Source organism: Mycobacterium sp. 852002-51961_SCH5331710 (assembly GCF_001665535.1).
Lineage (GTDB): Bacteria > Actinomycetota > Actinomycetes > Mycobacteriales > Mycobacteriaceae > Mycobacterium.
The window spans coordinates 1-48,306 of record NZ_LZSQ01000077.1 but is presented as its reverse complement, the minus strand read 5'-3'; the positions used below and the strand labels follow the sequence as shown (position 1 = coordinate 48,306).

Below are 48,306 nucleotides of genomic sequence, written 5' to 3'. Positions count from 1 at the left end.
CTTACCCCGCGCCCGCCCGCATGCTTGCGAGGGCCGCCTCTCGGCCCCGGCGGACTTCGGTGTTCACCACCTGGCGACGATCATCGACGATTATGTCCTCGGCGATCAGGTCGCCAGCAGCGTCCCAATCGTGATTCGCGAAGCACTCTTGCATCCGCTGGTGCGCACGACTCGCGGCATTCGCTAGTCGGGTTGCCGGAGAACTGAGTTGGTCGAACCGCGTCAGTGCCGCCTCGACATCGGTTTCGTCGAAGAGCTCGTACCGCTGCAGCTTGCCGCCATCGAGCAGCAAGATATTGATCACTCGCCACTCGGCTTCGAACCCCTCTTGGGCGACTCCGTGGGAGCGATTGGTGATGACGGCGCCGCGATCGCTGACCCGGTGCACCACCTCGATGTACGTTCTGAGATCCGGCGTGAACTCTCGTTGGGTGAGGGTAGCGGCTGTGAGATCCCCTGGTGCATAACGCGTCAGCCGGCGGTGGTCGCTGCTGGGACAGTTCACCGCACTGAAGTCGTTGCGGTTGAAAGCGGCAGTGAGCTCGGTGACCGTCGACCAGGTTTGGGCGAACGGCTCCGCCTCGCCGGCTGCGTACCGCGAGTCGAGTTCCGCTATTGCAGCGGCGAGGTCATCAGCCTCGAACACGACTATCGCGAGAATGCGTTCGTGGGCGTCGAGTTCGACGACACGTAGCATTTCGGTGCGAAATCCGTCGGGACGAGTGTCCTGCCCAAGAAACAGTGCGCGAAGGAGCGCAAGACGTTCTCCCCGAACAGCAAGTACCTGTGTAGTGACACTTTCGGTGCCCAAGTCGCCGATCGTCTGCGATTCGGCGAGCAACTTCGCGCGCCCGCGAAATTCTGTGTGAAGCCCTCTGCGCCGGTCTTCGACCCGGACGTCTTCGGCTATCAAGGAACCAAACTGATCCCACTGCTTGCGTGCGCATACTGCATTGAAGCGACCATCGGCTCGACTAGCGGCATTCTGGAGCGGCGTCCGTTCGTCACCAGTCCCAGTGCGGGCATGTATGACATCCAACTCCGCGAGGGCAGCATCCATATCGTCGGCGTCGAACCACACTTGCAGCGACACTCGGTCAGAGTCGTCGATTCCGTAGATCTGCAGGAACTCGTCCTGTGGCGCACCGGGACTCACGTCTGTGCTGCCCACGAACAATCGAGAGAGCGCCAAGCGTTCGCCTCGTACCGCGATCACCGATTGAGTAACCCGAACGTTGCCGCTCGCCTCGAAGATGCGCCTGCTGTTGTGCACCCAGTCGCCGCCCGGCAAATCGTCCAGGGTGAAGCCGACGATTCGTCGTCGACTCTCGACCGCAGTTCCTGGGACGAAGAGGCTCTCGAACTCGTCCCAAGCCTTACGTTGTATTGCGTTGACTATCCGCTGCCCTACTTCGACGCATCTATTCGTCAACTCGGCGGCAGGTCGCTCGACTTGGTTCGGCCTGGGCACGTCGTGGGAGCCCAGAACCTTCCGAGCTTTCTCGGTGAGCGCCGCAGCCCCTTTGCGTTCATACAGCGCGACCGCCTGCTCGGCCGCAGCGCGCATGCCCGCGTTGTTGCCAGCGATACGCAACACCGTCGCCAACGCCAGGCAGGCATCACCGTGATCAACTAGAGCATCGGTCACCGCAGCCCGGCTGACCGCCTCTTCCGCGACCTCCTTGGCCCGATCGTGATCACCTGCCCGCGCCAGCAGCTGCGCCCTGACCGACCGCCACGCGATCGACGCCTTCGACCCGTGACCAGCGAGACGCTCGCTCACCGAGCACAATTCGTCCGCCTCGGCGTAGCGCCCCAACGCAAGGCGGGTCCTCGCCAACAACGCTGCCGTGTCCGCGGTGTCGGTGTCGAGGCCCATACGACGGAAACCCTCGTAAGCCCGGCGCAGATACGGTTCGGCGGCCGCCGCATCATCGGAGACCAACTCGATGATGCCGGCGAACTGATCCACCTCCAGTAACGCGTGGCGTAGGCCGAGTTCGGTCAACGTCCGTCTGGCCGACTCGATCAACCGCCGCCCCTCGGCGGCTCGGCCCCGGAACGCATCCAGTACAGCCTGGCACCGTGTCGACGTCGCCTCCACCAATGGTGACCCCGTCGTGATGCGCAGCAGCCGCACCACATCCAGACATCGCCCGCCCGCGCGCGGAACGGGATTGGGCCCCCACAGTGCCGCCAACGGCGCCCCCGCGAGCACCGCGTTCACCCGGCTGTGCTCATGCGCCCGCCGTGCCGCCGTCAACGCCTGGTCCAAAGCTGTTTCGCAGTCACCGATTCGGCCGAGGCGGGCGAGGCATCCCGCGCGGATCGTGTGCGCTTTGGCCTCCCCCGCCGCGTCCGCGAGCGCGGCCAGTTGCTCGGCGGCCACACTCACCGCCGTTTCGATCTCATCCAGTCGCTCGGGATCGGTGAGCATCGAGAGCTCACCGTCGAAGCACACACCCCAGGCCCCCAGTCGTCCCGAATCGACAGCGACTTGCCGTAATTGGGCCACCGCATGCTTCGCCGATGTGACATCACCCGCAGCCAGTAAGGCCTCGCAATGGGCGATCAACAACTCGGCTTGCAGCTCATCGCGGTCCGAAAGCTCCTCGTCCAACTCCTCGAGCGCATGGAGCGCTCGGTCATACAACTCGGCCGCGCCTTCGTAAGCCACCCGCGACATCGCTTGATCTGCCGCACGCCGGCAGTACTCGACCGCCTTGGCCGCGTTTCCGGCCCACGCACATTCGAAGTAGTGGTAGGCCAATTCGGCCAACAGCTCATCGTCGGAGCCCGCCTCAGCTTCGAGCGTTCCCGCGATGCGCTGATGCAACCGCATGCGCCGCACGGACGGAAGCTCGGCGAGCAACGACTGGCGCACCAAGGCGTGATTGAAACGGTAACGGCCGCCGGGCTCTTCGATGACGATGCCCGCCTTGCCGGCCTCATCGAACGCGTCGACGAGGTCTTCGCCGACCACCTGCTCGACGAGCGTCACTGCAAACCGGCTCCCGACCACCGCCGCCGCCGCGAGCGCCTTGTTCGTCTCGGCACTCAATCGGGAGAGCCTGCGACTAACCGCTTCTCGAACACCCTGCGGCAGCGTGCTCGGGTCCCAACGGCCGCCGCTTTCCTCCACGTGCCGCAGCGCTTCGATGAGGAAGAACGGGTTACCGCCGGTCACCGTCGCCAGCGCCCGCCCCAATTCCTCGTCGTCGTAACCGGCTTCGGCGACATAGGCGGTGACGTCACCCTCGTCGAGTCCGGATAGTTGCAACCGAGTGGCGGTGCCGTCGCGATGAAGGTCTGCCAGCATCGCCGCCAGCGGGTGCGAGCGGTCCAGATCGGTGCTGCGGTAGGTACCGACGATCTGCACGCGGGCTTCTTCACCGAAGCGCAGCAGGTGCCGCAGAAGCAACAGCGTCGGTTTGGCCGCCCAGTGAAGGTCGTCGAGGATCAGCACGACGGGCGCCGTTGCGGACGCGGTACCCAACAGGGCGACCACGGCGTCGAACAGCGCGTAACGCTCGGTGTCCGGATCCGCGCGCGGAGGAGCGGCCACATCGGGCAGCTTGTCCGCCAGCCCCGGAATCAGCGGTAACAGCGCCTCGATGCCCCTTACGTTGCGCAGGCGGTTCGAGTCGACACAGGAGACGAACGCAGGCAACGCCTCGGCGAAGGGCTGATACGGCGCGCCGAGATCTTCGTCGCATCGGCCGTACAGAACGACGGCGCCCTGGTCGTAGGCGTTGCGTGACCATTCCCCGGCTAGCCGCGTCTTGCCTACGCCCGGTTCACCGGCGATGAGCACAGCACGCGTGCCGGCGGCCAAGGTCGACTGCCACGCCGCCACGAGTCGCTCCAGCTCGCGACCGCGGCCGACGAACGGCCCCGGGCCGACGAGAACCGCCGGCAGCGCGGGCCGCTCCATCGGAGCCTCGGCGGTGGCCAGAGCGGAAGCGGACACGCTCTCCAACCGGAGCTCGAACACATGCTCCGGGCGAGGGAGGTTGCGTAGCCGGCGCGTACCGAGGTCGGCGAGTACGACGTCGTCCGGAATCGAGTCGATGACGAGCTCGGCGGTCGCACCGGAGCAGAGGATCTGGCCTCCGGCGGCCAGGGACCGCAGCCGGGCGGCGCGGTTGACGGCTCTGCCGAAGTAGTCCCCGTCGCGGAACTCGACCTCACCGGTGTGAAGCGCCACGCGGATCCGCATCGGGTCCGCGAGCTGCCACGCCTCGTGACCGATCGCTTCCTGCAATTCGATAGCCGCCGCTGCGGCCGCCGATGGGCGGTCGAACACCGAGAACGTCGCGTCCCCTTCACCGCGCGTCTTGATGAGCCGTCCGCCGCGCGACGTGACGACCTGCTCGACGATCTCGTCGTGGCGGGCCAGCGCCACTGCCATCGCGTCGGCGTCGGCCTCCCACGCCGCCGTCGACCCCTCGATATCGGTGAGCAGGAAGGTGACCGCACGCGTGACTGTCGAAAGCTGCTGTGACTGAGGCACTTCCAACGAGGCATCCTGCGCGACGATTGCCGCCTCCAGTCGCCGCAGCTCCGGTCCGGGGTCGACTCCCAACTCCTCGGCCAGCAGCGACCGCGCCCTCTTGTATGCGCCCAAAGCCTCGCCCTGCCGGCCGGCCCGGTAGAGAGCGAGCATCAGATGACCCCAACGGCGTTCTCGCAAGGGAGCTTCCGCTATCGCCGACTCCAGCTCCCCCACGATCTCCGCGGCTCGACCCGTCGCAAGAAGCGCGTCGGCCCGGTCCTCCACCAGGGCGGCGTGACCTTCGAGCCACCGAGTCTTCTCCGACGAACCGCGCGCGCTGTCAGGAAGTTCGGGCAGGCCGCGCCACAACGCGAGCGCTTGATCGAACAAGGCCACCGCGCGAGTCGGGTCACCGGCCGTGAGGGCCTTACGTCCGAGCTTCGCCGCCGTCTTGTAGTGGACGGCGTCGATCTCGGTGGTGCTCAGCGTCCACCCCGTGCCCTCGGTCAGCACGAATCCGTCACCCAGCGCGCGGCGCAGCGACGAGATGTGGGTCTGCAAGGCCTTGGTCGCAGTCCGCGGCGGTTCGTCCCCCCACAGCAACGCGACGAGGGCGTCGGCGGATACGACCGAACCGCCGTGTAGTCCGAGCATCGTGAGAATGGCCCGGGGCTTGGCACCGGGAATGGCGACCGGCAGCCCGTACTGCCGGACCTGGAGAGGTCCCAGAACCCCCAGTTCCACCTCTTGGAGCGTAATCACATTGCGATCGTCTGAGGGCCGATTCAACATGCGGTCAAGAACCGGTAAAGGACCCGCTGACCTGGATCTTTGCGCTGTCAATGAAACCGGGGAGATGGTGTGGCAGGCTCGGCTCGTGGACCTGCCCAGACCGGATCCCGCGTTGCCCCACCTCGCCGACGTCGTGCCGTCGGTCCTGGCGGCGATGGGCGCGGACGGCTTCCACAACACCCTCGGACTCCCCGATGACCTGGCCGGGGCCTGCGTGCTGCTGATCGACGGGCTGGGCGCCGACCTTCTCGACCGCCACGCCGCCGATGCGCCCGCGATGGCCTCGCTGCGCGGTCGGGCCCTGACCGTGGGTTTTCCGTCGACCACCGCCGCGGGTCTGGCGGCCGTCGGCACCGGCCGTCACTCCGGTGAGCACGGGTTCGTCGGCTACTCCTTTCGGGTACCGGACGCCGGTGTCATCAACGCCCTACGGTGGCGGCCACACCCTTGGGGCCAGGACCTTCGCAACACGGTCGTGCCCGAACAGATGCAGCCCATCCCGACCGCGTTCGAGCGGGCGACCTCGGCGGGTGTCGCCGTCAGCGTCATCTCCGGCGCCCAGTTCACCGGCTCTGGCCTGACCCGCGCCGTGCTGCGCGGCGGGCGCTTCGTCGGCGTCCATGCGCTCGGTGACCTCGCCGCCGCCGTACGAGCCACGGTGTCCGACCGCGGTTTCTGTTACGGCTACCACGCCGATCTCGACATGCTGGGACATATATACGGCCCCGGATCCCCTCAATGGCGCTTGCAGTTGCGGCAGATCGACACCCTGATCGAGTCGGTGACCGAGGCCCTTCCGCCCGGCGGTCTGTTGGCCGTGGTGGCCGACCACGGCATGGTCGAGGTCATCGATGCCGAAACGGTCGACGTCGATGCCGCGCCCGCACTCCAACAAGGGGTGCAGGCGATCGGCGGCGAGGCGCGGGCTCGACACCTCTATATAGAGGACGGCTCACGCGACGACGTCCTCGCCGCCTGGCGGGCGACGCTGGGCGAGCGGGCATGGGTGCTCTCGCGCGACGAAGCCATCGACGCCGGCTGGTTCGGGCCGCAGGTCAGCGACGACGTGCGGCCCAGGATCGGCGACGTCGTCGCCGCCGCCCGCGGTTCTGCGGCGATCGTCCGGCGCACCGTCGAACCAATGGAATCGTCACTGGTCGGGCAGCATGGCTCGCTCACCTTCGCTGAACAGACGGTCCCGTTGCTGCTGGCGGTCGGCTGAACCGTACCCGCTTCGTCGCCACTGGTCGCCGGGATAAGCGGGGTTACAAAGGATTTCAGATCTTGATCGGGCCGCGCTGCGGCAATTCGATTGCCGCGTCAGCGAATTGGCCAGTGGTAATCGACGTTGCTGAATTAGCTTGAAAAGCAAGATTCTGCAATGCTATTCGTGAAGTACGCTATAGAAACTGCAGGCTGTGAACGCTGTCACAGAATTTGGCGGCATTGCCGCGACGCTTGTAGCGTCCGACCGCATGTTTGCTATTGCCACGCTTTTGACGCTTGTAAACCAGGTGTCCGGCACGCCGTACGTCTCCGGCGGCGACTCGCCGGCCGGTACGGACTGCTCGGGCCTGGTGTCTTGGGTGACGAATGCAGCCACCGGTCGGCCCGTCTACGGCGACCGGTTCAACACGGGAAACATCGAGAACGCCCTGCTCGAGCGCGGGTTCCAGTACGGCACCCAGCCGGGTGCGCTGGTGGTCGGCTGGAACAGCGGCCACACCGCGGCCACACTGCCCGACGGCACGCCCGTCTCGTCCGGTGAGGGCGGCGGCGTGAAGGTCGGCGGCGGTGGCGCCTACCAGGGCCAGTTCACCAAGCACATGTTCCTGCCGGTGCCGCCCGAGCAGCCCATGGCTCCCGGTGCGCCGGCCGCGCCGGTCGTGATGATGGCCGGCCACGAGCCCGCCGCCCCGGCCGATCCGTTCGCGCCGCCGCCCCCGCCGGCGGATCCGTTCGCGCCGCCGCCTCCGGCTCCTGCCCCGCCACCGGCCGATCCGTTCGCGCCGCCGCCGCCTCCGGCTCCTGCCCCGCCGCCGGCCGATCCGTTCGCACCGCCGCCGCCGCCGGCACCGCTGCCTCCGGCCTGAGCGCGGCCCGCGCCCGGATAACCTCTGCGGCGTGATCGTGCTTCTTCCGCCCTCGGAAACCAAGCGGGTCGGCGGCGACGGGCCGCCGCTGCGCCTGGAGTCGCTCAGTTCGCCGGAGCTCGGGCCACTGCGCACCGAACTCGTCGACGAACTGGTGGACCTGGCCGCGGATCGGCCCGCCTGTCGGCGCGCCTTGGGGCTATCCGCCTCGCAGGACGCCGAGATCGATCGCAACGCCGAGCTGCGCAGCGCACCGACGCTGCCCGCGATCGGCCGTTACACCGGTGTCCTCTACGACGCCTTGGACGTCGGGTCGCTGCACGGCGCAGCCGCATCCCGTGCACGGTCGCGGCTAGCCGTCGGCTCGGCGCTGTTCGGGCTGTTGCGCGCCGACGATCCGGTGCCGGCGTACCGGCTCTCGGCGACATCGAAGCTGCCGGGCCGGCCGACGCTGGCGACACGGTGGCGCCCACTGCTGGAACCCGTCCTCGCCAAGTGGTCGGCCGACGAGCTCGTCGTGGATCTCCGATCCGGTTCGTACGCGGCGCTCGGACGGCTCCCCGACGCTGTCCGCGTCGATGTGGTGGCCGAGAAATCCGACGGTCGCCGCAGTGTGGTGACCCACTTCAACAAGGCGCACAAGGGGCGACTCGCGCGAATCTTGGCGAGCACGCGATCCGAACCGGCGGATGCAGCGGCGGTAGCCGCCGTGGCGCGGCGCGCCGGGATGCGGGTGGAACGCCGCGGAGACGAGTTGACCGTCGTCGTCGACGCCTGACCGAACGCGTCAGATCTTGACGATCATGTCGCTGGTGTAGAACTCCGCGGGATTCTGCGAAAACGGGTCGGGACGGGTGATCCACACCCACACTCCCGTCGCACCCGGCTCGACACTGTCGTGAAGGCTGACGGAGCCGTGCCCGACGCCGTCGGTCTGCAACGGCGCCATGACGACACCGGGGTCCCCGCCGAGGCAAGGGGCCGACGACGGGCGCGGAAGCTGGATGAGCCTGACGTCGTAGCGCATGTTGGGTATCGCCACATCGAGGTTGACGTTCGCGGTCACATCCGAGCCGTTCGTGCTCACGACGTTTGTGGCCCGCGCATATCCGGTCGGACCGTTGTAGTCGGTTTCGCTGTAGTCGCAGCGTCGGGATACCTGGTTCATCGGAACGAACGTGTCAGCCCCCGCGATGCCGGCGCCGGTGAGAAGTCCGACGGGCGCCGCGGTCATGAGAGCCGCGGCCGAAGCCATCAATCGGATCGGTCGGCGCATGTCTTCATCCCCGTTCCTCGTCCGCGGCGGTGCACTGCACCCACGGGATTGACGTTCGTCGCTACCGTAAACCACCCGTCACCCGCACCGGACCGGTTCGCCGGTCCTTCGCGTGACGGCGATCAGTCGCGATATTCGACGACGTCGTAAACGCCTTCCGCGTACCGCGCCCTGATGAGTTTCTTGTCGAACTTGCCGACGCTGGTCTTGGGCACCTCGTCGATGAAGGCCCAGCGTTCGGGCAACCAGAACCGGGGCACGTTGTCGCCCAGATGATTCCGTAGCTCCTCCGGCGTGAGCGAGGCGTCGCCGTCGACGACCACCGCCGCCAACGGCCGCTCCTGCCAACGCTCGTCGGGGACGGCGACGACCGCGGCCTCGAACACCGCGGGGTGGTCCATGATCCGCAGTTCCAACTCCACGGACGAGATCCATTCGCCGCCGGACTTGATCACGTCCTTGGCGCGGTCGGTCAGCGTGATGAAACCCTGCGGGTCGATCCTGCCGACGTCGCCGGTGCGGAGCCAGCCGTCGTCAAATTTGGAGGGGTCGGCATTGTGGTAGTACGAGCCGGTGATCCACGGGCCGCGAATCTCGATCTCGCCCACTGCTTTCCCGTCGCTGGGCAGGACCGCGCCGTCGTCGTCGACGATGCGGATCTCGACGCCGCACATCGCGCGTCCCGCAGTGGCCCGCAACGTCCAGTGATCGGCACCGGTCACCTCCGGCGGCGGGTTCGCGATCGCGGCCAGCGGGGAGGTCTCGGTCATGCCCCAGCCCTGCCGGATCACCACGCCGAAGCGCTCCTGGTACTCCTTCATCATTGCCAACGGCACCGCCGATCCGCCGCAGCAGACGGTGCGCAGCGAGGAGATGTCGCGGTCCGGATTGGCGTGTAGGTAGTTGAGCACGTCGTTCCAGATCGTCGGTACCGCCGCCGACATGGTCGGGCGGTGCCGCTCGATCATGTCGACCAGCGGAGCCGCCTGCAGAAACCGGTCCGGCAGCACCAGATCCGCGCCGGCCATCACGGCTGCATACGGCTGACCCCACGCGTTCGCGTGGAACATGGGGACGACGGTCAACACGCGGTCGCCGTCGACCAGCCCGATGCTGTTGCCGCTGCAGACAGCCATCGAGTGCAGGAACGCGGAGCGGTGACTGTAGACGACGCCCTTCGGATTGCCGGTCGTGCCGCTGGTGTAACACATTGCGGCGGCGCTTCTTTCGTCGAGAAGGGGCCAGTCGTACTCGAGGGGCTGCCCCGCGATCAGCTCGTCGTAGCGAATTACCTCGACACCCGCAGCGGCCAGTTCGGAGATGTCGCCTTCCCTCACAGCGACCACGGTGTGCACGGTCGTCAGCTGCGGCAATATCGGCGCGAACAACCCCGCGAGCGACATGTCCACCAGGACAACGGAATCCTCGGCCTGGTTGGCGATGAACGCGACCTGCTCACCGGACAAGCGGATGTTGAGCGTGTGCAGCACCGCGCCCATGCACGGCGCGGCGAAGTACGCCTCCAAGTGTTCCTGGTTGTTCCACATGAAGGTGCCGACGCGTTGATCCCCGGTGATGCCGAGACCGCGCAAACCGTGGGCCAACTGAGCGACCCGGGTGCCGAGTTCGCCGTAACTGATCTCGCGCGACCCCTCGCCGGTGGCGGTGATCACCTTGCGGCCGGAGTGCCACCCCGTACCGTGTCGCAGGATCGTCGTCAGGGTGAGCGGAAAGTCCTGCATCGTGCTGTCCATGGACGTCTCCCTGCTGGCTGGCTCGATGACGCCATGATCGTCCATGTCCAGGCGTTTCGACGGGAAACCGCGCATCGCGTCGCTAGCATCTGCGGTCATGGTCCAACCGAGTTATCCCGGCTATCCGCCGCCGCAGCCGTACAAGCGGCCGGTGTCCGGCGCCGACATTGCGGCGTCGGTGGTCGCGCTGGTGATCACCGCCGGGATGATCGCCGTCGGGGCGTTCTTCGGACTGTTCTCGCTGGCCTTCCTGGACCACTGCCCGCCCGAGACCTGCAGCGAGGAAGGCGCCGTCAACGCGGTCTTCACCGCCGTCCTGTTGGCGGGCGCGATCGGGGTGGCAGGACTGATCGCGACCGTCGTACAGCTGGTGCGGCGTGCGCCCGGCTGGCCGTTCGCCTTGGGAACATTCGGGCTGTGCCTGGCCACCTTCGTCATCGGCGGCGTCGCCTACACCATGGCGGTCGGCTGAAACACCCGAGCGCTCGGGCAATTTGGCTTACCGTGGGTCGCGTGGAAACACACCCGGCAAAAGCCCCCGGCCTGGTAGCGGTCGAGGCACTGCGCTCAGGGGACCCCGTCGTCGACGTCAACGGTGGCGGTCAGCATTACACGGTGTTGGAGGCCAAGGACCTGGGCGAGGGATGTGTCGTCCTCGAACTCGAGTCGAAGGCCCACGACGAACTGCGGGTGATCGAGATGACGTTCCCCGCCGGTTACCAGATGGAAGTAACGCCTCGCCGATTGCTGTAATCCGCCGTCGGCGTCCCTCAGATAGGAGTGTTGCGTGCTGCGCGATATCCGCGAGCTGTCCGATTCACCCGAGGAGTATGCAGAGGAACTGCGCCGGCGCTGGGGCGGATTGCTGAGCTATCGCTACATCGGCCGCAGCTACGCCCAGATGGACCTCGTCGAAGAGGACAACACCGTCGCCGTGCGCCGCGATATGCGCGACGCGGCCGGCGGTCTGCTATTCGCCGTGCTGGGCATCTCGGCCCCCGAGAGCGGGCACATGTCGGACCTGGAGGCGGTGCCGAACCCGGTCATCCACTCCTGCCAGATTCTCGACCCGGGCCGCGATGTCACCTGCTTCGAGGTGGTGTCCGAGGAACTGCGGGTGGGCCGCCAGATGGGATACAGCCGCGCCAAGATCGTCGACGCCGACAACCCGGATCGGGTGCTCGCCCTGATCGAGGGGCAGGGCGTCAGCATCGGCGTTCCGCCCGAGGGACTGGAGCGGATGGAGGCCAATCCGCTCAACATCGTCGATTCCCCCGACTTGCCGCCGCTGTGGCAGGTGTTCGGTGGCCGCCGCCGACCCGACGGTCGCTGGGGTCTACCGGAGTTGTCGGCCGAGGTCGCGTCGCCCGACGCGGCGCTGCACGTCGGACCCCAGTTCGTCATCCTCGAGACCGCCGCCATCGACGCCGCGGCAGCCGCCGCGGGCACCGACCGTCTGCACGGAGTGTCCTGCCACGTGATGTTCATGGCGCGCGGCAAGGCCGGTCCGTTCCGGGTGGACTCCGAACCGGTCCGCGGGGCCGACGGCACCGTGGCCGTGCGGGTGCTGATGCACGACGAGGGCGCCGACGACCGAGTCACCACCGCGGCGGCATACGTATTTCGGGTGGCATAGCGAAAACGCCTCCAAGCGTCATGAGACACTTCCGCCATGGTTGTCGCAATCGCCCGCCCCAAGCTCGAGGGCAACGTCGCTGTCGGTGAGGACCGCCGCATCGGATTCGCCGAGTTCGGCGACCCGCAGGGCCGTGCCGTCTTCTGGTTGCACGGCACCCCGGGGGCCCGCCGTCAGATCCCGATGGAGGCCCGCGTCTACGCCGAGAAGGCGAACATCCGGCTGATCGGGCTCGACCGTCCCGGCATCGGGTCGTCGACCCCGCATCGATACGAACGGGTCGTCGATTTCGCCGATGATCTACGCACGATCGCCGACACCCTGGGCATCGACAAGATGGCCGTCGTCGGCCTTTCCGGTGGCGGCCCGTACACGCTCGGGTGTGCCGCCGCGCTGCCCGACCGCGTCGTCGTCGCGGGCGTGATCGGCGGCGTCGCCCCCACCGTCGGCCCCGACGCGATCCCCGGCGGCCTCATGGGCAACCTCGGCACGCGTGTCGCGCCGCTGCTGCAGTACGCGGGGACCCCGGTCGGGCTGCTGGCCTCGGCTCTGATCCGGTTCATCAAACCGGTCGCCTCCCCCATCACCGACCTCTACGGGCGAGTGTCACCCGAGGCCGACCGCCGGTTGCTGGCCCGGCCGGAGATCAAGGCCATGTTCCTCGACGACCTGCTCAACGGCAGCCGCAAGCAATTGGCGGCCCCGTTCTCCGACATCGTCGTCTTCGCCCACGACTGGGGCTTCCGGCTCGACGAGATCACGGTGCCGGTGCGCTGGTGGCACGGCGACGCCGACCACATCGTTCCGTTCCGCCACGGTGAGCACGTCGTCTCGAGGCTCCGCGACGCCGAGCTGTCCACGATGCCCGGCGAAAGTCACCTCGCCGGCCTCGGCCGCGCAGAGGAGATCCTGCAGACAATGTTGAAGGTGTGGGACGAACAGAAGCCGCGGTCCTGACCGCGGCAACCGTCAGCGGCTGCGGGCCAACCAGCCCGAGACCGTGGAGAGGTCGCGGCTGTAGGCCATGAGGATGTCGTCGTGGTACAGCGCACCGCCGCTGATCGCGTCGCTGCCCTGCCAGATCACGTGGATACGCACCGGACTGCGCGTGTAGTAGTCGGTACGGTCCGCGTCTCTGCGGTCCCATCCGGCCTCGACGGCGCGTTCGGACAGCTCTTCGCGCGCGTTTTCCGCCATCGGTACTCCTCCTGTGTCGGACCCGTACGTTAGCCGATCGGCGTGGCACCGCTGCAGGAGGCTCCGGACGCGCACCGGTCAGCTCAATGCTCGGCGCAGCAGGTGCATCGCGACGGTGGTGGACCGCTCGCGGATGTCGGCGCGGTCACCGGGCATCCGCATCGAGCGGGTGGCGACGGTGCCGTCGGTCAGCTTGAGGCTGAAGCAGACCGTGCCGACCGGCTTGTCGGCGGTACCGCCGTCCGGGCCCGCGATGCCGGTGATCGCGATCGCGGTGTCGGCTTTGAACCGGCTCAGCGCGCCGTCGGCCATCGCGTCGGCGACAGGTTCGGAGACCGCGCCGTGTTCGACGATCAGCGTGGGGTCGACGCCGAGCAGTTCGCTCTTGGCGTCGTTCGCGTAGGCCACCACCGCACCGGCGACGTACGCCGACGAGCCCGCGAGATCGGTCAGCCGCGCCGCCAGCAGTCCACCGGTGCACGACTCGGCGGTCGCGATGCGTCGGCCGGTCAGCAGCCGCGCGACCTGCTCGTCGACGCGGGATCCGTCCTCGGAGAACAGCGCTTCGCCGTGGCGATCGCGCAGCAGAGTCATCAGCTCGGTGTAGGTCTGCGCTGCTTCGGGCTCATAGCGGGTGACGATCTCGAGTTCACCGCGCCGCAGACAGGTGGTGATCTCGAGCCGTTCGAAGCCGGCGATGTCGCGCTCGGCGTCGCGCAGCGTGTCGGCGAGACCGGACTCGGGGACCCCGAACATCCGCACCATCTCCTGGCGGTACGCCGTGCGGCCGGCGATCGCCTCCTGCACGGCGGCGGTTTGCAACGCCAGCGGCCACATCGGCTGCAGCTCGCGTGGCGGGCCGGGCAGCACGACGACCGTCGGCGTGCCGGGGACGACGACACCCGGCGCGGTGCCCACCGGGTCGATCACGTCGGCGCCGTCGGGGATCAGTGCCTGTTTGCGGTTGGCCGCCTGGATCGCCTCGGGGTCGACGTCGGGAAAGCGGGCCATCAACCGCGACACGATGTCGCCGATCTTGCGCTCGAGTCGGTTGTCCAACACCAACTTTCGGCGGGTGAACCGGGCCACGGTCTCGACCGTCATATCGTCGGCGGTCGGGCCGAGGCCGCCGCTGGTGATGATGAGGTCCACACCCTCGGCGGCCAGGAACCGCAGCTGAGCCTCGATGTCGCCGGGCCGGTCGCCGCACATCGTGATGTGCGCCAGCTCGACACCCAACTCCAGCAGCCGGTCGGCGAGCCAGGGTCCGTTGAGGTCCTGCACCCGGCCCGTCAGGACCTCGGTACCGGTGACGACGATGCCCGCGCGTGCGCTCACGAACTACGACACTACGCACCCCACACCGCGGCGGTGCACAGCGGTAATGTCATTACCCATGACGGCACCCAAGTCGCTTCGCGAGTTGTTCGACCAACTCGGCCTGACGGAGGTGCCCTCCCCCGACGGCACTGTGACGATGGAGATGCCCGTCGACGAGCGGACCACCAACACCGCCGGCGGTCTACAGGGCGGATTGGTCGCGACGATGGCCGACGTGACCGCCGGACAACTCGCCGCTCGGGCCACCCCGTTCGGTCACGCCATCGCCACTACGGACCTGTTCATCCGCTACCTGAGGCCGATCAAGATCGGGCCGGCCAGGGCGGTCGCGCGGATCCTGCGCACGGGTAAACGCTCGGTGGTGGTCCAGGTCGACATCTACCGCGGCAACGACGACGAGGTCGGCGCGACCGCGACCGTCAACTTCGCCGCGGTCGACTGACCGCTACTTGTGCGGGACGTCGTTGGTGAGCCCGCCGTCCATGACGAACTCGGCGCCGGTCGAATACCGGGACTCGTCGCTGGCCAGGAACACCACGAAGGTCGCCACCTCGTCGGGCTGACCGGGCCGGCCCAGCGGGATCCGCAACATGTTGTCCGGGAAGTGCTTGGTCATCGGCGTGCGGATGAAGCCGGGATGCACCGAGTTGACGCGAATGTTGTGCGGGCCGAGTTCGAGCGCCGCCGACTTCGTCAGCCCGCGCACCGCCCACTTCGACGCGACGTACGGGTGCACCATCACCGCGCCGCGCAACCCCTCGATCGACGAGATGTTGATGATCGACCCGCCGCCCGCGGCCTTCATCGCCTCGACCGAATGCTGCATGCCGAGAAACGTGCCGGTGAGGTTGACGTCAATGACCTTCTGCCACTTGGCCATGTCGAATTGGCCGATCTGACCCAGCGCCACCGTGCCCGCGTTGTTGACCAGCACGTTGAGCTTGCCGAACTCGTTGACCGCGGTGGCGACCGCGGCCTCCCACTGATCGGCCTGAGTGACGTCGAGGTGGACGTAGCGGGCCGCGTCACCGATCTCGTCGGCCAGCGCCTTACCCTCCTCGTCGAGGATGTCGCCGATCACGACCTTGGCGCCCTCGGCCACGAGTGCGCGCGCGTCGGCGGCACCCATTCCACGAGCGCCGCCACTGATCAGTGCCACTTTGTCGTCCACGCGTCCCATGGGGCGTCAGGCTACCGCACCACCTTGGGAACTAGAACCTGTTCCAATTTGGCTGGTCAGCACGGCATACTGCTCGCCATGGCTATACGAGTGGCGCTCATCGGAACCGGTAACTGCGGCAGCCTCGCGCTCAAGCAACTCGTCAACGACGCGCGATTCGATCTCACCGGGGTCTGGGTCTCGTCGCAGGCCAAGGTCGGCAAGGACGCCGGAGAGTTGGCCGGCCTCGACGTCACCACCGGCGTGACCGCGGTCGACGACCTCGACACGATCATCGCGGGCGCGCCGGACTGCGTCGTCTACTGCGCCATGGGCGACACCCGGTTGCCCGACGCGATGGCCGACGTCCGCAAGATCCTCGCGGCGGGCATCGACGTCGTCGGCTCCGGTCTGGGCGTGCTGCAGTACCCGTGGCAGGTGATCCCTGACAAGTACATACAACGCATCGAAGACGCTGCGCAGGAAGGGAACTCGACGGTCTTCATGACCGGTGTCGATCCGGGCTTCGTGACCGATCTGCTGCCCTTTGCGCTCGCGGGGACGTGTCAAAGCATCGAGCAGATCCGCACGATGGAGATCGCCGACTACGCCAGCTACGACGGCGCCACGGTGATGTTCGACGTGATGGGCTTCGGCAGGCCTATAGCGGATGAGATCGGTGATCTGCCGATGCTGTATCAGCCTGGGGTGCTGAGCATCGCCTGGGGCACCGCGATCCGGCAGCTCGCGGCGGGCCTCGGCGTGGAGGTCGACGAGATCAAGGACTCCGTCGAACAGGAACCCGCACCCGAGGACTTCGACGTCGCGGTCGGCACCATCAAAAAGGGCACCGTGGCGGCCGTGCGCTTCCAGATCGAGGGCATGGTCAAGGGCAGCCCGGTGATCGTCGTCGAGCACGTCACGCGGTTGCGCGGAGACCTGCGACCGGACTGGGCCCAGCCCGCACAACCCGGCGGCTCCTACCGCGTCGAGATCACCGGCGAACCGTCCTACGTCATGGACATCTGCCCCACCAGTCGCAACGGCGACCACAACTACGCCGCGATCCTGGCGGCGGCCGGCCGCATCGTCAACGCGATTCCCGACGTCGTCGATGCCGCGCCGGGCATCCGGACCACCTTGGACATGCCGCTCGTGACCGGTAAGGGGCTGTACGCGGCTCAGTAAGCTGAACCCGTTATGAGCGCGCAGCCGGCGGTACCCGTGGACGCTGTGGCCGAAATCGCCGCGAGCCCGCAGGATCCCCGCGTCGGGGCGTTTTTCGATCTCGACGGCACGCTCGTCGACGGGTTCACGGCCACCGCACATGCTGCCGACCGCATCCGGCGCAGGCAAGCGCGCATCGGCGAGGTGCTCGGTGTGGTCGAAGCGTCGCTGCGATACCGGTTGGGCCGCATGCAATTCGAGCGCCTCCTCACCCGTGCGGCCGGGTATCTGCGCGGTGAATCCCTCGCCGAACTCGACGACCTCGGCGAGCGGCTGTTCGTCGAGCGGGTCGCGGCGCGGGTGTTTCCCTATATGCACGAGATCGTCCAGGCACACCAACAGCGCGGGCACACCGTCGTTCTCAGCAGCTCGGCGCTGACCATCCACGCCGAACCGGTCGCCCGGTTCACCGGAATCAACCATGTTCTGTGCAACCACTTCGAGGTCGACGACGCGGGTCGGCTCACCGGCCGGATCACCAAGCCGGTCATCTGGGGAGCCAACAAGTCGACGGCGGTGCAGGCCTTCTGTGAGGCCAATGACGTTGAGCTGCACCGCAGTTACTTCTACGCCGACGGCGACGAGGATGCGGTGCTGATGGCTCTGGTCGGCAATCCCCGCCCGGTGAACCCCCGCCCCGGCCTCGCCGCGATGGCGGGCGAGCACGGGTGGCCGGTACTCCAGGTCGAAGGTTCAGGCAACCGCAAACGGGTGTCGTTGCGCAGGCTGATCGGATACGACTGAGGCCATCAAGCGAAGTGTCGGTGAATTGGCGAGGTGGCGGAGCTTTCATCGAAACAGGAGAGGTCGTCGTGATCGCCGATCCGAATGGTTACGAGGTCTCTTTCGTTTTCGACCCCGGCGCGTACTAAACTAGAACACGTTTCAATTTGAGCGGCCCACCACCAAGGAGCAGGCATGCGCACCCCGATCTGTAACGACCTCGGCATCGAATATCCGATCTTCGCGTTCACCCACTGCCGGGACGTGGTCGTCGCGGTGAGCAAGGCAGGCGGCTTCGGCGTGCTCGGCGCGGTCGGATACACCCCCGAGCAGCTCGAGATCGAGCTCAAGTGGATCGACGAGAACATCGGTGACCACCCCTACGGCGTCGACATCGTGATCCCGAACAAGTACGAGGGCATGGACGCCGCCGACATGGATCCCGAGGTGCTCAAGAAGACCCTGAACGACCTCGTGCCGCAGGAGCACATCGACTTCGCCAAGAAGGTCCTCGCCGACCACGGCGTTCCGGTCGACCACAGCGACGACGACGCGTTGCAGCTGCTCGGCTGGACAGAGGCCACCGCCACCCCGCAGGTCGAGGTCGCGCTGCGGCACCCGAAGTGCACGCTGATCGCCAATGCGCTCGGCACTCCCCCCGCCGACATGATCAATCACATCCACGAAGAAGGCCGCAAGGTCGCCGCGCTGTGCGGCTCGCCGTCACAGGCGCGCAAGCACGCCGACGCCGGCGTGGACATCATCATCGCCCAGGGCGGCGAGGCCGGTGGGCACTGCGGCGAGATCGGTTCGATCGTGCTGTGGCCGCAGGTCGTCAAGGAGGTCGCCCCGGTGCCGGTGCTGGCCGCAGGCGGCATCGGCAGCGGCCAGCAGATCGCGGCGGCACTCGCGCTCGGCGCGCAAGGTGCCTGGACCGGTTCGCAGTGGGTGATGGTCGAGGAGTCGGAGAACACCCCGGTGCAGCACGAGGCTTACGTCAAGGCCTCCAGCAAGGACACCGTGCGAAGCCGCTCGTTCACCGGTAAGCCCGCGCGGATGCTGCGCAACGACTGGACCGATGCGTGGGAGGATCCGAACAACCCCAAGCCGCTCGGAATGCCGTTGCAGTACATGGTTTCCGGGATGGCGGTCGCAGCCACCCACAAGTACCCGAACGAGTCCGTCGACGTGGCGTTCAACCCGATCGGTCAGGTCGTCGGCCAGTTCACCAAGGTCGAGAAGACCGCGACGGTGATCGAGCGCTGGGTGCAGGAGTACCTCGAGGCGACCGGGCGGCTCGACGAGATCAACGAGGCCGCTTCGGTCTGACCCGCGGCTCGCCGCATGGACCTGACGGCGGCGGCATGCGCCGGCTTCCTTCTCGCCGTCTTGTGGATGGACCTGATCTTCGACAGTCAGGTCCTACCCCACCACTCGGCGCCACAGGTGCCGGAGCCGGTCTTGGCGTCGATCGCCGGGTACTACGGGCGTGCGACGACGACGAAAATGAACCTCGTCATCGCGGTGGTGATGGTCGTACTGCTCGTCGTTCTGGGCGTCCGTTGGTGTGAGGAATCCGCTCTGTCGTTGCTGATTCCCTCGGCGCTGGCCGCGGCGCCGATCGTTCTCGCGGCGGTGCATACGGTGCCGGCGGCCCGGCGACTCGGCAGCCGGGTCGACGACGGGGTACGCCAAACAAGGTTGGCGCGTGCCGTCTGCCGCGACCACCTCCTGTGCCTGGCGTCCATGTCGGCGTTCCTCGTCCTGTGGGTGGCCCGATGATCCTTGGGTACTCGATCGGCTATGAGGCACTTCAGGCGATGGGGCGCCGTATATCTGCTACTTCTGCTGTTCATCGGTAGTTGGGTGGGCCAGTTCGTCACCCAACTGGCCGAGTTCACCAGCACCCAGCAGCAGCACGGCCAGCCCTTCATGTGGGGCGAGTACTTGCACCAATTCTTTGCGAGCACGTTCGAGAACTGGCAGAGCGAGTGGTTGCAGCTGATCTTCCAGGCGATCCTGCTGCTCGGCGCCAAGCATTGGCTGTTCAGGGTCGACGCAGAGGATCTCGAGCGCATCGAAGCCAAGATCGACGACATTCAGGACCGGTTGAGTCCGTCGACTCCCCCGTCCTGACCTGGCGGTTTCGGCCGCTCAGGGAGCGCTTCCGGAACGCGTGACACCGTCTTCCGCCGAAGGGCTGTCGGCGGACGCCGCGATTATGTAGGGTTACATACATACTTTTTTGACGAGAGGTCTTGCGCATGGCCAACCATCGTGAGCGGATGGTCGCCTCCGCGGCGCTCCTGATCCGGGAACGCGGCGCCCACCCGACGGCGATCGCCGACGTGCTCGCGCACAGCGGTGCCCCACGCGGGTCGGCGTATCACTACTTCCCCGGCGGACGCACCCAATTGCTCTGTGAAGCCGTCGATTACGCAAGCGCCTATATCGCATCGCGAATCGAGAATGCGGGCAGCGCCGCGGACGCACTCGACGCGTTGGTGAACAGATTCCGAAAGCAGCTCGCCGACACCGAATTTCGCGCCGGATGTCCCGTCGTCGCGGTGGCGGTCGAATCGGGCGGCAAGGCCGACGTCGCACCGGTGGTCGATCGCGCAGCCGCGGCGTTCACGAGCTGGAACGGCCTCATGATCGACCGGTTGATCGATGACGGTGTCGCCCCCGAGCGCGCCGAGACACTGGCGATGCTGGTGTTGACCTCCATCGAAGGCGCGATCGTCGTGGCTCGTACAGCACGCGACATGCGACCACTCGAACTCGTACACAACCAATTGCGGGCGCTTCTCGAGGCCGCGGCACCGGACGAGAGGTGAACGATGAGCGACGAATGGCATCCGACGGCCTGCATCCTGTGTGAATGCAACTGCGGGATCGTCGTACAACTCGAGGATCGCAGGCTCGTCAAGATCCGCGGCGACAGAGCGCACCCCGCGTCCCAGGGCTACACGTGCAACAAGGCGTTGCGCCTCGACCACTACCAGAACAACCGTGCTCGGCTGACGTCGCCCATGCGGCGCCGCAGTGACGGCAGCTACGAGGAGATCGACTGGGACACCGCGATCACGGAAGTGGCGGCCGGATTCCGGCGCATCGCCGACACATACGGTGGCGACAAGATCTTTTACTACGGCGGCGGGGGTCAGGGAAATCACCTTGGCGGCGCCTACAGCGGGGCCTTCCTCAAAGCGCTCGGATCCCACTATCGGTCGAATGCCTTGGCGCAGGAGAAGACCGGTGAGGCATGGATCGACGCGCACCTCTACGGAGGACATACTCGCGGTGAGTTCGAACACGCCGAGGTATCGGTCTTCGTCGGCAAGAACCCGTGGATGTCGCAGAGCTTCCCGCGAGCCCGCACGGTGCTCAACGCGATCGCGAAGGATCCCGGCCGCTCGATGATCGTCATCGACCCGGTCGTCACCGACACCGCGAAGATGGCCGACTATCACCTGCGCGTCCGACCGGGTACCGACGCGTGGTGCCTGTCGGCGCTGGCGGCAATCCTGGTCCAGGAAAACCTCTGCGACGAGACGTTTCTCACCGAGCATGTGCACGGGGCAAATGCCGTCCGGGAGGCGTTGCAAGAGGTCCCGGTCGGCGAGTATGCGCTGCGTTGTGGTGTCGATGAGGAACTGATCCGCGCCGCTGCGCGCCGGATCGGCATCGCGGCCAGCGTCTCGGTGTTCGAGGATTTGGGCGTGCAGCAGGCTCCCAACAGCACGTTGTGCTCCTATCTGAACAAGCTGCTGTGGATTCTGACCGGCAACTTCGCCAAACGCGGTGGCCAGCATCTGCATTCGTCGTTCGGACCGTTGTTCCGGCACACACCGGAGGTGGGCCGCACACCGGTCACCGGAGCGCCGATCGTCGGCGGGCTGGTCCCGAGCAACGTGGTGCCCCAGGAGATCCTGAACGATCACCCGGATCGGTTCCGCGCGATGATCGTCGAGAGCAGCAATCCGGCGCACTCACTCGCCGACTCCACTGCATGCCGTGAGGCTTTCGCGTCGCTCGAGTTGATGGTGGTCATCGACGTCGCGATGACGGAGACGGCCCGACTTGCCCACTACGTCCTGCCGGCGGCGAGCCAGTACGAGAAGTGTGAGTCGACGTTCTTCAACCTCGAATTCCCGCACAACACCTTCCACTTGCGTCATCCCCTTCTCGAACCGCTCGAGGGCACGCTCCCGGAACCGGAGATCTGGGCCCGGCTCACGCGGGCGCTCGACGTCGTCGACGAAGCCGATCTGGCGCCCCTCCGCGCGGCGGCAGAGGAAGGCCGCGACGCCTATGCCGCGGCCTTCCTGCAGGCGGCGGCCGCCAGCCCGATGCTGGGCAAGGTGTTGCCGTTCGTGCTCTACGAGACACTGGGACCCACACTGCCACAGGGCCTTTCCGGTGCAGCCGCGTTGTGGGGGTTGGCGCAGAAGGCGGCGATGACCTATCCCGATGCGGTGCGCCGTGCGGGACACGCGGACGGCAATGCCCTCTTCGATGCGATCCTGGCGAGTCGATCCGGTGTCACCTTCACCGTCCACGAATACGTCGACGACTTCGCGCTGATCAGTCACGCCGACCACAAGATCGCGCTACACATGCCGGAGATGCTCGACGAGCTGCGAGCGCTCGCGGAAAAACCCGCGTCCCTGGTGGATGCGGAGTTTCCGATCGTGCTGTCGGCCGGCGAACGACGCGCCTATACCGCCAACGACATCTTTCGTGATCCGACGTGGCGCAAACGCGACACCGACGGCGCCCTGCGGGTCAGCGTCGAGGATGCCGAGGCGCTCGGACTCGTCAACGGCGGACGCGCGCGGATCACGACCGCGGCGGGCAGCGCCGAGGCCACCGTCGAGGTGAGCACGGCCATGCTGCCCGGACATGCGTCACTGCCCAATGGGTTCGGGCTCGTATTCGTCGACAAAGATGGCCGCGCGAATGCGCCGGGCGTGGCGCCGAACTCGTTGACGTCGAGCGACTGGCGTGACCCCTACGCGGGCACCCCGTGGCACAAACACGTGCCCGCCCGCGTCACGGCGATCCCCTCGCAGCAGGTAGCGCTGAGCTCCGCGGCCGGGGGCGACGTCATTCGGTGAGCAGTCGCTGCGTCGCCCGCTCGAGCACCGCGCGTCGGCTCAAGCCCTCGTGGTCCGCGGCGATGAAGTGAGCACCGATCGCCAAGGAGAAGGCAAGCATGGCGCGGGCCTCGACATCGGCCGCGTCGTCGACGAAAGTGCCGATGAGGGCGCGCAGGTACTCCATCCGACGGTTGTCCACGCGGCGCAGCCGCTTGGCCACCGCTCGATCCCGGCGGGCCCAGTCGCGCACGGCGAGGTCGACCGGTAGCAGCTCCTTGGAGAACGTGAGCAGGCCCGCCTTGCGGACCTTCGCCCTGGCGTCTCCGCCCTCGGACTCGACCCGGGCGAGCACGTCGTCGGTGCTGCGGTGCTCCCACGACTCCAGCAGGGCGTCGAGGAAATCCTCTCGGTTGGTGAAGTGCCAATAGAACCCGCCGCGGGTGACGCCCAATGCCTTCGCGAGCAGGTCCACCCGAACGGCGTCCGGCCCACCCGCAGCCAACGCCTCCAGGCCGACGTCGATCCATGTGGCCCGCGGTGTGCGGATCTGAGCCACCATCGGAAACCCCCTGTGGTAAGGCCTTGACGGCGTGTCGGATTCAAGCATACAGTTGTGTATGTTTGGTGGTGAGCGACTCGGCAACAACGAGCACCTGGCCCGGCCTTGGCGCATCCACGAGATCGCCGCCGATTTCGAAGTTCTCGACGTCTGGGCGCTTCCCACGCCGGGCGGCCGCGAAGACTTCAGTGATCTCGTCGGCCTCTGGCGCAGTTTCGACCCCAGCAGAACTTCGCCCATCGTGCGCGCGCTGTTCGCAGCCCGTTGGGCCCTCGGAAGTTGGTTCGCGCTCGACACGCCGCAGGAAGGCCTGGGCGCACGCGTCCCGACGCTGCGGGACCGGATCACGCCCGAATTGCGTTCGACGGCATCACAACTCGGCGTCGAACACGATCACTTTTCACCCCTGTACCTGACCGAGGACGAGTTTGCGATGGAGATCGCCAACCGGACTGTGCACGGGGTCCTGCATGTCGGCTGGGTGGCCGGCGCTTCCGGTGCTCACCACGGGCAGATGGCGGTTCTTGTCCGGCCCAACGGTGCGATGGGCCGGATGTATCTGACAGCGATCTCTCCCTTCCGCCACCTGATCGTCTATCCGCTCATGCTGCGCGACATCGGCCGACTGTGGCGCAGTCGGCCGACCGCGAACCGACGCCGCGAAAGTAGGCAATGATGACGAGAACCGACGCGTCCCAACACCGTGTCCAACAGATCCGCCCGATGGATGCACTCCTGTCAGCGAGCACGCTCGGGCGTATCGACTACGCCGATGCCTTCGAGGTCGCCGTCGAGGATCCGTACGACCGCAGCGCCAGAGAGTGGATGCGGGCGATGCTGGAAGGCGCACCGGTCCACATGCGCATCCGACTGCTCTCGGCGTGGTCGGCGATCGGACTCAAGCTGCGAACCCCCGGGTCGGATCGAACGATCCTCGGGTGGCCGATCCGCGCCACCGACGCTGATTCCGTACTGCTCGGGGCACACTCGCGTATCGGCATGCCCGGCGAGTTGTTGATGCGCCGCCAGGACGGCGGGTTACTGTTCGCAACCTTTGTTCGTCAGGACAACCCACTCGCACGCAGGCTGTGGTCGACGATCGAGGATTCGCACGTGCAAACGGTGCGATCGCTGCTGGAACGAGTCTGCCGCTAGGGCGTCGGCGCCGGAGGCGCGGGTGGCGCGGGTGCGAGCGGTGCGGGTGGGGCGGGCGCCTGGGGCGCGGGAGCTGTCGGCGCGTTCGGCACGTTGGGCCCGGGCACCTGGTCCGGGATGGGGGTGTTCATACCGCGCTGCGCGAGACCCATGATCAGCGCTTCCTTACCGCTGATCTCTTGGCTCTGCACGGCGTGCCACAGGTCCTTCAGGTAGCTGATGTTCGGGCTCTCGTTCCCCCGACCGGTCGGGTCCAGGGTGGTGCCGGGTGGCAGCGTGTCCGGGCTCGCCAGGTGCGAGACGCCTTCCGGCTCGGTGGGGGCGGGTGCGGCTGCCGGCTCGGGTGGCGGTGCGGGCGGCGGCGCGGCCGACGCCGGGCGAAGGACCGCCACCGGATCGGCTGGTGCCGGCGCGGGGGCGGGCGCTGGTGCCGCGGCGGCCGTGACCGCTGCGCTGGCGGGCGGTGCCGGGGGTGGCGGTGGAGGCGCGGGAGCGGCTGGATCGGCGAGGGTCTGCGGCGCGGCGGCCATGAGAGCCGCGGCCATCCCTGCGCCCAGCAGCGAAAGCCTCTTCGGGTTGATGACGATCCTCACCGCTGCCCCCTTTCCGGGTCCCCATCTCGCGGCCGGCTTCCCGGCCTCTTCGACGGCGTCACTTTTGGTTCGAACAGTGTCGCAGAATTGTTACAGGAGTGCTCGCCGTGACGAAGAGGTCAATAACCGTGCCGTAGAGAACACGTTCCACTTCTCATTTCGTCGGACTTTCCCGAACCCGCCTCACCTGCCCCCATCAGTGGTGTAGCAATGCGGTGAGGGCACTAGACCACGTCACGTGAGGGATGCAGCATGCCGACTCCGAACCTTCCGCCCGGATTCGATTTCACCGATCCAGACATCTACGCCGAACGCCTGCCGGTCGACGAACTGGCCGAGCTGCGCAAGGTGGCGCCGATCTGGTGGAACGAGCAGACGAAGGGGAATCTGGCGTTCGGCGACGAAGGCTTCTGGGTGGTCACCCGGCATGCAGACGTCAAGGAAATCTCGCGCCGCAGTGACGTCTTCTCCAGTAATAAGAAGACGGCGTTGCCGCGCTACCGCGACGAGGCCGATCCGGAATCGCTCGAGGGCGGCAAGGTGGTGCTGCTCAACCAGGACGCCCCGCACCACACGCATCTGCGCAAGATCATCTCGCGGGCCTTCACACCGCGCGCCATCGAATCACTGCGCGACGAACTGCGCGAGCGCGCGGCCAAGATCGCCAAAGCGGCCGCCGCAGAGGGTTCCGGCGATTTCGTCGAGCAGGTCTCGTGCGAGCTTCCCCTGCAGGCGATCGCCGGGTTGATGGGCGTTCCGCAGGAGGACCGGATGAGGTTGTTCCACTGGTCGAATCAGATGGTGGGCGACCAGGATCCGGAGTACGCCCGCAACGACCCGACCGCCGCCTCGGTCGAGCTGATCATGTACGGCATGCAGATGGCCGCGGAGCGCAGCAAGAACCCGGGCGACGATCTGGTGACCAAACTCGTGCAGGCCGACGTCGAGGGGCACAAGCTCACCGACGACGAGTTCGGCTTCTTCGTCATCCTTCTCGCCGTCGCCGGCAACGAGACGACGCGCAACTCGATCACCCAGGGCATGATGGCGTTCACTGACTTCCCCGACCAGTGGGAGCTCTTCAAGAAGGAACGCCCCGCCACGGCCGCCGACGAGATCGTGCGCTGGGCCACGCCGGTGACGTCCTTCCAGCGCACCGCGCTCGAGGACACCGAACTGTCCGGGGTGCAGATCAAGAAGGGCGACCGTGTCGTCATGTTCTATCGGTCGGCCAACTTCGACGAAGAGGTCTTCGAGGACCCCTTCACGTTCAACATCCTGCGAGATCCCAACCCGCACGTCGGATTCGGCGGTACGGGTGCGCACTACTGCATCGGCGCGAACCTGGCCCGGATGACGATCGACCTCATCTTCAACGCGATCGCCGACGAGATGCCCAACCTGAGGCCGCTGGCTCCGCCCGAGCGACTGCGGTCGGGTTGGCTCAACGGCATCAAACACTGGCAGGTCGATTACGTCGGCGCGGGTACCGGCGGACAGTGACGGAGTCCTCCGCCTGACGTGTTCCCCCGATCGGCGGACACCACCGTCCTCCGCAGAAGCGTCCGATCGGTGGACGCGCAATGTCGTTCGGCGCCGGTAATTTCATTTCGGCACCTGAAGGAAGCGGGTGTCGAGGTTCTACCCGGACGGGATCGTCTACCAAGCCGGGTCTTGCTCGCAAGACCGGACTGTGGGATGTCCATCGGGGGCAAGCTTTGCCTGCAGTCCGTCCCGTCCGGGCCCCTCTTCTCGGTGCTTCCGCAAGCGGGAGTTCAGCCCGGCAACTGGCGTGATTACAGCCCATCCCCTATGTGGTGGTCTGGCTGCCCCAATTTGACCGGCGGGTTCGCCGGGTCGTATCGGTAGCACTGATGGAATGGCGACGTCACGCCGTTCAACTGCCCTTGAGGGCCGCCGAAGACGGGTTGCGATGCGACATCGACACAACGTGTCCAAGTGCCATCAGGCTGCACCGGGCCGTCGCAGTACAGCGCACCAAGAAAACTGGTCTCACAGTTGGTTCCTCCCGGATCGCCGGAATTGGAAGCAACCGCCATGCCGCTGCGGCGAGGCCCAGACCGACCAGTAGAGCGCTGTTCTTCATACGGTTGGCCCCTCGTCTGGGTGAAGTAATTCGGTTCCGTGACGACGCGCGTCAACGCGTGAACGGCCGGCCGTGATGCGGCCTTTCTGCTTGAGCCGCAATAGCTGTCGTTGGCCTGCTCATGATCGTTACTAGCCGCCGTGGGCGACACACCTCAGCAAACTCGAATGTAGGGAAATCCCTGATTCCTTTGCTGTGGATTCTCTCTAACCTTCAAGCAAGGTGAACCCGTGGCGGGGGCCGGGTCATCTCACATCAATCCATTTCAAAACGTGGGGGATACACGCATGATCAAGACCTTCGTCGTGGCCGTTTTCGTCGTCATGGTGCCTGCTATCGGCCTGGCGCCCGCTGCTCTTGCAGATGGGCCGTACGCGAACTGCAGCGCCGCGCACGCCGACGGTCGTTACGACATTCCGCAGGGCGATCCCGATTACTGGGATGGCGGCGACCGCGACCATGACGGCATTGCATGCGAGTCGTAACTTCGCGACTCATCGGTCGGTTCGCCGCTGGGCTCTGCTTCGGCCAAGCTCTACTGGTCGCTACTACGACGGCCGGCGTGGGCGTGGCGGTGCTCTCTTCGCCTATGGCGGTCGCTGACACCGTCACCGCAACGGCTGTGGTGTTGAACGTGGTCGACGGTGACACCATCGACATTCGCGACGACGTCAGGGGCCGGCTCCGCGTGCGACTTCTCGGGATTGATACCCCGGAAACGAAGAAGCCCGGCTACACCGTCGGCTGCTGGGGGCCTGAGGCAACGGAGTTCGCGCGTACGACGATGGTCGGGCAGCGAGTGGCTCTGGTCCCTGATTCCACGCAAGACCGCACCGACCATTACGGCCGTACTTATCTGCACTAGTCAAGTTGAATGGGTGTGGATGCTGAGGAGCGCCAAGCGCTCGTGGATGACGGTGTTGATCCGGATGACCCGAGCGTTGTTGCCGCGATTGATTTGGTGCGGTGGGAGTCGTCGCTGCTTCTCGGTCAGGACGATTGACTGCTGAGCTCGTCGGCGAGGGCCTGAACGCGGGTGTTGATGTCGTCGCGGATGATTCGCATGCGCTGGATGCCGTCGATGCCGCGTAGGGAGGGTTCGTCGGTATCCCAGCGTTGAATGCGGGTGCCGGGGTGATTGTCGAGGTGGGCTTGGCTGCCGACGATGACGACCAGGTCGGCATCGTCGAGCATCTGGTCGGTCAGCTGGGTGGGCTGATGGCCGCTGATGTCGACGCCGACTTCGGCCAGCACCTGCGCCGAGAGGGTGTTGACCGCGGTCTTGGCGTGCGTGCCGGCCGAGGCGATGTGGATGTTGGGTGCGGAGAGGTGGCGCATGAGTCCGGCGGCCATGACTGATTTTCCGGCGTTACTGACGCAGACAAACAACACAGATGTCTCTGCCATAGTTGGTGTGTCCCTGGTGTTTTCGGGGTTATCGGGTGATGGGGACGTTCAGGTCGGCCAGTAGTCGGCGGACGCGTTCGTCGATGTCGTCGCGGATCGGGCGTACGGCGTCGAGGCCTTGGCCGGCGGGATCCGGGAGTTCCCAGTTCTCGTAGCGTTTTCCGGGGAAGATCGGGCAGGCGTCGCCGCAGCCCATGGTGATGACGACATCGGCGGCCTGGACGATTTCGTCGGTCCAGGGTTTGGGGTATTCACCGGTGATGTCGATCCCGACTTCGCGCATGGCTTCGATGGCGGCAGGGTTGATCTCGTTGCCGGGTTCGGACCCGCCCGACCAGGCGATCGCCTTGTCGCCGGCGTAGTGGGTGAAGAACCCCAGGGCCATTTGGGAGCGGCCGGCGTTGTGCGTGCAGAGGAACAGCACGGTCGGTTTGCCGTCGTTGATGTGGCCTTCAACCCTCGCGAGGGCGTGGAGGCGCTGGCGGGCGAATCGTTCGGCCAGCAGGGGCAGGAAGTTGGGAATGGTGGCGCGGCTGGCGAATTGGTCATATGAGGAGCAGAGAAACCGTTCGATGGTTTCGGTGCCGAACGTGTCGGCGAACTCAGATTCCAGCCGGGTGGCGGCGGATTTCAGCGCGAGTTGTTGGTCGATGGAAAGGTCACCGCGTAGCTGATGGGTCACGGGGCTGTCGGTCATGGTCGATCATTCCGTTCTCGTCGTCGAGCCGGTGGTGGGCAGGTGTTGGGAGGTGTGATGGTGGAACCGTTTCCGCAGGGCTAGTGAGACATAGACCAGGGCGACCAGTACCGGGACTTCGATGAGCGGCCCGACGACCCCGGCCAGGGCTTGTCCGGAGGTGGCGCCGTAGGTGGCGATCGCCACGGCGATGGCGAGTTCGAAGTTGTTGCCCGCCGCGGTGAACGCCAACGTGGTGGTCCGCTCGTAGCCGAGATCCAGCAGCGTGCCGAGGAGGTAACCGCCGCCCCACATGATGGCGAAATACGCCAGTAGCGGTAGCGCGATGCGGGCCACGTCCAAAGGCCGGTTGGTGATCTGATCACCTTGCAGGGCAAAGAGAATCACGATGGTGAACAGCAGCCCGTAGAGCGCCCACGGCCCGATCCGCGGCAAGAACTTCGACTCATACCAGTCGCGGCCCTTAGTGCGTTCGCCGATGCGCCGCGAGAGGTAGCCGGCGGCCAGTGGGATGCCGAGGAAGATGAGCACGGATTTGGCGATCTGCCACGGCGACGTGTCGATGGTGGTCTGCTCCAGGCCGAGCCAGCCGGGCAGCACGGAGAGGTAGAACCAGCCCAGCACGGCGAACATGATGACCTGGAAGATCGAGTTCAAGGCGACCAGGACGGCGGCGGCTTCACGGTCCCCGCAGGCCAGGTCGTTCCAGATGATGACCATGGCGATGCAGCGGGCCAACCCGACGATGATCAGGCCGGTGCGGTACTCGGGCAGATCCGGTAGCAGCAGCCAGGCCAGGGCGAACATCAACGCCGGGCCGAGCACCCAGTTCAACACCAGTGAGGAGAGCAGCAGTTTGCGGTCGCCGGTGGCGGTGTCGAGGCGGTCGTAGCGGACTTTAGCCAGCACTGGATACATCATGATCAACAACCCGAGCGCGATGGGCAGTGAAATGCCGTCGATCGCAACGTTTTCCAGCGCGGTGTTCAGGCCGGGGATCCAGCGCCCCAGCAGCAGCCCGGCGATCATGGCCGCGCCGATCCAGACCGGCAGGAACCGATCCAGGGTGGAGAGCTTGCCCACGACCGGCGGCGCGGTGGTGGTGTCGGTCATGCCGGCACCCCCGCCACCGTGTCGACGGAGGTCGCGCCCAGCAGGACGGTCAGGCTGGCCAGCGCATCGGGCACCACCGCGTAATACACCCACGACGCTCGACGCTCAGATGTCAGCAGGCCGGCGTCGCGCAGGACTTTGAGGTGATGGCTCACCGTGGGCTGGGAGACCTCCACCCCGACCGAGATGTCGCAGACGCAGGCCTCGCCGCCGGCGTGGCTGGCGATCGCCGAAAACAGCTGCAGCCGCACCGGATCGGCCAGGGCTTTGAGCTTGACCGCCATATCGATGGACTCAGCTGCTGTGAGGGGTTCGCGCAGCAGGGCCCCGGGTGGGCAGCACGTCTCGTCGACCTGAACCGATGATTTCGACATACATCAATATTGATACTCATCGAATCCATCGTCAAGTCGGGGTGGTCGATCGCGGAGGGCCCACCATCATGGCGATGGTGGGCCCTTGGTGCCGGGGGTTGGGGTCAGCAGCAGGACGTGGTCTTGGCCGTTTCGGGCTCGGCCTGTGCTGCGGCAGCGGTGCCGCCGCAGCAGACGTCACCACCCTGGTCAGCCTCGCCGCCGTCGAGCAGCTGGGGGCTGGTGCCGAACGTCTCGGAGTCGGCCAGCACGGTGTAGACCTCCCATTTCTCGCCGGCCGGGCCGGTGACCCAGACCTTGTCCTGGGTGGCAAAACAACAGGTGGTGCCGATCTCCTCGTCGGTGAACAGGCCTTCGCCGGTCAGTCGGGCGATCTCGGCGTGCACCTTGTCGCTGGATTCCACCTCGACACCGAGGTGGTTGATGGTGCCGCCCTTGCCGGGGTTTTCCAGCAGCACCAGCTTCAGCGGCGGCTCGGTCACCGCGAAGTTGGCGTAACCGGGCTTCACCTTGGCCGGGGAAATGCCAAACAGTTTGGTGTAGAACGTGATCGCCTCGTCGAGATCGTCGACGTTGAGCGCTAACTGAACACGGGACATGATCCACCTCCACTAGGGATAAGACATATATCGAACTGACGCGTCCCGCTCAGAATGCCACCTTTTCGATATATGTCAAGAATTGTGGCAGGATGGTTGTCATGCCCAAAGCGCTGCCCGTGATCGACATGTCCGCCCCGGTGTGCTGCGCCCCGGTGGCCGCCGGGCCGCTCAGCGACGCCGATGCCCTGGAGGTGGCGATGCGGCTGAAGGCGCTGGCCGACCCGGTACGGGTGAAGATCATGTCGCTGCTGTTCAGTTCGCGCCCCGGGGAGGAGACCAGCGGGCATCTGGCCGCGGTGCTCGATCTGGCCGAATCCACCGTGAGTCATCACCTCGGGCAGCTGCGTAAGGCCGGGCTGGTGATCTCCGATCGGCGCGGCATGAACGTTTTTCACCGGGTGAAACCCGAAGCCCTGCAAGCCCTGTGCGTGGTGCTCGACCCGAACTGCTGCACGTAGCCCAAGGGGTGCTGTCGGGGTTGCTTTCGAGGCGTGCGGTCACCGTGGTGAATAGCCCCGCGGCGGGCCGTCACGAGTGGCGCGGCGAAGGCCTATTCTCACGGCTTGCCCGCACAGCATGCGCAGTCAGGACCGCAGCAGGGGCAGTCGTCCATCGGCATCGCCATCATCGGCGCCATGGCCGCCATGTCGCACCACATCATCGCCGGGCGGGCGCCGCCGCGGGTGTATATCACCGCGGCGGGGTCGGCGCCGGTGACATCGAAATACACCTTGCCCGTGGCGGTGGCGCCCTCGGCGAGCGTCGCAGCGGGGATGCCGGCGGGGCTGGCCAGCTGCCACAACACCGGATAGCTGCGGTGATCGGTCCCCATCGCCTCGAAGCCGGGGATCACCGGGGTTACTGTGCCGTTGACGGCCCGCACGGATACCGTGGCCTCCCCACAACCGCCCGGCTAGCGGATAGCCGGGTGCGGGATCGGAGCTCGGGTGCAGGTCGGTCAACGTCGCGGTGGCAAATGCACCGTGCGTCGGAAACGGTCCGCGGCGCCTGGCGGCTGACCCGCCGGGCTGGGCTGGGCTGGGCCGTTACGAGCCCATCATTCCGCCACCGCCCATCATCCCGCCGCCCATCATGGGCCCCATCATGGCGGGCATGCCGTCGGTGACGAAGCCGGTGACTTCGGCGGCGTGGGCGCGGATGGCGTCGGTGAGGGCGGGATCGGTGGCTGTTTCTGTGACATCAACGCCGTTGGGGGTCAGGGTGATTCGGCGTTGGTAGTCGGTGGCTCGGCGGAACAGGGTGGGCAGGCTGGCGCTCATGCAGGTCACCTCGGCGCCTTGGCTGAGGTGGTCATACATGGAGGACACGTGGGCATGCAGTTGGGCGACGAGGTCGGGGGCGTCGGATTCGGTGGTGGTGCGGATCCCGCCCGGGATGTTCTCGACGGTGCGTCGCAGTTCGGTGTGGCGGGCGAACATGGTCATGTAGCGGTCCATGTCGGTGCCTGAGACTCCGCCCATCATGCCGGGTCCGTCGGCTCGGCCGGTGGGCATCCGAATGGTGGTCGTGCGCAACACATATGCCAAGGCGGCCACGGCCCCGGCTGCGCCGAGGATGGTCAGTGCGCCACGTCGAGGTATGTCGGTCATGTGCGGCTTCTTTCGTGAGAGTGTCCTGGCTCGAACACACCGCCGCCGTGTGCGTCAGCTGGTGGCGGTTTTGCGGGCAACGACGCGTTCGACCAGCCCGAGGGTGAACCGTTCGACGCGATCGATGTCGAGGTTGTTCGCCGCGCGCAGGTGCTGCAGGGGTCGGCGCAGGAAGTGTTCACCGCCCAGCGGCACGGTGACCAGCTCCAACAGTCGCTGCACAGCGCGGACTGGCGTGGTGTTGCTGCGGATGTGATCGGCCAGGATGAGCCGGCCGCCGGGGCGCAGCACTCGGGTCATTTCGGCGAGGGCTTGGGTGTGGTCGGGGATGGCGCACAGCCCGAAGGTGCACACCACAGTGTCGAAGCTGGCGTCGTCGAACCGCAGCTGGTGGGCGTCACCGTGTTGCAGGGTGGCGGGGTGGCCCAGCTCAGCGGCGCGTTGCCGGGCCAGCTCGAGCATGTGTTCGCTCCAGTCGATCCCGGTCAGGTTGACGGTGTCGGGGTAGAAGGGCAGGTTGAGGCCGGTGCCGATGGCGACCTCCAAGACGTCGCCGGTGGCTTGGCTGCAGACCCACTGGCGGGAGTCGCCGAACAGGTGGCGGTCGAAAAACCCGATCTCGCGGTCGTAGGTGCGGGATTTCTTGTCCCAGTACCGGTTCCAGCGGGCGCTGCGGTCATTCCGTGCGGGCATGGGTCACCTCGCGTCGGCGGTCAGACGTCTCGGATGCGTCCGATGTGGGGAACAAACCGGCCGACGGTTTCACAGTAGTCGCGGTAGGCCTGGCCGTGGGCCGTGTTGAGGTAGGGCTCTTCGACGACGCGGACCTGCAGTTCGATGGTCACCAGCAACACCAGGAAGGCGGCCAGGGCCAGCGGGTTGGGTGTCATCAGGGTGATCCCGGCGGCGAAGATCAGCATGGCGGTGAAGATGGGGTTGCGCACCCGCGCGAACACCCCATGGCGGACCAATGTGGTTGTCTCGCTGGGGTCGACGCCGATGCGCCACGATTGGCCCATGTCGTGTTGGGCGTAGAGGGTGGCGGCAATCCCCGCGATCGCCAACACGGTGCCGGTCGTCTGGATGGTTGGGGCCTGCAGGAGCGCAACGGGGGTGAGGATGCCGAGCAGTTGCAGCAGCGGCGCGGCCAGGCCGGCGAGGATAGCGGCGACGAACCCGGCGCCGGCGAACCATTCCAGCGATCCGGGGCGGCCGTGAATTCCGCGGAATCCGGTCGATCCGGTGTGGCGGTACTGGGTCCAGCTGCGCCACCCGAACCCCAGGGCAGCGAAGATCATGTAGAGGATCAGTGCGGTGATGGCCATCAGGGTGAAACCTCCCGTCCGGAATGGCCGCGGCTAGTTGGCGGCGAGGGCGTCGTCGAGCGCCTTGGTCAAGTCCTGGTAGCTGTGGGGTTGGATGCGGGTGTCGTTGAGGAAGAAGGTCGGTGTGCCTTGCACGCCCAGGGCGCGGCCGTCGGCGACGTCGAGCTGGATGCGTTCCACGGTGGCCGGATCGGCGTAGGCGGTGTCGAACGCAGCCAGGTCGAGGCCGAGTTCTGCGGCGAATCCGCGGAAGACCTCGTCGGCCGGGGTGCGCTGTTCACCCCATTGCGCCTGGGTGTCATACATCTTGCGATACATCGCCTCCAGGTGGCCTTGCTGGGCGGCGGCTTCCACCGCCCGGGCAGCCCGCTCGGCATTGACGTGGGCTTGCAGCGGGAAGTAGCGGATGACGAAGTTCACCCGGTCCCCGTACTCGGCCCGAGCCTGTTCGATCGCCGGGTAGACCGCCCGGCAGCCCTCGCATTCGAAGTCGAGGAACTCCACAAACGTCACCTGGCTGTCGGGCACCGAGTTCAGCCGGTGACTGTTTTCGCGCACCACCTGCCCCACCGCGCCGGGGTCGGGCAGCGCCGAGCCGGCCGCGCCGCGGTCACGCACCGACAGGTAGACCAGCACACCGATCGCCATGGCGGCGATGAGGAACGCGGTGAGCAAGATACGGCTGATGCGCGCCATTCAATATGCCCCTTTCTGGGCGTGAACGATTTGGAAGGGTCGGGCCCAGCTGCGGGCGGGCTGGCCGCTGGTGACGGTCAGGCCGTGGGCGGTGAACGCGTCGGCCAGGCCGGTGCCCAGCACGTCGCGGGCGTGGGGTCGCTCGGCGAACCGCATATAGCGATCGAAGACGGCGCGGGCGGTGGGTGGCGGGTCGAGGTCGACGGCGATGACCTGGCCGCCCGGGCGTAGCACGCGGCGGGTTTCATCGAGGGCGCGGTGGCGGGTCTCGGTAGGCAGTTCGTGCCAGCCGAACACGCTCATCACCACATCGAAAGTGCTGTCGCCGAACGGTAATGCCGCGGCGTCGCCGTGATGCAGCACCACAGTGCCGATCCCCGCGCGGGTGAGGCGGCGGCAGCCCACGGCCAGCATTTCCGGGGAGATGTCGAGCGAATCCACCCGTGTGGCCGGGGACTTGTCGGCGAGGAGGCGGGCGGCGTACCCGGTGCCGCCGCACAGTTCGAGCACCCGCCGCGGGTGCTGGTCGGCGACCAGTTGGGCCAGCCGATCGTGCGGACGCCCGGGGATGAACCGGTTACCGGCTTCGAACAGCGGCCCCGCGAGAGCGAATTTGAGCCGGTTGCGGCTCCAGCCTGCGGTCATGTCCGCAGCCGTTCACCGGTGATGATCGCGGCGGGTGATGTGTAGAGGCGTGGGGTGCTGGCGTATCGGTCGGCGCAGTCGGCCGAGCAGAACCACCAATCCCGGCCGCCGTGGTGGCGGTGAGCGGGTGCGGTCGCCGGGTCGATACGCATGCCGCAGACCGGGTCACGCGGATAACGGGCCGCGGCCAGCGCGATCCGGTGCAGTGGGACCGCGGTGGTGATATTGCGCAGCACCGGCGCACCGATCGGTGTGGTGGGCAACCCGATCCCGGTGGCCGCCGGCACGATCGCGTCGGTCACCACCGCGTCGCCGGCGCCGGCCAGGGCGGTGATGCGGGCGGCGATATTGACCGCATGCCCAAAGAAATCGCCGCCGCGACCGATGGCGGGCCCGTGGTGGCTGCCGGCCCGTATCGGCAGAAATCCGTCGGCAGCGGCCACCCGGTCGGCCAGGACGGTGATCGTGGCCATCATCTGGCTGGGGGTGGCGGCGGCCAGCATGACCGCATCCCCAATCGTCTTCACCACCTGCACCCCGGGCCCGACGGCGGCGTGGGCGAGGTCGGCCAGCCGCGCCGCCAACCACGCGGCCTCCCGATCGCCGCAGGCCTCGGTGAGCACGCTGTAGCCGGCCAAGTCGACGAAGGCCACCGTCACCTCCACCGTGGTGAAGTCAATGGTGGTGTCGGGCAACATCATCGGCCCCGCATCATCTGATGATCGCGGATGCGGCCGATCCACGGCAGGAAGCGGCCCACCGTAGCGGCGTAGTCGGTGTAGGCGCGGCCATGGACCCGGCGCAGATAGGGTTCCTCCACCCCACGCACCTGCACCTCGATCCCGACGACCGCGATCACCAGCCCGGCGATCGCCACCAGGTTGCCCACCATCAGAGCCAGGCCGATCAAGGTGGCCAGCAGCGCGGTGAAGATCGGGTTGCGCACCAACGCGAACGGGCCGGTGGTGACCAGCTCGGTGGTTTCGGTGTCGTCGACCCCGATCCGCCACGACGCCCCCAACCCCAACTGCGCGACCAAGGTCAGCACGATCCCGCCGGCCACGACCACGACCCCGAACCCCTGCACCCATCCGCGGTCGAAAACGCCCAGGGCAGACAGGCCGGCCAGGGCGGCGGCCGGTGCCCCGACCCCCACCAGCAGATACCCCACATCGGCGACCGCCAGCGCCCACCACTCCAGCGTCGGCTCGGGGCGCCAACCGCGCCGGTTGCCGCTGTCGCCGGTGCGGGCCAGCTGAATCCGGCGCCGCCACGCCCCGATCACCAGCATCAACACCACAAACAAGCCCAGCGCCGCATAGGCCATCGCGCACGCTCCCTTCCCGGCCGGCTTGACTAAACCCACCCCGGCATCGTTGCTTGGCGATGTTGCCCGGCTTGACCGATCAATGATGTGTGACGCTATCATCGTCGTGTGGCGATGAAAAGTGGTGTGGTCGAGGCCCCGGTGTGCGGGAGCTTGGATGCGGCGACGGCGTTGTTTCACAGCCTGTCCGATGGCACCCGGTTGGCGATCCTGCGCCGCCTGGCCGTAAGTGAGGCCCGGGTGGTGGATCTGACCGGCGAGCTGGGGTTGGCGCAGTCGACGGTGTCGGCGCATCTGGCCTGCCTGCGCGACTGCGGCCTGGTCGATTACCGGCCGCAGGGCCGGGCCTCGGTGTACCGACTGGCCCGCCCGGAACTGTTGGAGATGTTTCGCGCCGCCGAAGCGGTCCTGGAGGCCACCGGCAACGCGGTCGCGTTGTGCCCCAACTACGGCCACCCCACCACGCGGAAGAAGGCAACACGATGAGCGAGGCGTGCGGCTGCGGCAACGACGACCGCGACGAGGACGAACGCGAACCCGAACGGCTCTGGGAGGTCAGCGAACTGCGCGCCGCCGCCGCGGCCGGGGTGCTGCTGCTGGCCGGCTACGTCGTGGGCTGGGCCGACGGGCCGCGGCCGGTCGAGACCGGCCTGTACGCGCTGGCGTTGGCGGTCGGGGCTGCGACGTTCGTGCCCTCCACCCTGCGGCGGCTGGCCAAAGGCCAGATCGGGGTCGGCACGCTGATGACGATCGCCGCCGTCGGTGCGGTGATCCTCGGCGAGGTCGGCGAGGCCGCCATGCTGGCGTTCCTGTTCTCCATCAGCGAGGGCCTCGAAGAATACTCACTGGCCCGCACCCGCCGCGGCCTGCGCGCGTTGCTGTCCCTGGTCCCCGATCAGGCCACCGTCCTGCGCAACGGCACCGAAACCACCATCACCCCAAGCGAGTTGCGGGTCGGCGATCGGATGCTGGTCAAACCCGGCGAACGCCTGGCCACCGACGGCACCATCGTGTCGGGGCGCACCGCCCTGGATGTTTCGGCGATCACCGGCGAATCCGTACCGGTGGAAGCCGGGCCCGGTGATGAGGTGTTCGCCGGGTCGATCAACGGCACCGGCGTGCTGGAGGTCGAGGTCACCAGCACCGCCGCGGATAACTCGCTGGCCCGGATCGTGGCGATCGTGGAAGCCGAGCAGTCCCGTAAAGGTGACGCCCAGCGCCTGGCCGACCGGATCGCCAAACCCCTGGTGCCGGCGATCATGGTGGCCGCCGCCCTGATCGCTGCCATCGGGTCCGTGCTGGGTGATCCGTTGGTGTGGATCGAACGGGCCCTGGTCGTGTTAGTGGCGGCGTCGCCGTGTGCCCTGGCGATTTCGGTGCCGGTGACCGTGGTCGCCGCGATCGGCGCGGCCAGCAAGCTCGGTGTCCTGGTCAAAGGCGGGGCCGCGCTGGAAGCCCTCGGCGCGGTGCGCACCATCGCGCTGGATAAGACCGGCACCTTGACCGCCAACAAGCCTACAGTGATCGAGGTGGCCACCACCAACGGCGCCACCCGCGAACAGGTGCTCGACGTGGCGGCCGGGTTGGAGGCGCGCAGCGAACATCCCTTGGCCGCAGCGATTCTCGCCGCCACCGATGGCCCGGTCCGCCCGGCCGAGGATGTCGAGGCGGTCACCGGTGCCGGGCTGACCGGCCACCGCGATGGCCGCCGGTTGCGGCTGGGGCGGCCCGGCTGGCTCGATGCCGGCCCGCTGGCCGACCAGGTCGCGGCCATGCAGGCGGCCGGGGCCACCGCGGTCCTCGTCGAAGACCACGACCAGCTGATCGGCGCGATCGCGGTGCGCGACGAACTGCGCCCCGAAGCCGCCCAGGTGGTCGCGGCGTTGCGCCGCGGCGGGTATCGGGTGGCGATGTTGACCGGCGACAACTCAGCGACCGCCACCGCACTGGCCACACAGGTCGGGATCGACGCCGTGCATGCCGACCTGCGACCCGAAGATAAAGCCACCCTGATCGCTCAACTGCGCCAACAATCTTCGACCGCCATGGTCGGTGACGGGGTCAACGACGCTCCCGCTCTGGCCACCGCCGACCTGGGCATCGCCATGGGGGCGATGGGCACCGACGTGGCCATCGAAACCGCTGACGTCGCCCTCATGGGTGAAGACCTGCGCCACCTCACCCAAGCCCTCGCCCACGCGCGGCGCGCCCGGCGCATCATGCTGCAAAACGTCGGCCTATCCCTCGGACTGATCACGATACTCATCCCGCTCGCTCTCACCGGAGTACTCGGACTGGCAGCCGTCGTGGCCGTGCACGAACTCGCTGAAATCGTCGTCATCGCCAACGGAGTGCGCGCGGGCCGCACCAAACCCCTCGGCGAGGCTACGGCTGCCGCACGGGACGGTGTTCGGGTCGCTGCGGCCACTGGCTAACGAGAAAGACGTCAGAAGGGCGGAGCGTTGCTTCTGGCCGTCAGGATGTGTGCGGGACAATGAGTTCCGGTGATGCTTCGGTTAAGGCTGCCAGTCTCGCCGCCTTGCGGTCGGCGTGCTCGATGGTGATGCGTAGTTGGTTAACGTCGCCCAGCCACTTGTTCTTTTGGGCTTCGTCTACTTGGGCGCGAAGGTTGTCGCGAATGGCGTCGAGCCTTGCAGCCTGGGTCGGTTCGACTTCGCAGAAATCACATCGGAGGCAGGCGTGTTCGTGGGTGCAGTCAGATCCGTAGGGTCGGTGGCAGTTGCCGAGCGCGATCTTGCGCTGCCCGAAGTGTTGGATGAATTCGTCCCATTCGGCTTGCGTGGGCTCACGGTACTCGGCCGACGGCCGCGCCTGTCTGCGGTTGTCGATAAAGCGGTCGTACGCCTCGAAGACATCTTTCTGATAGACAGCGGTGTAGCCGCGGGTGACCTCGATGTTGTTGTGGCCCACAATCTGTGCGGCCAGGTGGATGGGAAAGCCGGCGTTGACGATGTCGGTAATGAAGATCCGGCGGAAGTCATGGGGCGTGAAGTGCAGCGCCGTACCGTCGGTGTCCGTCAAAGCCATGTTGTTGGCGAGTTCGGACAACCATTTTCGGATTGTGCATTGGTTGATGACCCGTGACCGGCCGCCCTCGCGGATCTGAATCAGATGCGGCAGCGGCGCCGACACCTGGCGTTCCTGTGTGTCGATGCGGCAGCACAGGGGGACGCGGCCGTCAATGCTGATGAACTCGACCAGTCGCGCCAAGGTGGTGGTCAACTCTGGGCAGCAGGGAAATATCCGCTCTTGATCGGTCTTGCTGGGCGCGATCTGTAGGAGCGGGATTACCGTGCCATCGGGCTTGCGGTACTGCTTGACGCTCAGATGGGTCAGTTCGAGCATCTCTTCGATCCGGATACCGGTGTGGCGCAGAATTTCGATGATCGTCCAGGTCATGAAGGCGCGGGTGACGGTGTAGGGGATGTCGACTCGCTTCTCCGTTCCATCTTGCAGGGCATTGATGCGCACTCGATCGGCCTGCTTGCCCGATGCGTGCTTGATGTAGGTGCTCCCCTGCACGGCGAAGGGTTCGCCGACCGGCGCGGTCTTGGAGATGTCTTGCAACTCGGTGGCCTGCAGATAGGCGCGGTGGGCTGCGGCGACGAGTGCATCGATGTGCGGGGCGAGCGTGCGGGTGCGTGCTTGCATGCGATGCGCCCGCTGGGCCCGGCGCTTCTGCTGCCCTCGTACGTCGCGGATGCTGACCGGACATGAGACAGCCCAATGTGCCCACGTCGAGGGATCCTCGTGGGCCCAGGCGGCCACGTCGAGGTAGAAGCTGCGGACTGCTCCGAGGATGCTCTCGGCGTGGCGGCGCGGTGTGCCGTCCGGTTTGGTGCGCAACCACTCTTTCCACTCGGCTGCTTGAGCTTTGGTCAGGCTGATCGTGTCGATGCCGGGATTGGCGTCTTCGATGGGCTTCCAGAACAGCTTCACGAGGTTTCGGCTGGTGCCGTCGAGGCTGGCGTAGTCCTGGCCGACGGCGATCTCAGCGAGGTAGGCGATTAGAAGCCTGCGAACGCTGGGGGCTCGCACGTCGAAGCGGTCGACCAGTTCGGTGGGAGTGAGGCGTTTGGCGATGAGATAACGCCGTAGATCGTCGGCTTCGCCGGCGAAGAGTCCGCCGCGGCGGCCGTAATGCCACATGGCGTGAAGGTCGCCCGGCATCCTGCCTGTCGAGGTCAGAAAGTCTCGATAGGCCAACACGTGGCGGCTGTGCAGCTCGGTGATCGGCAGTCCGTTGACGATGCTGATGCGTACCAGGTGGGTGACGGTTCGCCATTTCTTCACTTCGGGTGCGCCTTCCTGCTGCGCGGCGGCGAAGTAGCGATCCCAGGCCTCTGGTTCGTGGGTGGTTGTCCAGTCGCGGTAGAAACGGGCCTGCTTGTTCTCGATCAGCCAGTCGTAGCCCGGGCGAATGACGCCGAGCAGAATGAGTGCGTTGATGGACAGCCGTGCTCCGAGCCGTGTGTGCGATCCTGTCGACAAGGCGGGACACCACGCCTTCGGCTGGTTGTCGGAATCGCTGGCAATCCAACGATCTTGATAGCTTTCGCCGGCGTAGCCCTCCAGCCAGTCCAGCAACCTGCTCAGCCAGAGTCGGGCGCCGCTGCGGGCTTCCGCCTCACTGCGGTACTTCTCACTCATCCGCGCCATCACCAGTGGAAGCCCGGCGGTGATGGTGCGCTCGCGCTCCGTGGCGGTGACGGTGTTTCCGAACCACGGATGGTCCTCGGGGGTCGGCGACAGCGGCGGCAACACCTCGACGGGGTGGTTAGCGAACGCGGACGAACTCTGCATTGACTGTGCACGAGTGAGAACCCGCGGCATCAGGAGTCCCGCCCGAACAGCACGTGGAGGTCTTCTGCGGCATAGCCTTTCGCTGGGGCGGGTGGAGGTGCAGGTGGCCGGTTCCAGTGTTGGTCGAGTTTGTCGATGAGTTCGGTGACGCTGGGTCGCAGGTAGCGGGTGGTGCTGGCGATCGATGCGTGCCGCATCAGCTCCTGCATCTCCGCGATGGTCATGTTCTCGTCCTGGGCGAGACGCATGCAGAAAGTGTGTCGGAAATCGTGCATCGTGACGTTGGACCCGAGCAGCGCGTTACTGCGCTCGAGGATCTGTCGCATGGCCCAATAGCTCAGGGGCCGTGGAGTGCCCCGCAATGTCATCCAGACCGACTCTTCCGGCGGCCCTGCGGGGCGCTCAGCAAGGTAGCGGGCGATCCAGAGATACGCGGCGGGACTGATACGGACCAAAACCCGACTTCCGTTGCCGCCCTTCGGGATTATGTCGGCCGTATGGTCGGCAGCATGGAGCATCCCGCGGCGCATGCTGAGCAGTTCACTGGCGCGCAGTCCAGAGGAAATCGCCGTGGCGACGATGGCGCGGTCCCGGTTGGTTCTCAGCGAGGTGAATACCTCCTCGTACAGGGCGTCGCTGAGCGCGCGCGGCGCACGGTCCACCAGCTTCTGCCGATAAGGCGCACGCTTCTCAGGTCGCGGACTGTCGAAGTGTTGACGGTGCGCATCGAGCCTGGTGAGGTCGGCGCGCGATTTCGGTACCGGATTGATGAGCGGCCCCAGATCTGATTCGAGGGCGAACTCGTAGAAGCCGCTCAGCGAGGAGAGCCGGCGATTCATCGACGACCGCGTGTACGAGGATTCCAGGTACGGCTTCCCGGTGCGCTCGTTAACAGAACCGGGAGTTGGTCGGTGACTATCCGAACTCGACGAGCTGCGTCGTCGTTGAGGATTCTCCCGGCACCGGTACCACCGCACCCAGTCCCGGACTTCAGCCCGGGTTGCCTGCGCCCATGAAACCTGAAGTACGCCAAGGAACCGAGTCCAACTCAGGAGGTCGTACGCATACGCCCGCAACGTTGCAGGCGAGCAGTCGCTTGCATCGAGGTCAGCCAACCAAACATTGACATGGTCGACACCGGCACCGGACCCATCAACCATCCGCCACGGCAACGAGCCGGTGTCGCCGCGCAAGACCGCACCGACCCTTGGCACATCGAGAGTTTCGACTGGTCTCGGTTCGATTCCATCGTCCATCGCAGCCCCTGGTCTGGAAGGTCAATCTGCTTGGAGGCTAAACGCACCGACCGACAAGCTGGGATTGCACAGCCCCAAGTGGTGGACCCCCAAGTGCAGTTAACCGCACCCTGGCATACCTTGTCCGAGCTGATGATTGGGACTACTCGGTCGAGGCGGCCCGCGCTGGCGCGGCACGCAGCTATGTATATGGCGGTGTGCCCGTGAGCCGCTACGCCGCAATAGCGGCGGCCGAGCGGGAGGCCAAGGAGGCAAAGCGTGGGCTCTGGGGCCCACCGTGCAATGGCGATACGGCTTCCAGACCGGCAACAGTCACGAGCGGGTCGGCGGCGACTGTTCCATCGCCGTCGCTCGCCCCGCCTCCCCCGGTACCTTCGGCGCCGGCGTCGCCCGCGAGCGTCTACTACAAGAATTGCGATGCAGCACGCGCCGCCGGGGCCGCCCCAATTCAGGTCGGCGAGCCGGGTTATCGCAAAGGGCTCGACCGAGACGGCGACGGCACCGCATGCGACACATGAGTGTCTGTCCACACCAACGGGCTGCGGGTTGTGCGGTGCCATCGCATAGAAACAGTGGAGCCACGACACTCGATCACAGCGCCATCTGAGGCGCGTCAGTAGTCGATGATCGAGCGCCAATACTCCTCGGGTATTTCGCCGTTCGACTTCAAGACCATCGCCAGCCCGGTCGCCATCGCGATGCCGAGCAGTCCGAGCCATAGCCCGAAGAGCCCGATGACGGCCCAGCACACCGCGGTGATCGCCGGCCACGGCGACAGCACCGCCAGCACGGGCGCGAAGAAGAACCCGGCACCGATGTACCACGCCGACCCGGCACGGTCGGAGATCAGCACGAACCGCAGCCACCGCGGAATCGGCGTCGTGGCGGGAAGGGTTCCCATGATTCTCCTTTCTGCTCGATGATCACCGTCAACGCTCCCCCGCTGAGGTAACCGCCGCAATTACCTGCGACGTAGTGGATGCACGGTGCGCGAGAGGCCACACTGACAACCATGACCTCCGCGGGTGTGCAGACCCAGGCGTTCGGCGGGCTGCTGAAGTTGTGGCGCCGGCGTCGTCGGCTCAGTCAGCTCGACCTGGCCATCGCGGCCGAGGTGTCGCCGCGGCACGTCAGCTTCATCGAAACGGGCCGGTCCGCGCCCAGCCGGACGATGGTGCTACGGCTGGCCGAGGTGCTCGACGTGCCGCGCCGCGAACAGAACCAGCTCTTGCTGGCGGCGGGCCTTGCTCCGGTGTATCCCGAGCGCTCACTCGACGACCCGGACATGGCCGCGGTCCGGGCCGGGATCGACCGAGTCCTCAACGCCTACAACCCCTTTACCTGCATCGTGGTGGATCGCGGTTGGCAGATCGTGCGGGCGAACGAGGGTACCGGCGTGTTGTTGGAGGGTGTAGCCCCCGAGCTTCTCCAACCGCCCAACGCGTTGCGGATCGCCCTGCACCCCGACGGGTTGGCGCCCCGGATCCGTAACCTCGCGCAGTGGCGACACCATCTCATCGAGCGCCTCCGGCGCGAGGTCGCCGTCAGCGGATCGCACGAGCTGTCGACGTTGCTGGCCGAAATCGATTCCTACCCCGGCGGTTCCGGCGGCTCGTCGGATCTGGGCGGCGTCGCGGTGCCGCTCGAGCTCTACACACCCGACGGGCGGCTGCTGACCTTTCTGTCCACCGTCACGACATTCGGCACCGCGCTCGACCTCACCGCCGCTGAGCTCTCCATCGAGGCCTTCCTCCCCGCCGACGACGCCACCGCGACCGCCTTGCGGTGATCGGCACGAGTGTCCTGCTCTGCGGGTAGTCCGACCGAACCGCGCATGTGCGGCCGCAAACACCAATAGAGTCTGGCGTCATGGACAACCGACTCGTTGCGGCAGCCGCAGTCATGCTCGTCGCCGGTGCCGCGGGCTGCTCGACGCCGCCCGCCGCACTCGGGGGGACGACCGCGAAGGTAACCATCAACGGCGAGAGCACCGGTGGCCCGCACGCGGTGTTGTGCAAGCAATCCGGGTGGCTGTGGACGATCGAGACGCCCGAGGACACGAAAGGCTTCACGGCCAACATCGGCACCGGAGACAAGGTGACCGTCGAGGCGGTCACGTTCAACGACTTCGGTGGCTTCACCGGCAACTTCTGGAAAGGGAACATCGGCGAGGCTGAGGTGAAGGGCACCGGTGGCAAGTTCACGATCACCGGTTCGGCCGACGGCTCCTTCACCGACAACCCAAGCAACGCGGTGACTGCCACCTTCCGTATCGAAGCCAACTGCTGAGCGGGCACCGTGCACAAATTTCGCCAAGCGGTGGAGGCCGCCGACCTCGACGCCATGATGGCGTTGTGCCGCGACGACGTTGTGTTCCGTAGCCCCGTCGTCTTCACCCCCTACCAGGGGCGCGACGCGCTGCGCCACATCCTGAAGGCCGTGATGGAGGTCTTCGAAGACTTCCGGTACGTCCGCGAGATCGGAGCGCCCGACGCGTCCGATCACGCGTTGATGTTCCAGGCCAAGGTCGGCGACAAGGACATCGAAGGCTGCGACTTCATCCGAACCGACGAGAGCGGCGCGATCAGTGAGCTCACGGTGATGGTCCGACCCCTGTCGGCGACGTTGACGCTGGCCGAGATGATGAAGGAACGCCTCTCCGCTTCTTGATCACTGGTCTGACCACTTGACCTCTGTCCGGTCGGCTGGCACTCTGGCGGCATGGCCCTGCAACCGGTAAATCGGCGCTCCGTGCCCGAAGACGTGTTCGAGCAGATCGTGTCGGAGGTGCTCAGCGGGCAGATGCAGCCCGGCGAGTCGCTGCCCAGCGAGCGCAGATTGGCCGAGGTCCTCGGCGTCTCCCGCCCCGCTGTCCGCGAGGCGCTCAAGCGGCTCACGGCCGCGGGTCTGGTTGAGGTGCGCCAGGGCGACGCCACCACGGTCCGTGACTTCCGGCGCCACGCCGGCCTGGACCTGCTTCCCCGCCTCCTGATCCGGGGCGGCGAACTCGATCTGTCCGTCGTCCGGAGCATCCTCGAGACGCGGCTGCACAACGGCCCCAAAGTCGCCGAACTGGCCGCCGAACGCGGCGGCACGAACCTGGCCCCATCGCTCGATCAAGCTCTGCAGGACCTGGCCGCCGCGGACGATCCCGTCGAACAGCAACGTCACGCCCTGACGTTCTGGGACCACATCGTCGACGGCGCCGACTCGATCGCCTTCCGGCTGATGTACAACACACTGCGGGCCACCTACGAACCGGCGCTCCCCGCACTAGCGGCGGTGATGGCCGACGAGGTCGGCAGGCCGCAGGCCTACCGGGAATTGGCCGACGCGATCACGGCCGGCGATCCGCCGCGGGCCCGGCAGGCCGCCCAGAACCTTCTCGAGCCGGCGACGACAGCCCTGCTGCACGCTCTCGACGATCTGGAGAAACAGCGATGACAACCACGGACGCACGTCGCGCGCGCAAATCGTTCACGCTCGCTGATGCACTCGGTGAGTTCTCAAAACACCCCTCCCCCTGGATGATCGGCGCCACCCTGGTGGCCGCGGCGGTGGCCCGCATCGTCGTCGGCGACTGGCAGATCACCGATGCGGTCGTGCCGGTGGTGATGCTCGCGGTCTTCCCGTTCTTCGAATGGATCATCCACGTCTTCGTCCTGCATTGGCGGCCGAAACGGCTGGGACCCTTGACGATCGATCCGCTGTTGGCCCGCGAACACCGGGGGCACCACAGCGATCCGCGCAGCATCCCGCTGATCTTCATCCCATGGAAGTCCCTGGCCACGTGGGTTTTACCGGTGACCGTCGCCATCGGCCTCCTGGCGTTCCCCCGCCTGGGTCTCGGGCTGTCGTACCTCGTCTGCATCGGCGTGCTCGGACTGGTGTACGAGTGGACGCACTATCTGATCCACAGCGACTACAAACCGAAAACCGCTCTCTATCGGGCGGTCTGGCGTAACCATCGCCATCATCACTTCAAGAACGAGCACTACTGGTTCACGGTCACCAGCTCCGGGACGGCCGACCGAGTGCTCGGCACGTACCCTGATCCGTCCACGGTGGAGAACTCACCGACGGCGAAGAACCTTCACGCCGGCGCTCAACCGGCGTGAAGGTGTCGGCGGCTACTGAACGATGACCGGGTCGCCGATGCTCACCGTGTCGTAGTACCACGCTGCGTTGTCCGGGCTGAGATTGATGCAGCCGTGGCTGACGTTCTCATACCCCTGCGAACCCGTCGACCACGGTGCGGAGTGCACGTACACCCCACCCCAGTTGATGCGAACCGCGTAGTAGACGGTGAGCTTGTAACCCTCGGGATCGGACAGCGGAATGCCGATGGTGCGCGAATCCATGATCACCGGGCTCTGCTTCTCGAGCACCGTGAACGATCCCCTGGGTGTCGGGTACTTCGGCTTGCCCATCGATGCGGGCATCTCGCGCATGGTTTCGCCGTCGATGCTGACGGTGAAGGTGTGGGCGTCGATGTCGGCCACCCCGAGCACCTCGGCTCCGGTCTGGAAACTGGCCTTGGTGTTCCCCGCCGTGACTGTGATGGTCGAATGCGCCGGGAAGAACTGCTCCGGAGTCCACTGCAGCACACGGTCATCGAGCCAGGCGAACTTCCCGGCCTGAGTCCCGGCGGGCATGGTCGGCGCGGACACCGCAAAGGTGCGCTCGGCGGCCGCGCGGTCTTCGATCGCCCGGTTGAACGTCACCGTGATCGGATGTGCCACACCGACTGTCTGGCCGGCCGGTTGAATGCTGGCTACATCGGTCGGCGTTGCGACACCCGCGGAACTAGTCGGGGCGGAGACCACGGTGAGTACCGCGAGGCTCGCCACCGCGAGCAGATTTCGTAGCTTCAGCACACTTCCATCCTAAGTCGTCTCATGAGGTTCCCCCGGTAATCGCAAGTCGGGCCCGTAGGCGCATGTCGGTGTCGACTTCACAGCGCATATCGAATCCGCTGTTCAGAACGTTTCACCCCGCCCGGTCAGCCGACCCCCTCGATCGATAGCAACAGGGGGTCGAAGCCAGCGTTATCCGCGCCCGGCGCACCGACTGGTCCGTGCGGGCAACCCGCGTGGGCACCACCTACGCCGCGACCGCCTCGCGCGGCGTCGGGTGCGGATTTGCCGACACGGCGGCCGGCGAGTCACGCAGGCGGCGGCCTGTCTCTTATACACATCTCCGAGCCCACGAGACTGCAGCT

53 protein-coding genes and 3 pseudogenes are annotated in these 48,306 nt (G+C 66.6%); 29 read left to right on the top strand and 27 right to left on the bottom strand.

Annotated features, from left to right (window positions below):
- Position 1: 1 nt before the first annotated feature.
- Positions 2-5,239, bottom strand: a complete 5,238-nt coding sequence (locus tag A5752_RS13365; protein ID WP_197500610.1) for an ATP-binding protein — start codon at positions 5,237-5,239, stop codon at positions 2-4.
- A 133-nt stretch (positions 5,240-5,372) separates the two neighbouring features.
- On the opposite strand from A5752_RS13365, the gene A5752_RS13360 reads away from it, so the two are divergent.
- The 3 genes from A5752_RS13360 to yaaA all read left to right on the top strand — a co-directional run bounded on the left by A5752_RS13360 (position 5,373) and on the right by yaaA (position 8,158).
- Positions 5,373-6,509: an alkaline phosphatase family protein gene (locus A5752_RS13360; protein ID WP_067085984.1), complete on the top strand. Its 1,137-nt coding sequence runs from the start codon at positions 5,373-5,375 to the stop codon at positions 6,507-6,509.
- 253 nt (positions 6,510-6,762) lie between these two features.
- Positions 6,763-7,380: an NlpC/P60 family protein gene (locus A5752_RS27745; protein WP_067085962.1), complete on the top strand. Its 618-nt coding sequence runs from the start codon at positions 6,763-6,765 to the stop codon at positions 7,378-7,380.
- 31 nt (positions 7,381-7,411) lie between these two features.
- Complete coding sequence (yaaA, locus tag A5752_RS13350) at positions 7,412-8,158, top strand: peroxide stress protein YaaA (protein ID WP_067085960.1); 747 nt, start codon at positions 7,412-7,414, stop codon at positions 8,156-8,158.
- Between the two features lie 9 nt (positions 8,159-8,167).
- Here the strand turns inward: yaaA and A5752_RS13345 are convergent, their stop codons facing one another.
- Both A5752_RS13345 and A5752_RS13340 read right to left on the bottom strand, forming a co-directional pair.
- Positions 8,168-8,656 carry a hypothetical protein gene (locus tag A5752_RS13345; RefSeq protein ID WP_067085957.1) on the bottom strand — a complete coding sequence of 163 codons (489 nt, stop codon included), beginning with the start codon at positions 8,654-8,656 and terminating at the stop codon, positions 8,168-8,170.
- A gap of 122 nt (positions 8,657-8,778) precedes the next feature.
- Complete coding sequence (locus tag A5752_RS13340; RefSeq protein ID WP_067085981.1) at positions 8,779-10,410, bottom strand: fatty acid--CoA ligase; 1,632 nt, start codon at positions 10,408-10,410, stop codon at positions 8,779-8,781.
- Positions 10,411-10,507: 97 nt separating this feature from the next.
- Here A5752_RS13340 and A5752_RS13335 point away from each other — a divergent pair, with 97 nt between their 5' ends.
- Genes A5752_RS13335 through A5752_RS13320 form a run of 4 tightly spaced genes read left to right on the top strand, consistent with a single transcriptional unit; the run spans position 10,508 to position 13,003 of the window.
- Positions 10,508-10,882, top strand: a complete 375-nt coding sequence (locus A5752_RS13335) for a hypothetical protein (protein ID WP_067085953.1) — start codon at positions 10,508-10,510, stop codon at positions 10,880-10,882.
- A 41-nt stretch (positions 10,883-10,923) separates the two neighbouring features.
- Positions 10,924-11,163 (top strand): hypothetical protein, encoded by a 240-nt coding sequence (locus A5752_RS13330; protein ID WP_067085950.1) that lies wholly within the window; start codon positions 10,924-10,926, stop codon positions 11,161-11,163.
- A gap of 34 nt (positions 11,164-11,197) precedes the next feature.
- Positions 11,198-12,046 (top strand): hypothetical protein, encoded by an 849-nt coding sequence (locus tag A5752_RS13325; RefSeq protein ID WP_067085948.1) that lies wholly within the window; start codon positions 11,198-11,200, stop codon positions 12,044-12,046.
- Positions 12,047-12,082: 36 nt separating this feature from the next.
- On the top strand, positions 12,083-13,003 hold the full coding sequence (locus tag A5752_RS13320; protein ID WP_067085944.1) for an alpha/beta fold hydrolase: 921 nt from the start codon (positions 12,083-12,085) through the stop codon (positions 13,001-13,003).
- Between the two features lie 12 nt (positions 13,004-13,015).
- Here A5752_RS13320 and A5752_RS13315 read toward each other — a convergent pair whose 3' ends face one another.
- Together A5752_RS13315 and A5752_RS13310 are read right to left on the bottom strand one after the other, a co-directional pair.
- Positions 13,016-13,243, bottom strand: a complete 228-nt coding sequence (locus A5752_RS13315; protein WP_067085941.1) for a hypothetical protein — start codon at positions 13,241-13,243, stop codon at positions 13,016-13,018.
- A 78-nt stretch (positions 13,244-13,321) separates the two neighbouring features.
- Entirely contained in the window at positions 13,322-14,581 is a 1,260-nt protein-coding gene (locus A5752_RS13310) for a competence/damage-inducible protein A (RefSeq protein WP_067085938.1), read from the bottom strand.
- A gap of 58 nt (positions 14,582-14,639) precedes the next feature.
- Between A5752_RS13310 and A5752_RS13305 the strand changes: the two genes are divergently transcribed.
- Entirely contained in the window at positions 14,640-15,026 is a 387-nt protein-coding gene (locus A5752_RS13305; RefSeq protein WP_067085934.1) for a PaaI family thioesterase, read from the top strand.
- Between the two features lie 3 nt (positions 15,027-15,029).
- Here A5752_RS13305 and A5752_RS13300 read toward each other — a convergent pair whose 3' ends face one another.
- Entirely contained in the window at positions 15,030-15,764 is a 735-nt protein-coding gene (locus tag A5752_RS13300) for a glucose 1-dehydrogenase (protein WP_067085931.1), read from the bottom strand.
- Between the two features lie 78 nt (positions 15,765-15,842).
- Here A5752_RS13300 and A5752_RS13295 point away from each other — a divergent pair, with 78 nt between their 5' ends.
- From A5752_RS13295 to A5752_RS13265, 7 genes are all read left to right on the top strand, one after another.
- Positions 15,843-16,931, top strand: coding sequence for an NAD(P)H-dependent amine dehydrogenase family protein (locus A5752_RS13295; protein ID WP_067085928.1), 1,089 nt, complete (start codon positions 15,843-15,845; stop codon positions 16,929-16,931).
- A gap of 12 nt (positions 16,932-16,943) precedes the next feature.
- Positions 16,944-17,714, top strand: a complete 771-nt coding sequence (locus A5752_RS13290) for an HAD family hydrolase (RefSeq protein ID WP_067085925.1) — start codon at positions 16,944-16,946, stop codon at positions 17,712-17,714.
- Positions 17,715-17,888: 174 nt separating this feature from the next.
- The gene (locus A5752_RS13285; protein WP_067085923.1) at positions 17,889-19,022 is read left to right on the top strand and encodes a nitronate monooxygenase; all 1,134 of its coding nucleotides are present in this window, start codon (positions 17,889-17,891) and stop codon (positions 19,020-19,022) included.
- Between the two features lie 15 nt (positions 19,023-19,037).
- Complete coding sequence (locus A5752_RS13280) at positions 19,038-19,475, top strand: hypothetical protein (RefSeq protein WP_067085921.1); 438 nt, start codon at positions 19,038-19,040, stop codon at positions 19,473-19,475.
- Between the two features lie 21 nt (positions 19,476-19,496).
- On the top strand, positions 19,497-19,829 hold the full coding sequence (locus A5752_RS13275) for a DUF6766 family protein (protein ID WP_067085918.1): 333 nt from the start codon (positions 19,497-19,499) through the stop codon (positions 19,827-19,829).
- Positions 19,830-19,957: 128 nt separating this feature from the next.
- Complete coding sequence (locus A5752_RS13270) at positions 19,958-20,530, top strand: TetR/AcrR family transcriptional regulator (RefSeq protein WP_067085915.1); 573 nt, start codon at positions 19,958-19,960, stop codon at positions 20,528-20,530.
- A 3-nt stretch (positions 20,531-20,533) separates the two neighbouring features.
- The gene (locus A5752_RS13265; RefSeq protein ID WP_067085912.1) at positions 20,534-22,813 is read left to right on the top strand and encodes a molybdopterin-dependent oxidoreductase; all 2,280 of its coding nucleotides are present in this window, start codon (positions 20,534-20,536) and stop codon (positions 22,811-22,813) included.
- Here the strand turns inward: A5752_RS13265 and A5752_RS13260 are convergent.
- Positions 22,803-23,354: a TetR/AcrR family transcriptional regulator gene (locus A5752_RS13260; RefSeq protein WP_067085910.1), complete on the bottom strand. Its 552-nt coding sequence runs from the start codon at positions 23,352-23,354 to the stop codon at positions 22,803-22,805. The genes A5752_RS13265 and A5752_RS13260 overlap by 11 nt on opposite strands.
- A 58-nt stretch (positions 23,355-23,412) precedes the next feature.
- On the opposite strand from A5752_RS13260, the gene A5752_RS13255 reads away from it, so the two are divergent.
- Positions 23,413-24,030 (top strand): DUF2867 domain-containing protein, encoded by a 618-nt coding sequence (locus A5752_RS13255; RefSeq protein ID WP_067085907.1) that lies wholly within the window; start codon positions 23,413-23,415, stop codon positions 24,028-24,030.
- A complete protein-coding gene (locus A5752_RS13250; RefSeq protein ID WP_067085904.1) occupies positions 24,030-24,509 on the top strand; it encodes a hypothetical protein in 480 nt (159 codons plus the stop codon). Before A5752_RS13255 ends, A5752_RS13250 begins: the two co-directional genes overlap by 1 nt.
- Here A5752_RS13250 and A5752_RS13245 read toward each other — a convergent pair.
- Positions 24,506-25,102 carry a hypothetical protein gene (locus A5752_RS13245; RefSeq protein ID WP_231983401.1) on the bottom strand — a complete coding sequence of 199 codons (597 nt, stop codon included), beginning with the start codon at positions 25,100-25,102 and terminating at the stop codon, positions 24,506-24,508. The genes A5752_RS13250 and A5752_RS13245 overlap by 4 nt on opposite strands.
- Before the next feature lie 252 nt (positions 25,103-25,354).
- Here A5752_RS13245 and A5752_RS13240 point away from each other — a divergent pair, with 252 nt between their 5' ends.
- Complete coding sequence (locus A5752_RS13240; RefSeq protein ID WP_067085901.1) at positions 25,355-26,605, top strand: cytochrome P450; 1,251 nt, start codon at positions 25,355-25,357, stop codon at positions 26,603-26,605.
- Between the two features lie 293 nt (positions 26,606-26,898).
- On the opposite strand, the gene A5752_RS28305 is transcribed toward A5752_RS13240, so the two are convergent.
- Entirely contained in the window at positions 26,899-27,162 is a 264-nt protein-coding gene (locus A5752_RS28305; protein WP_502686726.1) for a CDGP domain-containing protein, read from the bottom strand.
- Between the two features lie 334 nt (positions 27,163-27,496).
- Here A5752_RS28305 and A5752_RS13235 point away from each other — a divergent pair, with 334 nt between their 5' ends.
- Positions 27,497-27,694, top strand: a complete 198-nt coding sequence (locus A5752_RS13235; RefSeq protein WP_067085898.1) for an excalibur calcium-binding domain-containing protein — start codon at positions 27,497-27,499, stop codon at positions 27,692-27,694.
- A gap of 104 nt (positions 27,695-27,798) precedes the next feature.
- Positions 27,799-28,074: a thermonuclease family protein gene (locus tag A5752_RS13230; protein WP_067085975.1), complete on the top strand. Its 276-nt coding sequence runs from the start codon at positions 27,799-27,801 to the stop codon at positions 28,072-28,074.
- Between the two features lie 125 nt (positions 28,075-28,199).
- On the opposite strand, the gene A5752_RS13225 is transcribed toward A5752_RS13230, so the two are convergent.
- The 5 genes and pseudogenes from A5752_RS13225 to A5752_RS13205 all read right to left on the bottom strand — a co-directional run bounded on the left by A5752_RS13225 (position 28,200) and on the right by A5752_RS13205 (position 31,399).
- A complete protein-coding gene (locus A5752_RS13225; protein WP_067085895.1) occupies positions 28,200-28,616 on the bottom strand; it encodes an arsenate-mycothiol transferase ArsC in 417 nt (138 codons plus the stop codon).
- A 28-nt stretch (positions 28,617-28,644) separates the two neighbouring features.
- Positions 28,645-29,313 (bottom strand): arsenate reductase ArsC, encoded by a 669-nt coding sequence (locus A5752_RS13220; protein ID WP_067085892.1) that lies wholly within the window; start codon positions 29,311-29,313, stop codon positions 28,645-28,647.
- Positions 29,314-29,355: 42 nt separating this feature from the next.
- Positions 29,356-30,426 (bottom strand): annotated as a pseudogene (gene arsB / locus A5752_RS13215) (ACR3 family arsenite efflux transporter); the annotation flags it as partial.
- The gene (locus A5752_RS13210; protein WP_067085886.1) at positions 30,423-30,800 is read right to left on the bottom strand and encodes an ArsR/SmtB family transcription factor; all 378 of its coding nucleotides are present in this window, start codon (positions 30,798-30,800) and stop codon (positions 30,423-30,425) included. The gene A5752_RS13210 and the pseudogene arsB, both read right to left, overlap by 4 nt.
- Positions 30,801-30,904: 104 nt before the next feature.
- Positions 30,905-31,399, bottom strand: a complete 495-nt coding sequence (locus tag A5752_RS13205; protein WP_067085884.1) for an ArsI/CadI family heavy metal resistance metalloenzyme — start codon at positions 31,397-31,399, stop codon at positions 30,905-30,907.
- A gap of 101 nt (positions 31,400-31,500) precedes the next feature.
- Here A5752_RS13205 and A5752_RS13200 point away from each other — a divergent pair, with 101 nt between their 5' ends.
- On the top strand, positions 31,501-31,860 hold the full coding sequence (locus A5752_RS13200) for an Rv2640c family ArsR-like transcriptional regulator (RefSeq protein ID WP_067085972.1): 360 nt from the start codon (positions 31,501-31,503) through the stop codon (positions 31,858-31,860).
- Between the two features lie 98 nt (positions 31,861-31,958).
- Here A5752_RS13200 and A5752_RS13195 read toward each other — a convergent pair.
- The 8 genes and pseudogenes from A5752_RS13195 to A5752_RS13160 form a co-directional block, all read right to left on the bottom strand.
- Positions 31,959-32,364: pseudogene (locus A5752_RS13195) on the bottom strand (DUF1942 domain-containing protein).
- A gap of 84 nt (positions 32,365-32,448) precedes the next feature.
- A complete protein-coding gene (locus A5752_RS13190; RefSeq protein WP_067085879.1) occupies positions 32,449-33,012 on the bottom strand; it encodes a hypothetical protein in 564 nt (187 codons plus the stop codon).
- Between the two features lie 54 nt (positions 33,013-33,066).
- Entirely contained in the window at positions 33,067-33,705 is a 639-nt protein-coding gene (locus A5752_RS13185) for a class I SAM-dependent methyltransferase (RefSeq protein WP_067085877.1), read from the bottom strand.
- A 20-nt stretch (positions 33,706-33,725) separates the two neighbouring features.
- Positions 33,726-34,337, bottom strand: coding sequence for a methyltransferase family protein (locus A5752_RS13180; RefSeq protein WP_067085876.1), 612 nt, complete (start codon positions 34,335-34,337; stop codon positions 33,726-33,728).
- 33 nt (positions 34,338-34,370) lie between these two features.
- Positions 34,371-35,033: a DsbA family protein gene (locus A5752_RS13175; protein WP_067085874.1), complete on the bottom strand. Its 663-nt coding sequence runs from the start codon at positions 35,031-35,033 to the stop codon at positions 34,371-34,373.
- On the bottom strand, positions 35,034-35,678 hold the full coding sequence (locus A5752_RS13170) for a class I SAM-dependent methyltransferase (protein ID WP_067085872.1): 645 nt from the start codon (positions 35,676-35,678) through the stop codon (positions 35,034-35,036).
- Positions 35,675-36,379 carry an adenylate/guanylate cyclase domain-containing protein gene (locus A5752_RS13165; RefSeq protein WP_067085869.1) on the bottom strand — a complete coding sequence of 235 codons (705 nt, stop codon included), beginning with the start codon at positions 36,377-36,379 and terminating at the stop codon, positions 35,675-35,677. Before A5752_RS13165 ends, A5752_RS13170 begins: the two co-directional genes overlap by 4 nt.
- Positions 36,376-37,044 (bottom strand): methyltransferase family protein, encoded by a 669-nt coding sequence (locus tag A5752_RS13160; protein WP_231983399.1) that lies wholly within the window; start codon positions 37,042-37,044, stop codon positions 36,376-36,378. The genes A5752_RS13165 and A5752_RS13160 overlap by 4 nt, the downstream gene beginning before the upstream one ends.
- A 75-nt stretch (positions 37,045-37,119) precedes the next feature.
- Between A5752_RS13160 and A5752_RS13155 the strand changes: the two genes are divergently transcribed.
- Both A5752_RS13155 and A5752_RS13150 read left to right on the top strand, forming a co-directional pair.
- Positions 37,120-37,491, top strand: a complete 372-nt coding sequence (locus A5752_RS13155; RefSeq protein WP_067085968.1) for an ArsR/SmtB family transcription factor — start codon at positions 37,120-37,122, stop codon at positions 37,489-37,491.
- On the top strand, positions 37,488-39,440 hold the full coding sequence (locus A5752_RS13150) for a heavy metal translocating P-type ATPase (protein ID WP_067085859.1): 1,953 nt from the start codon (positions 37,488-37,490) through the stop codon (positions 39,438-39,440). The genes A5752_RS13155 and A5752_RS13150 overlap by 4 nt, the downstream gene beginning before the upstream one ends.
- A gap of 40 nt (positions 39,441-39,480) precedes the next feature.
- Here A5752_RS13150 and A5752_RS13145 read toward each other — a convergent pair whose 3' ends face one another.
- The 3 genes and pseudogenes from A5752_RS13145 to A5752_RS28010 all read right to left on the bottom strand — a co-directional run.
- Complete coding sequence (locus A5752_RS13145; protein WP_231983398.1) at positions 39,481-41,829, bottom strand: tyrosine-type recombinase/integrase; 2,349 nt, start codon at positions 41,827-41,829, stop codon at positions 39,481-39,483.
- Positions 41,830-41,858: 29 nt separating this feature from the next.
- Positions 41,859-42,668 carry a tyrosine-type recombinase/integrase gene (locus tag A5752_RS13140; RefSeq protein ID WP_231983402.1) on the bottom strand — a complete coding sequence of 270 codons (810 nt, stop codon included), beginning with the start codon at positions 42,666-42,668 and terminating at the stop codon, positions 41,859-41,861.
- A gap of 117 nt (positions 42,669-42,785) precedes the next feature.
- Positions 42,786-42,989, bottom strand: a pseudogene (locus A5752_RS28010) (site-specific integrase); the annotation flags it as partial.
- Between the two features lie 206 nt (positions 42,990-43,195).
- Between A5752_RS28010 and A5752_RS27120 the strand changes: the two are divergent.
- The gene (locus A5752_RS27120) at positions 43,196-43,603 is read left to right on the top strand and encodes an excalibur calcium-binding domain-containing protein (protein WP_082963869.1); all 408 of its coding nucleotides are present in this window, start codon (positions 43,196-43,198) and stop codon (positions 43,601-43,603) included.
- A gap of 95 nt (positions 43,604-43,698) precedes the next feature.
- Here A5752_RS27120 and A5752_RS13135 read toward each other — a convergent pair whose 3' ends face one another.
- Complete coding sequence (locus A5752_RS13135; protein ID WP_067085849.1) at positions 43,699-43,986, bottom strand: hypothetical protein; 288 nt, start codon at positions 43,984-43,986, stop codon at positions 43,699-43,701.
- A gap of 111 nt (positions 43,987-44,097) precedes the next feature.
- Here A5752_RS13135 and A5752_RS13130 point away from each other — a divergent pair, with 111 nt between their 5' ends.
- The 5 genes from A5752_RS13130 (at position 44,098) to A5752_RS13110 (ending at position 47,203) form a co-directional block, all read left to right on the top strand.
- A complete protein-coding gene (locus A5752_RS13130) occupies positions 44,098-44,874 on the top strand; it encodes an MmyB family transcriptional regulator (protein ID WP_067085846.1) in 777 nt (258 codons plus the stop codon).
- Between the two features lie 80 nt (positions 44,875-44,954).
- Positions 44,955-45,374: a lipoprotein LpqH gene (locus tag A5752_RS13125; RefSeq protein ID WP_067085843.1), complete on the top strand. Its 420-nt coding sequence runs from the start codon at positions 44,955-44,957 to the stop codon at positions 45,372-45,374.
- A gap of 9 nt (positions 45,375-45,383) precedes the next feature.
- Complete coding sequence (locus A5752_RS13120; RefSeq protein WP_082963868.1) at positions 45,384-45,755, top strand: nuclear transport factor 2 family protein; 372 nt, start codon at positions 45,384-45,386, stop codon at positions 45,753-45,755.
- 51 nt (positions 45,756-45,806) lie between these two features.
- On the top strand, positions 45,807-46,529 hold the full coding sequence (locus A5752_RS13115) for a FadR/GntR family transcriptional regulator (RefSeq protein WP_067085839.1): 723 nt from the start codon (positions 45,807-45,809) through the stop codon (positions 46,527-46,529).
- Entirely contained in the window at positions 46,526-47,203 is a 678-nt protein-coding gene (locus A5752_RS13110; protein WP_067085836.1) for a sterol desaturase family protein, read from the top strand. Before A5752_RS13115 ends, A5752_RS13110 begins: the two co-directional genes overlap by 4 nt.
- A 12-nt stretch (positions 47,204-47,215) precedes the next feature.
- Here A5752_RS13110 and A5752_RS13105 read toward each other — a convergent pair whose 3' ends face one another.
- Positions 47,216-47,962, bottom strand: a complete 747-nt coding sequence (locus tag A5752_RS13105) for a L,D-transpeptidase (protein ID WP_067085833.1) — start codon at positions 47,960-47,962, stop codon at positions 47,216-47,218.
- Positions 47,963-48,306: the final 344 nt, after the last annotated feature.

Bases quoted from the DNA above. Each gene is read 5' to 3' on its own strand.
- A5752_RS27745 (WP_067085962.1), top strand. From the start codon at position 6,763: ATGTTTGCTATTGCCACGCTTTTGACGCTTGTAAACCAGGTGTCCGGC.
- A5752_RS13345 (WP_067085957.1), bottom strand. From the start codon at position 8,656: ATGCGCCGACCGATCCGATTGATGGCTTCGGCCGCGGCTCTCATGACC.
- A5752_RS13340 (WP_067085981.1), bottom strand. From the start codon at position 10,410: ATGGACAGCACGATGCAGGACTTTCCGCTCACCCTGACGACGATCCTG.
- A5752_RS13335 (WP_067085953.1), top strand. From the start codon at position 10,508: ATGGTCCAACCGAGTTATCCCGGCTATCCGCCGCCGCAGCCGTACAAG.
- A5752_RS13320 (WP_067085944.1), top strand. From the start codon at position 12,083: ATGGTTGTCGCAATCGCCCGCCCCAAGCTCGAGGGCAACGTCGCTGTC.
- A5752_RS13315 (WP_067085941.1), bottom strand. From the start codon at position 13,243: ATGGCGGAAAACGCGCGCGAAGAGCTGTCCGAACGCGCCGTCGAGGCC.
- A5752_RS13305 (WP_067085934.1), top strand. From the start codon at position 14,640: ATGACGGCACCCAAGTCGCTTCGCGAGTTGTTCGACCAACTCGGCCTG.
- A5752_RS13300 (WP_067085931.1), bottom strand. From the start codon at position 15,764: ATGGGACGCGTGGACGACAAAGTGGCACTGATCAGTGGCGGCGCTCGT.
- A5752_RS13295 (WP_067085928.1), top strand. From the start codon at position 15,843: ATGGCTATACGAGTGGCGCTCATCGGAACCGGTAACTGCGGCAGCCTC.
- A5752_RS13290 (WP_067085925.1), top strand. From the start codon at position 16,944: ATGAGCGCGCAGCCGGCGGTACCCGTGGACGCTGTGGCCGAAATCGCC.
- A5752_RS13285 (WP_067085923.1), top strand. From the start codon at position 17,889: ATGCGCACCCCGATCTGTAACGACCTCGGCATCGAATATCCGATCTTC.
- A5752_RS13280 (WP_067085921.1), top strand. From the start codon at position 19,038: ATGGACCTGACGGCGGCGGCATGCGCCGGCTTCCTTCTCGCCGTCTTG.
- A5752_RS13275 (WP_067085918.1), top strand. From the start codon at position 19,497: ATGAGGCACTTCAGGCGATGGGGCGCCGTATATCTGCTACTTCTGCTG.
- A5752_RS13270 (WP_067085915.1), top strand. From the start codon at position 19,958: ATGGCCAACCATCGTGAGCGGATGGTCGCCTCCGCGGCGCTCCTGATC.
- A5752_RS13265 (WP_067085912.1), top strand. From the start codon at position 20,534: ATGAGCGACGAATGGCATCCGACGGCCTGCATCCTGTGTGAATGCAAC.
- A5752_RS13260 (WP_067085910.1), bottom strand. From the start codon at position 23,354: ATGGTGGCTCAGATCCGCACACCGCGGGCCACATGGATCGACGTCGGC.
- A5752_RS13255 (WP_067085907.1), top strand. From the start codon at position 23,413: ATGTTTGGTGGTGAGCGACTCGGCAACAACGAGCACCTGGCCCGGCCT.
- A5752_RS13250 (WP_067085904.1), top strand. From the start codon at position 24,030: ATGACGAGAACCGACGCGTCCCAACACCGTGTCCAACAGATCCGCCCG.
- A5752_RS13240 (WP_067085901.1), top strand. From the start codon at position 25,355: ATGCCGACTCCGAACCTTCCGCCCGGATTCGATTTCACCGATCCAGAC.
- A5752_RS28305 (WP_502686726.1), bottom strand. From the start codon at position 27,162: ATGGCGGTTGCTTCCAATTCCGGCGATCCGGGAGGAACCAACTGTGAG.
- A5752_RS13235 (WP_067085898.1), top strand. From the start codon at position 27,497: ATGATCAAGACCTTCGTCGTGGCCGTTTTCGTCGTCATGGTGCCTGCT.
- A5752_RS13230 (WP_067085975.1), top strand. From the start codon at position 27,799: ATGGCGGTCGCTGACACCGTCACCGCAACGGCTGTGGTGTTGAACGTG.
- A5752_RS13225 (WP_067085895.1), bottom strand. From the start codon at position 28,616: ATGGCAGAGACATCTGTGTTGTTTGTCTGCGTCAGTAACGCCGGAAAA.
- A5752_RS13220 (WP_067085892.1), bottom strand. From the start codon at position 29,313: ATGACCGACAGCCCCGTGACCCATCAGCTACGCGGTGACCTTTCCATC.
- A5752_RS13210 (WP_067085886.1), bottom strand. From the start codon at position 30,800: ATGTCGAAATCATCGGTTCAGGTCGACGAGACGTGCTGCCCACCCGGG.
- A5752_RS13205 (WP_067085884.1), bottom strand. From the start codon at position 31,399: ATGTCCCGTGTTCAGTTAGCGCTCAACGTCGACGATCTCGACGAGGCG.
- A5752_RS13200 (WP_067085972.1), top strand. From the start codon at position 31,501: ATGCCCAAAGCGCTGCCCGTGATCGACATGTCCGCCCCGGTGTGCTGC.
- A5752_RS13190 (WP_067085879.1), bottom strand. From the start codon at position 33,012: ATGACCGACATACCTCGACGTGGCGCACTGACCATCCTCGGCGCAGCC.
- A5752_RS13185 (WP_067085877.1), bottom strand. From the start codon at position 33,705: ATGCCCGCACGGAATGACCGCAGCGCCCGCTGGAACCGGTACTGGGAC.
- A5752_RS13180 (WP_067085876.1), bottom strand. From the start codon at position 34,337: ATGGCCATCACCGCACTGATCCTCTACATGATCTTCGCTGCCCTGGGG.
- A5752_RS13175 (WP_067085874.1), bottom strand. From the start codon at position 35,033: ATGGCGCGCATCAGCCGTATCTTGCTCACCGCGTTCCTCATCGCCGCC.
- A5752_RS13170 (WP_067085872.1), bottom strand. From the start codon at position 35,678: ATGACCGCAGGCTGGAGCCGCAACCGGCTCAAATTCGCTCTCGCGGGG.
- A5752_RS13165 (WP_067085869.1), bottom strand. From the start codon at position 36,379: ATGATGTTGCCCGACACCACCATTGACTTCACCACGGTGGAGGTGACG.
- A5752_RS13155 (WP_067085968.1), top strand. From the start codon at position 37,120: ATGAAAAGTGGTGTGGTCGAGGCCCCGGTGTGCGGGAGCTTGGATGCG.
- A5752_RS13150 (WP_067085859.1), top strand. From the start codon at position 37,488: ATGAGCGAGGCGTGCGGCTGCGGCAACGACGACCGCGACGAGGACGAA.
- A5752_RS13145 (WP_231983398.1), bottom strand. From the start codon at position 41,829: ATGCAGAGTTCGTCCGCGTTCGCTAACCACCCCGTCGAGGTGTTGCCG.
- A5752_RS13140 (WP_231983402.1), bottom strand. From the start codon at position 42,668: ATGAATCGCCGGCTCTCCTCGCTGAGCGGCTTCTACGAGTTCGCCCTC.
- A5752_RS13135 (WP_067085849.1), bottom strand. From the start codon at position 43,986: ATGGGAACCCTTCCCGCCACGACGCCGATTCCGCGGTGGCTGCGGTTC.
- A5752_RS13130 (WP_067085846.1), top strand. From the start codon at position 44,098: ATGACCTCCGCGGGTGTGCAGACCCAGGCGTTCGGCGGGCTGCTGAAG.
- A5752_RS13125 (WP_067085843.1), top strand. From the start codon at position 44,955: ATGGACAACCGACTCGTTGCGGCAGCCGCAGTCATGCTCGTCGCCGGT.
- A5752_RS13115 (WP_067085839.1), top strand. From the start codon at position 45,807: ATGGCCCTGCAACCGGTAAATCGGCGCTCCGTGCCCGAAGACGTGTTC.
- A5752_RS13110 (WP_067085836.1), top strand. From the start codon at position 46,526: ATGACAACCACGGACGCACGTCGCGCGCGCAAATCGTTCACGCTCGCT.